The organism is Streptomyces sp. NPDC024698 (genome assembly GCF_055559015.1).
The window spans coordinates 1-56,460 of record NZ_JBVHLK010000013.1; the positions used below are offsets into that span (position 1 = coordinate 1).

Sequence of the window (56,460 nt, forward strand, 5' to 3'; positions counted from 1 at the left end):
CGGGACATCAAGATCTCGGTCAAGCACAACGACCCCGTCGTCATGGTCAACGCCTACCGCCAGCTCTCCGCCGCCTGCGACTACCCGCTGCACCTGGGTGTCACCGAGGCGGGGCCGGCGTTCCAGGGCACCATCAAGTCGGCCGTGGCCTTCGGCGCCCTGCTCTCCGAGGGCATCGGCGACACCATCCGCGTGTCCCTGTCGGCCCCGCCGGTCGAGGAGGTCAAGGTCGGCCTCCAGATCCTCCAGTCGCTGAACCTGCGCCAGCGCGGCCTGGAGATCGTCTCCTGCCCGTCCTGCGGCCGCGCCCAGGTCGACGTCTACAAGCTGGCCGACGAGGTCACGGCCGGTCTGGAGGGCATGGAGGTCCCGCTCCGTGTCGCCGTCATGGGCTGTGTCGTCAACGGTCCGGGTGAGGCGCGGGAGGCGGACCTGGGTGTCGCCTCCGGCAACGGCAAGGGCCAGATCTTCGTCAAGGGCGAGGTCATCAAGACCGTCCCCGAGTCGAAGATCGTGGAGACCCTCATCGACGAGGCGATGAAGCTCGCCCAGCAGATGGAGAACGACGGCGTCGCGTCCGGGGAACCGGCCGTCACCGTGAGCTGATCAGCACGGACCGAGAGGGGGCCCGACGTGACGATTCTGGAGACCATCCGGGGACCACGCGACCTGAAGGCGCTGTCCGAGGCGGAAATCGGTGAACTGGCCGAAGAGGTGAGGGACTTCCTGGTGCACGCGGTCGCCAGGACCGGCGGTCACCTCGGACCCAATCTGGGAGTGGTGGAGCTGTCCATCGCCCTCCACCGGGTCTTCGAGTCGCCGGTCGACCGCATCCTGTGGGACACCGGCCACCAGAGCTATGTGCATAAATTGCTGACAGGACGTCAGGACTTCTCCAAGCTGCGGAGCAAGGGGGGCCTGTCCGGCTATCCCTCCCGCGAGGAGTCCGAACACGACGTCATCGAGAACAGCCACGCCTCCACGGCGCTCGGCTGGGCCGACGGGCTCGCCAAGGCCCGGCAGGTGCAGGGCGGGAAGGGCCATGTCGTCGCGGTCATCGGCGACGGCGCGCTGACCGGCGGCATGGCGTGGGAGGCGCTCAACAACATCGCCGCGGCCAAGGACCGCCCCCTGATCATCGTCGTCAACGACAACGAACGCTCCTACGCCCCGACCATCGGCGGACTCGCGAACCACCTCGCGACCCTGCGGACCACCGACAGCTACGAGCAGGTCCTCGCCTGGGGCAAGAAGGTCCTGCTGCGCACCCCCCTCGTCGGCAACACCATCTACGAGTCGCTGCACGGCGCCAAGAAGGGCTTCAAGGACGCCTTCGCCCCGCAGGGCATGTTCGAGGACCTCGGGCTCAAGTACGTCGGACCGATCGACGGCCACGACGTGAGAGCCGTGGAGTCCGCGCTGCGCCGCGCGAAACGCTTCCACGGACCCGTGCTCATCCACTGTCTGACGGAGAAGGGGCGCGGGTACGAACCGGCGATCGCGCACGAGGAGGACCACTTCCACACCGTCGGGGTGATGAACCCGCTCACCTGCGAACCCCTCGCGCCGTCCAACGGCCCGTCCTGGACCTCCGTGTTCGGCGAGGAGATCGTCAGGATCGGCGAGGAGCGCGCCGACGTCGTGGCCATCACGGCGGCCATGCTGCATCCGGTGGGGCTCGGGAAGTTCGCCGAGCGCTTCCCCGACCGGGTGTGGGACGTCGGCATCGCCGAGCAGCACGCCACGGTGTCCGCCGCCGGACTCGCCACCGGCGGCCTGCACCCCGTCGTCGCCGTGTACGCGACCTTCCTCAACCGGGCCTTCGACCAGCTCCTCATGGACGTGGCCCTGCACCGTTGCGGCGTGACCTTCGTCCTCGACCGGGCCGGGGTCACCGGTGTCGACGGCGCCTCGCACAACGGCATGTGGGACATGTCGATCCTCCAGGTCGTGCCCGGCCTCAGGATCGCCGCCCCGCGCGACGCCGACCAGCTCAAGGCCCAGCTGCGGGAGGCGGTCGCCGTGGACGACGCGCCGACCCTGATCCGCTTCCCCAAGGAGTCCGTCGGTCCTGTCGTCCCGGCGGTGGACCGGGTGGGCGGCCTCGACGTCCTGCACCGGGGCGAGCGTCCCGAGGTCCTGCTCGTCGCGGTCGGCGTCATGGCCCCGGTCTGCCTCCAGACCGCCGACCTGCTGGAGTCCCGCGGCATCGGCTGCACCGTCGTCGACCCGCGCTGGGTCAAGCCCGTCGACCCGGAGCTGCCCCGCCTCGCCGCCGCCCACAGACTCGTCGCGGTCGTCGAGGACAACAGCCGGGCCTCGGGCGTCGGCGCCGCCGTCGCGCTGGCCCTCGGCGACGCCGAAGTCGACGTACCCGTACGGCGGTTCGGCATCCCCGAACAGTTCCTCGCGCACGCCAAACGGTCCGAGGTGCTCGCCGACATCGGGCTCACGCCCGTGGAGATCGCCGGACGGATCAGCGCCGGGCTGGCCGTCAGGGACGAACGGGACAAGGCCGCGTACGAGCCGACGGAGGCCGCCGACCGGCAGGCCGAGGAAGAGTCGCCCAAGGAGAAACAGGCATGACCGACCCTGCCCAGAAGGGGGAGTTCGACCTCGGCGCACTCCTCGCCGAGCGCGGAGCCGAGCGTTACGAACTGCACACGAAGTACCTGAACCACCAGCTCCCGCGCATGCTGCACACCATCGGCTTCGACAAGGTCTACGAACGGGCCGAGGGCGCGCACTTCTGGGACGCCGAAGGCGACGACTACCTCGACATGCTCGCCGGCTTCGGGGTGATGGGCCTCGGCCGCCATCACCCCGTCGTCCGGCAGGCGCTCCACGACGTCCTCGACGCCTCGCTCGCCGACCTCACCCGCTTCGACTGCCAGCCGCTGCCGGGCCTGCTCGCCGAGCGGCTGCTCACCCACAGCCCGCACCTGGACCGGGTGTTCTTCGGCAACAGCGGCACGGAGGCCGTCGAGACCGCGCTGAAGTTCGCCCGGTACGCCACCGGCAGGCCGAGGATCCTGTACTGCTCCCACGCCTTCCACGGACTGACCACCGGCTCCCTGTCGGTGAACGGCGAGGACGGCTTCCGCGACGGCTTCGCCCCGCTGCTGCCCGACACGGCCGTCCCGCTCGGCGATCTCGACGCCCTGGCCGGGGAGCTGAAGAAGGGCGACGTCGCCGCGCTGATCGTGGAGCCGATCCAGGGCAAGGGCGTGCACGCGTCCCCGCCCGGATATCTGCGCGCCGCCCAGGACCTGCTCCACCGGCACAAGGCCCTGCTCATCGCGGACGAGGTGCAGACCGGCCTCGGACGGACCGGGGACTTCTACGCCTACCAGCACGAGGAGGGCGTCGAACCGGACCTGGTGTGCGTGGCCAAGGCGCTCTCCGGCGGCTATGTGCCGGTGGGCGCGACCCTCGGGAAGGACTGGATCTTCAAGAAGGTCTACTCCTCCATGGACCGGGTCCTCGTGCACTCGGCGAGCTTCGGCTCCAACGCGCAGGCCATGGCGGCGGGTCTCGCGGTGCTCTCCGTGATGGAGAACGAGCAGATCGTCGCCAACGCGCGGATCACCGGAGAACTGCTGAAGTCCCGGCTGGCGGCCCTGGTCGACCGCTACGAGCTGCTCAGCGAGGTGCGCGGGAGGGGGCTGATGATCGGCATCGAGTTCGGCCGGCCGGCGTCCCTGAAGCTGCGCAGCCGCTGGACCATGCTCCAGGCCGCGCGCAAGGGTCTGTTCGCGCAGATGGTCGTCGTACCGCTGCTCCAGCGGCACCGCATCCTCACCCAGGTCTCCGGCGACCACCTGGAGGTGATCAAGCTGATCCCGCCGCTGGTGATCGACGAGCGGGACGTCGACCGGTTCGTGGAGGCCTTCACGGCCGTGATGGAGGACGCCCACGGCGGCGGTGGGCTGATGTGGGACTTCGGGAAGACGCTGGTGAAGCAGGCGGTGGCCAACCGCTGAGACCCGGCCGTACCCACGGGCCGGCACGGCGGCCGGCGGGTACGGCCGAGCTTTTTGCCTCACGGGCAAGAAAATTGCCTCGCGGGCAATTGTTTGGCTCAATGGTCCTATGAGCCCCGCCGATCCAGGGGCGGCCGACGAGCCGTCCGCCGAGCTGCACGCCGTGGCACCCCGGCTCCGCGCCCTGCGCCGCGGCGCCTCCCTCACGCTGGAGGCCGCGGCCCGCGCCGCCGGGCTCTCGCCCGCCCACCTCTCCCGGCTGGAGACCGGCCAGCGCCAGCCCTCGCTGCCGATGCTGCTCACGCTCGCCCGTGTCTACGGTACGACGGTCTCCGAGCTGCTCGGCGAGGCGGTCCCCGATCGTGACGCGATCGTCCGGGCCGCCGACATGGAACCGGCCCCGGCCGGCGGCTGGACCTACTGGCAGGCGGGTTCCGCCGGCCGCGGCATGCAGGCGCTGCGGGTGCGGGTCCCGTACGGCTCGCAGGGCGACATCGTGCGCGTCCACCCGGGCGAGGAGTGGCTGTACGTCCTCCAGGGGCGGCTCGACCTGCGGCTCGGGGACACCGCGCACGTCCTGGCGCCGGGAGACAGCGCCCACTTCGACTCGCTGACCCCGCACCGCATCGCCGCCGCGGAACGCGACGGGGCCGAGCTCCTCTTCGTACACACCCTGCTTCAGAGCCCCGTCGCCGCGCTGTGCCTCGGTCCGGCGGCGGGCCACCCCACCCCGGGAGAGACGTCATGACCGAACCCACGGAACCCCGCCGGTCCATGGAGGACAAGTTCCCGCGCGCCCTGTGGGTGCGGCTGATCATCTACGTCGCCGTCGGCCATCTGTTCGCGGCCTTCATCTACCTGCTCTTCACGCTCGGCGCGCAGAACCAGTAGCGCCCCGGCCCCGGCGCGCGGCTCAGTCCAGGAGTCGCGCGCGCAGCCGTTCCCGCAGCTGGGGGGTCAGCCCCAGCCCCTGCTCCAGATAGGCCTCGACACCGCCCCAGGTCTCCTCGATCGTGTCGAACGCGGCCGTCAGGTACTCGGCGCGCGCGTCGAACAGCGGGCTGAGCAGTTCCATCACCTCGGGGGAGTAGGCGCCGGCCGAGGTATTGGTGCGGTGCACCTTGTAGCGGCGGTGCGCGGCGTTCGACTCCAGGTAGTCGGCCACGATCGCCTCGCGCTCGACGCCGAGGGCGAGCAGGGTGACCGCGATGGACAGTCCCGCGCGGTCCTTGCCCGCGGCGCAGTGCATCAGCGCGGGCACGCTGTCGTCGGCCAGGGCGTGCAGCACCTGGGAGTGCTCCGCCGTGCGCTCCCGGATGATCGCGCGGTACGAGCCGATCATCCGGTCCGCGCCCTTGTCGTCGCCGAGGAGCGCGCGCAGCTGGTCGATGTCGCCGTCGCGGACCATCTTCCAGAACTCGCTGCCGTCCGCCGGGTCGCTCAGCGGGAGGTTCACGTTCCGCACGCCCGGCAGTTCGACGTCCGGACCCTCCAGCTTCTGGTCGGCGGCGTTGCGGAAGTCGAAGATCGTGTGGAGTCCCAGGGAGGAGAGGAACGCGGCGTCCTCCTCCGTGGCGTGCGCGAGGTGCCCACTGCGGAACAGATGACCGTGGCGCACGCGCCGGCCGTCCACGGTGGGCAGTCCACCCACGTCGCGGAAGTTGCGCACTCCGCCGAGTTCGGGCTCGGTCGACGGGATCTGCTGCGTCACGGGGCTCCTCCTGTTCGGCCTCCGGCGTCGCCGGGCTGGACTCGGCGCCGCTCGTCGGCAGTTGTACCGGCTCGCGCTCTCGACGATACGACATGGGTTCCTCAGGCAATGAGTTATGTCTTCGTATGCATGTTCGAATCGATGGAGTTTCGACTCTCTATTCAAGAGAGGCGCTCGCAAGTGCCGGATATCCGCGAAAGGCTTATCTGCCCGTTCTGTCCGAATAAACACCTTCATGGCAACTGGCCCTGGAATAGGGCGCACTGGGGCGAGTCGCGTGAGGAGGGTCATATTCGTGACGATGCGTTGCCGTCCCCCTTTCTCAACGCGCCCGCTTTTCCGGGCGGGTTGAGATGTCCGGAAGATCGTCATTCCACGGAGGGTGACGGCGAATTCCGCATGGATCAAGAAAGGCGAGCGCACAGAAACCGCACATAGTTGTCGACGCGCTCTCATGTCGCTTACGTTCTGCCTCAATCCGGACGGACGCCCAATCCTGCCGCCGCCCGGAATTCCGCACACTCACCCGTACATGGCAGGAGCGGGGGACCCACAGGTTCCGTGCCTGGTCCGGTTTCCGGAACAGGCTAGGGGTACAGCCGCGCAGCAGCGCGACCGGGCATCTCCAGCCCGCACCCGACAGCTCACCCCGCAGGCGCCGGAGAGGAATTCGCCATGCCCGCGAAGGGTAAGCACCGCCGTCCCAAGTCCCTGCGTTTCACCCGCACGATCGCCGCGGCCGGCACCGGTGGCGCCGCACTCGCGCTGCCCCTGATGGGAGCCACGGGAGCCCACGCCGCGACCCAGGCCACCGTCGCGCAGCACGTCGAGAAGGCCGTCACCGCCGCCCCCGCCGCGAAGGCCGCCACGGCCGCCACGACGAAGACGTACGCGGTGAAGTCCGGGGACTACCTCTCGAAGATCGCCGACGAGCAGAACGTCAGCGGCGGTTGGAAGAAGATCTACTCCGACAACCGCTCCGCCATCGGCGGCGACCCGTCGCTGATCCACCCCGGTCTGAAGCTGTCGCTCGGCCACAGGGCCGCCTCCGCCGCCCACACGGCCACCCGGACATCGGCCCCGGCGACGTCCGAGGCGACCCCGGCCGCCGACAAGGCCGCGACCACCACCGCGTCCGCCAGCTCCTCCTCCGGCTACACCCTGCCGGTCGACAGCACCAGCATCGGCACCGGCTACAAGGTGCCCGGCAGCATGTGGTCCAGCGGCTACCACACCGGCGTGGACTTCGTGGTCCCGACCGGCACCACGATCAAGTCCATCGCCGCGGGCACCGTCGTCTCCGCGGGCTGGGGCGGCGCCTACGGCAACCAGGTCGTCATCCAGCACGCCGACGGCAAGTACTCCCAGTACGCCCACATGTCGTCGCTGTCCGTCTCCGCGGGCCAGACCGTGACCGAGGGCCAGCAGATCGGTCTCTCCGGCGCGACCGGCAACGTGACCGGACCGCACCTGCACTTCGAGATCCGCACCACGCCCGACTACGGCTCCGACGTCGACCCGGTGGCGTACCTGCGCTCGCACGGTGTCGCCGTGGGCTGACCCCCCACCTCCTGCTCCTGACGGCAGGACCAACTCCGGAGGCCGGACCCCAGATCCCCTGGGTCCGGCCTCCGGTGCGTCCGTGGCACCGGTGTCCGTGGCGCCGGTTTGCGGGGCATCCGGGCGATCGCTGCTTCAACATCCTTGATGCGGGCCTTATTCCGGAGTTGACCAATGCTTGGCGAGTGGCTTATCTCACCGCCCGTCAACTCTTCCCTACGGTCGCGTAGCTCACATCGAAAGGTGAATCATGCTCGATGTGGCAGACGATTCGAAGGATGACAACAGATCAGTGATCGGGTCGTACGTGGCGGTGGGGGACAGCTTCACCGAGGGCGTCGGCGACCCTGGGCCCGACGGGGCGTTCGTCGGCTGGGCGGACCGGTTCGCGGTACTTCTCGCGGACCGCAGGCCCGAAGGCGATTTCGACTACACCAATCTCGCGGTGCGCGGCAAACTGCTCGACCAGATCATCGAGACCCAGCTCCAGGAGGCCAAGGAACTCGGCCCGGACCTGGTCTCGTTCTGCGCCGGCGGCAACGACATCATCCGCCCCGGCACCGACCCCCACGAGGTCGCGGAGCGTTTCGAGCGCGCGGTCGCCGACCTCACCTCCGCCGTGGGCACCGTGATGGTGACCACCGGCTTCGACACCCGTGACGTCCCCGTGCTCAAGCACCTGCGCGGCAAGATCGCCACGTACAACGGACATGTGCGGGCCATCGCGGACCGCTACGGCTGTCCCGTTCTCGACCTCTGGTCCCTGAAGACGATCCAGGACCGCCGGGCCTGGGACGGCGACCGGCTGCACCTCTCTCCCGAGGGGCACACCCGGGTGGCGCTCCGCGCCGGGCAGGCCCTCGGCCTGGAGGTGCCGGCCGACCCGGACCAGCCCTGGCCGCTCCTCCCGCCGCGCGGCACGCTGGAGGTGCGCCGCGACAACATCCAGTGGGCGCGCGAGTATCTGGTCCCCTGGATCGGGCGACGGCTGCGCGGGGAGTCCTCGGGCGACCACGTGGAGGCCAAGGGGCCCCTCTCACCGGACGACATCAAGCTGCGCATCGAGTCGGTGGCCTGAACGGAGACCGGGCCCGGCCGGCGGGACAGACCTGCCCGGCCGGGCCCGGTGCCGTCACCGCCCCGGCCGGAGAACGACCCCGCGACGCCGCCCGAGACCCAGGGGAGTGCGGAGGAGCCGGGACGCGGGCCGGGCCGGACTTCACGCCCGTGCCTGCACCGGGCCCGAGCCCGCTCACCGGTGCAGAGCAGTCCCGTCGATGCCCTGCGACCTGATCCAAACGACAGGCCCTAGCGCACCGCCGCGATCAACGCCTCGCGTTCCAGGCCCAGTTCGCGGGCGAGGGCCTCGTCGACCCATTCCTGGGTCCGGGCCCGTGACACCCCGCCGGAGTACGCCGTCATCTGGACCGCAAGCCCGTCCAGCAGCGCCGTGAGCCTGAGGGCCGCACTCGCGGGGTCCGGGCAGCGGAACTCGCCGGCGGCCACGCCCTCCGCGATCACCTCGGTCATCGCGGCCTTCCACTGCCGGTCGAGACCGCGGGTGACCTCGCGCAGCGCGGGCTCGCGCAGGGCGACCGCCCAGCCCTCGATCCACAGGCGCCAGCCCTTGGCCTGCCCGGTCGGGGCGTACCACCGCACGGCGGCCCGAAGGCGTCGCAGTGCCGTCGTCCGGCGGCCGAGCAGTTTGCGCAGACGGGCGAGGTCGTCCTCGGCGGCATAGGTGAACGCGGCGGAGACCAGCTTCTCCTTGGTCGAGAAGTGGTACAGCACCAGCGCGTTGCTCACGCCCAGGGCCGAGGCCACGTCGGCGATGCGTACCGCCGCCACGCCCCGTGCCTCGATCTGTTCGACGGCGGCCCGCAGCAACTCCTCGCGCCGCTCCGCCACGCTCAACCGCACTCTCGCCACGCGGCAACCCTACACAGCCCGCACCGGAGAGACCCCGACAGGAGCTGGCACCTTGCCCGCGCCCGGCCCCCGGAGCCCCGCCGGGCCATGGCCTCAGCGGTACCAGCCGAACCGCTCCGCGATGACCGGCAGCCGGTCCGTGACGATGGCGTGGGCGGCGGCCCGCGGGGTCGTGCCGTCGGCCTCCGCGCGCGCGAGCGTCCGGTCGATCAGGGCGCGCATGGAACGCCGGGTGTGGGCGAACGCCTCGTCCGCGTCGGCGCCGATGTCCCCGAACAGGGTCCACCACCACCAGGCGTTCGTACCGGAGTTGACCACGACGTCCGGCAGGACGGTGATCCCGCGCGCGGCGAGCAGCTCCTCCGCGTCCGCCAGGACGGGCATGTTGGCCGCCTCGACGATCCAACGGGCCGTGATCTCCCGCTGGTTCGCCGTGTCGATCGCGTACGAGACGGCGGCCGGCACCAGCACCTCCACGTCGGCGGACAGCCAGGCGTCACCGGGGAGTTCACGGTCCGCCGGGCGCAGCACCCCGCGGTCGACCGTTCCGTACGCGTCCCGGGCCCCGAGCAGGGCGTCGACATCGAGGCCGTCCGGGTTGGCGATGGTCCCCTTGATGTCGGCGACGGCCACGACCTCGAGTCCCGCGCGCGCGAGGAAGCGCGCGGTGGCCCCGCCCATGGTGCCGAGCCCCTGCACGGCGACACGCGTTCCCGCGTATGGCGTTCCGGCCCGGTCCAGCGCGGCGAGCACCGACTCGGCGACGCCGCAGCCGCCGACCAGTTCGTCGAGTCCGATGCCGTCGACCTCGACGGCGAAGGCGTCCGCGAGCCGCCTGCGGGCCGCCGCCTCGTCGTCGAGCAGCGGGTAGACGGCCTGGATGGACGAGACGAGGCCGGCCTCGGCGGCGGCCCGGTCGACCAGGTCCTGGCTGAGCCCGAGGTCCTCGCCGGTGGTCCAGAAGGACTCGATGTAGGGGCGCATCGCGCGGAGATAGCGCACGAGCAGGCCGTACGCCGCCGGGTCCTGGGGATCGCAGTCGATGCCGCCCTTGGCGCCGCCCAGCGGGATGTACCGGCCCTCGGGGTTGTAGTGCAGCGCTTCCTTCATCGTCATGCCGCGGGCGAGTCCGGTGACCTCCTCCAGCGTGCACCCGGGCCGCATCCGCAGGCCCCCGCTGGAGACACCCCGTACGAGCCGGTCGACGACGAGGAACCCCGGACGGCCGGTGACATGGTCCGTCCAGGTGAGCGTCATCAGGGGGGCGGCGGTCATCGGGTCTCCTCGGGGACGGCGATCAGGGTGGGGCCTGGGGTGCGCAGGGCCTCGGCGAGCGCGGCGCTCAGCTCGTCCGGGCCGTACACGTGCGTGCCCTGTCCTCCGTAGGCGCGGGCCAGGGCGGGCAGGTCGACCGGAGCGAGGTCGACGGCCGTGGGCGTGTCGCCCCGGGCGGCCATCTCGTCGCGGATCTCCCCGTAGCCGCCGTTGTCGAACACCACGACGGGCAGCGGGAGACCGAGCTGTACCGCGGTCGCCAGTTCCTGCACGGTGAACTGGAGGCCGCCGTCCCCGCTGAGCGCCACGACCTCGCGGCCGGGGCACGCCGCCTTGGCTCCGATCGCCGCGGGCAGAGCGTAGCCGAGGGTGCCGTAGCCGGTCGGGTGAAGATAGCGGCCCTCGGGTCCGAGCGCGAGGTGGGGGAGCGCTCCGTAGTAGCAGCACTGGGCGCTGTCCGAGGTGATCACGGCGTCGTCGGGCAGCACGGAACGGACGGCCCGCAGGTACGGGATCCAGCGGGCGTCGCGGTCGGCGGTCTCGGCGTTCCGCGCGGCCCGCAGCGCCTCCGCCCGCAGGGCGGCCTCCTGGCCGGGCACGCGCGCGTGCGGGACGCCGTCGCCGGATCCCTCGACGGTGGCGAGCAGTGCCGTCAGGGTGAGCCGGGCGTCGCCGACGACGGCGATGTCCGTGGTGGGGCCCGCGTACATCTGGTCCGGGTCGAGGTCCGCGCGGATCAGGGTGCCGTCGAGGGCCGGCGGTGCCGACCAGAAGTCGGACTCGGCGAGTTCGGTGCCCACGGCGAGCACGGCGTCGCGTCGTGCGAGCCAGTTCCGCACCGAGGGACTGTGCAGCGACACGCCGAGGGCCAGCGGATGGCTCTCCGGGACGATCCCCTTGCCGTTGGCCGTGGTGACGACGGGGGCGCCCAGCGTCTCGGCGAGGGCCAGCGCGGGGACGGCGGCGCCGCGCGCCCCGCCGCCGAGGATGAGGGCCGGACGGCGGGCCTCGCGCAGCGCCCGGGCGGCCCGCTCCACGGCCTCCGTGGCCGGGGCGAGGGGAGTGAGAGGCGGGGAGAGGCGGACGGGACCGGTCTCCTCGGCGGCCTCCAGCAGATCGAGGGGGATCTCGATGTGCGCGGGCCGCGGCCGGCCGGTGCGGAAGAGGGTGAAGGCGCGGGCCACCGCCGCGTCGATCTCGGCGACCGAGGACACGCGGTGACTGAACGCGGCCACGCCCCGCAGGGCCTCGGTCTGGCTGCGGGTCTCGTGCAGCAGACCGGTGGCCAGCCGTGGGTGGCGCAGGGGCATCCCGGGGGAGACCACGAGCAGCGGCACGCTGTCCGCGTAGGCCTGGCCGACGGCCGCCGCCGCGTTCAGCAGGGCGGGTCCGGTCGTGGTGATCACGACACCGGGACGCCCCGTCACGCGCGCGTAGCCGTCGGCGGCGTATCCGGCGCCCTGTTCGTGGCGCGTCAGGATGTGCCGGACGCCGTACGCGGACAGGTGGCGGTAGATCTCCAGGTTGTGCGTTCCGGGGATGCCGAAGGCCCGGGTCACCGCGTGTCCGGACAGCGCGCGGACGAGGGCCTCGCCGCCGGTGATCGTCTCGCCCATCACAGGCTCCGCGCGGCGGCGCGCCGCTCGGTGTGCGGGGCGCCCGCGGCCGTGGCCGGGTCGGCGGGGAGGTCGGACACGGTGTCTCCAGACGGGGAAGGGCCGGCGCGGCCGTCGGCCGCGGTGTGCGTGCCGGCGGCGGTCGGACCGACGGTACGCACACTGACTACTGAACCACGAGTCAGTATTGGAAGAGGTGTCGGGTCATGTCAAACGTGCGAGCGGCCGTCGCCGGAGGCGCCGGGCGGCCCGGCGCGGCGCCCGGGGCGGCTCGGTACGACCGGGCCCGCACCCGGCACGGCAGGTCCGGGTGCGGGCCGGCGACGGGCGCGGGGGCGCGATCGCACCCGGAAACGCCTCCCCGGAGCGGAAGAAGCGGGGGCGCGACGGGGTTGAGCACATACGGACCCAGGGCCACGGACATCGCGTAGTGACCGGGGTGACCCGGCGCTGTCAGAGGCGACGACCATAATGAAAGCCTGACCGACTCCATCTGGAGGTATCCGTGACCGGTTTCCGTACCCTGAGCTCCGGGCTCCGCGCGCTGCGGCCCGCCGCCTTCGGCGCGGATCCGGCTGGTGCGCGTATGCGACGCATCCGCAGCTCGCCGAATTTCGCGGACGGAGTCTTCCAGAACCCCGAGACCGCCCGCACCCGCCCCGACGGCTCCATGGTGGAGTTCGCGAAGGTCTACTTCCGCAGCGAGGAGCGGGCGCACCGCTCCCCGGCCGGGACCGTGCCGGTGCACGCGACGACCCTCGCCGACCTGGCCAGGCCCGCCGCGACCGGGCTGCGGCTGACCTGGATGGGGCACTCCAGCGTCCTCGCCGAGATCGACGGCCACCGGGTCCTGTTCGACCCGGTCTGGGGCGAGCGCTGTTCGCCGTTCGCCTTCGCCGGTCCCAAGCGGCTCCACCCGGTTCCCCTGCCGCTCGCCGCGCTCGGCCCGGTCGACGTGGTGGTGATCTCGCACGACCACTACGACCACCTGGACATGCCCACGATCAAGGAGCTCGGCGGCACGGACACCGTGTTCGCCGTACCGCTGGGCGTCGGAGCCCACCTGGAGCACTGGGGCATCGCCGCCGAGCGGATCCGCGAGCTGGACTGGAACGAGTCGGCCAAGGTCGGCGGGATCACCCTGACGGCCACACCGGCGCGCCACTTCTGCGGGCGCGGCCTGCGCAACACCCAGCACACCCTCTGGGCGTCCTGGGTCGCCGAGGGCGACGAGCACCGGATCTACCACAGCGGCGACACCGGCTACTTCCAGGGCTTCAAGGACATCGGCGCCGCCCACGGCCCGTTCGACGCCACGATGATCCAGATCGGCGCGTACAGCGACTTCTGGCCCGACATCCACATGACGCCCCAGGAAGGGATGCGCTCCCATCTGGACCTCCAGGGCGGGCGGCCCTCCGGAGTGATGCTGCCGATCCACTGGGGCACGTTCAACCTCTCGACCCACGCCTGGGCCGACCCGGGCGAGGGCACGCTGGCCGCCGCCCGCGCGGTGGGAGCGCGGGTCGCGCTGCCCCGCCCCGGTGAGCCCTTCGAGCCCACGACCGAGACCGTCCCCTCGGAGCCGTGGTGGAGGGGTGTGGCGCGCGCGCCCGAGGGCGGCTGGCCGGCCGTCGAGGAGGCCGTCACCGACAACACGCCGGGTGACATCGCGGACGGCTCGGCGGAAGGCACCGGCGAGCCCGAAACGGTGCCCGCGGGCTGATCCACCGACCTGTGGCGAGGGCCGGGGAGCGTGATGCTCCCCGGCCCTCGCGGTTTGCTTGTGACCGCTTCCGACCAGCCCTGATCGGATCCGAGGGGCGGCGCGAACATGCGTCCGACAGGCTTATCGGTCAGCCGTGCGACAGCTCATACCAGAGCGGGACGCCACCGGGGGGAGTTTGTCAACAGCCCACCGCACATGATGCGTTGGCGACTACTGTCAGTTGCCGACGGGCGACGCAGGGCCGATTTTTTCGGCTCTCTCGACCGGCACCGCGACGACGAGGCCCGAGTCGCGGAACCGCGGGAGCTCCACGCCCCCGACGCATCCAGTACGAGGACGCCGATGTCTCACCTCCGCGCACCGGCCGTACGCGCAGACCGCCGCGAGGGCGGGCGGCACGGCCGTCCGGCCGCCCGCGCCACCGCCGCGCCGCCCGAGACGCACCTGCGGTCCCAGCTGCTGCGCCTCGCGGTCCTGCCGCCGACCGCCGTGGCCCTCAGCGCGTGCGCCGCCGTACTGTTCACCGTCCGCTCCACCGGAGCCCGGCCCGGCCCCGTCCTGTGGGCCGTCCTCGCCGGAGCCGTGGGTGTCACCCTGGCCGGCATCCTGATCGCCGCCGTGGCCGCGAACCGCGCCGCCGCCTCCGTACGCGACCGCGTGGCGGCCCTGCGCCGCACGAGCGCCCGCACCGAGACCGAGCTGCGCGAGGTCGTCGAGGGGCTGCGCCGCGGCGAGGACCCGCCCGCGCGCAAGAAGCGCCGCCGCCCGCCCGCGGACGCCGACGACTTCGAACTGCTCGCCGCCGACCTCTCCCGGGCCCACGACGGCGCCGTCACCGCCGTCGTGCAGGCCTCGCGGCTCTCCAGCCAGGCGGGCAGCGAACAGAAGGTCGAGGTCTTCGTCAATCTGGCCCGGCGCCTCCAGTCCCTCGTGCACCGCGAGATCTCCCTCCTCGACGAGCTGGAGAACGAGATCGAGGACCCGGACCTCCTCAAGGGCCTCTTCCACGTCGACCACCTGGCCACCCGCATCCGGCGCCACGCCGAGAACCTCGCCGTGCTCGGCGGCGCCGTCTCGCGCCGCCAGTGGAGCAACCCCGTCTCCATGACCGAGGTGCTGCGCTCCGCGATCGCCGAGGTCGAGCAGTACGCACGGGTCAAACTGGTGCCCCCGATCGAGGGCACCCTGCGCGGCCACGCCGTCGCCGACGTCATCCACCTGCTCGCCGAACTCGTCGAGAACGCCACCCTGTTCTCCGCCCCGCACACCCAGGTGCTCCTGCGCGTCGACCACGTCACCTCGGGCCTGGCCATCGAGGTGGAGGACCGCGGGCTCGGCATGCAGGCGGACGAACAGGACCGGATGAACGCCCTGCTCGCCGACCCCGACCAGGTCAACGTCGCCGGACTGCTCCAGGACGGGCGCATCGGCCTGTTCGTCGTCTCGCAGCTCGCCCGCAGACACGGCATCCACGTACGGCTCCAGAACAACATCTACGGCGGTGTCCAGGCCGTACTCGTGGTCCCGCAGGACCTGTCGGGGGCGGCGCCGGACGCCGGCGAGGGCGAAGGCGTCGCCGGGGCACTCGCGCCGGTGAACGGGACGGGCGGCGGGACGCACGGGGGGCACCGGCCCGCTCTCGGCCCCGGGCCCGCCCGTACGCCGCCGGCGCAGGTCCCGGTCCTTCCCGGCGGCGGACACCGGACGGCCCCCCTGGTGCCACGGCAGTCGCCGCGCGAGCCGGTGCCAGGGCGCGCACGGGCGGAACGCACGTCTCCGGGCGGCGCCGACGGATCGGCCGGGACGCACGGCGCCACACCGCTCCCCGTGCGCGGCGCCCGGGACACACGGCCCAATCCCGCCGAGGCCGTCCCCGGCATCCGCCCCGAGGACCGGCTCACCGCCGCCGAGAACGCGGTCATGCCGCCCACACCCCGCGCCGGTGTCGTGCGCGGCACCATGGGCAAGCCCAACCTGCCCAAGCGGCGCGCCCAGGAGCACATGGTTCCGCAGCTGCGCGAGGGACAGGCGCCCCGCCCGGTCCCGGAACACCCGGTCGGACACGACCCGGGGCTCATGGCGGCGTTCCAGCGCGGAATCGGACTCGCGGAGGCCGCCCCCGCGGAAGGGGCGGGCCTGGAGCCGCACGAGCCGTCCCGCGGCCCGTCGCCCGCACCGGGCGCCCCGGCGTCGTTCCCGGACCGGCCGCGCCTGGAGGCACCGGGCGAAAGCGGCACGGTCCACCCGGTCAGGACCCGCCGCGAGCCGCCCACGGGCACCTCCGCCGACGCCGGCGACCCGCTGGACGTACCCCTTCGTGACGCGCCTTCGGACGCACCCTTGGACGCACCTCTGGACGCGCCTCGAAGGGTTCCCCCGGAGGACGGCACACCGGCGCCACACCCGGGTCCCTCGCGCGCCCCGCACGCACGGGCACCGCACGGAGCCCACGACCTCGCCCCCGGTCACGACCTCACCACCCGGCACGACGGGAGCACACCGGCCGGATGACGACCCCCGCACCCACCCCCACCGCTCCCGCAGACCTTCGTACCCCAAGGAGTCGATCCCCCATGGCGAGCGATGCGCCGACCGGCCACGTGTCCGACCTCGACTGGCTGATGAGCGGCCTCGTCCAGCGCGTACCCCACACCACGAGCGCCGTACTGCTCTCCAGCGACGGGCTCGTGAAGTCCGTCCACGGCCTCGACCCGGACAGCGCCGACCACATGGCGGCGCTCGCCTGCGGCCTCTACGCCCTCGGGCGCAGCGCCGGCGTGCGCTTCGGGGACGGCGGTGAGGTGCGCCAGGTCGTCGTCGAACTCGACTCGACCCTGCTGTTCGTCTCCACCGCCGGCTCCGGGACCTGTCTCGCCGTGCTCGCGGGCCGCGAGGCCGACGCGGCCGTCCTCGGCTACGAGATGGCGATGCTGGTCAAGAGCGTCCGGCCCTATCTGGTCACCGCGCCCCGGCAGCACGCCGTCGAACCCTCGGCGATGAGGTCTTGAAGGGGGCCGCGGCCGGCGACGGGCCCTGGCTCGACGACGCGGCGGGACGCCTGGTGCGCCCCTACACCGTCAGCGGCGGCCGCACCAGGCCGAGCACGGCGCTCGACCTCCTCTCACAGGTCATGGCCACAGGAGCCACACCCCTCGGCTACCTCGGCCCCGAGCACAGCCAGGCGCTCGAACGCTGCCGGGCACCGGTCTCGGTGGCGGAGGTCGCCGCCCATCTGAAGCTGCCGGCAGCGGTCACCAAGGTGCTGCTGTCGGACCTCGTCGACTGCGGGGCGCTCACCACGAAGCCCCCGCGGTTCCACCACAACCCCACTGACCGATCCCTTCTGGAGGCAGTGCTCGATGGACTACGACGACAGCTCTGACCCCTTCCCCACCGCGCTGAAGATCCTGGTGGCGGGAGGGTTCGGGGTCGGCAAGACGACGTTCGTCGGCGCGGTGAGCGAGATCGCGCCGCTCAGCACGGAGGAGCTGCTGACCACGGTCAGTGCCGCGACCGACCGGCTCGACGGGATCGAGAACAAGGTCGAGACGACCGTCGCGATGGACTTCGGACGCATAACCCTCGACCCGGAACATGTGCTCTATCTGTTCGGCACACCCGGGCAGGAGCGGTTCTGGTTCATGTGGGACGAGCTCTCCGACGGCGCGCTCGGCGCGGTGATCCTCGCCGACACCCGGCGCCTGGAGGACTGCTTCGCGGCCGTCGACTTCTTCGAACAGCGCGGTCTGGCGTTCATCGTCGCGGTCAACGAGTTCGACGGCTCCCACCGCTACGACCCGGCCGAGGTGCGCGCCGCCATCGACCTCGACCCGGGGATCCCCGTCATCTGCTGCGACGCCCGGATCTCCAGCTCCGGGGTGCAGACCCTGCTCACCCTGGTCCGTCACCTCCTCGCCCACGCGCCCGCCCACTCCCCGAGCCATGGAGCCCGTGCATGAGTTACGACCCGCCGCGGGCGGGCGGTCGTCTGCTGCTGACACCGCAGGACAAGGACGCTCCCGCCCGGGTGCGACGGCTGCGCCGGCTGGGCCTCGGGGAGCGCTCCGAGCCCGTCCTCGACGCCTTCGCCGACCGCCTCGCCCAGATCGCCGCCGCGCCGTTCGCGATGGTCAACTTCATCGACGAGCAGCAGCAGTTCTTCGCCGGTCTGCGCACCCCGTACGGCGGTGCGGGCGGCGGCCGTCTCGTGGCCGCCGCGGACGGGAACGAGCTCGAACTGGGCCGCTACATGGCGCGGGACCACGGCTTCTGCCCCCATGTGGTGGTGCGCCGCAAGGCGCTCGTCCTGGAGGACGTCTGCGACTACCCGCGCTTCGCCGGGAATCCGGTCGTCGACGAGTTCGGCGTCCGCTCCTACCTCGGCGCCCCGCTGCTCGACCGCAGCGGCATCGCCCTCGGCACGATCTGTGTCGTGGACACCGGGCCGCGCCCCTGGGGAAGGGCGGGCCTGGAGACCATCAAGGCGATGGCGGCCGAGCTGACCGGGCAGCTCGAACGGCGGGAAGAGGCGCACGGGATCTGACGACGCGCCGGGGCGCGGGTCCGGCCCTCCCGGCCGCCCGGGACTCATCCTGTGAGGTATGCCGGACCCCAGCGCGGACGTGTGCGACGAGCCCTCACGGAACGGGGGTGACGCATGGCCGCGCGATCGTCCCCTGACGCCACCGTCCCCCCGGTCCGCCCGCCGGGAGAACGCGGGCGTGAAGGAAAGCTGGGGCCGCGCTTAAGAAATCCTCGATGGACCCAGGGCCCCGTCGTACGGCAGATTCCTGGGTGAATCCACCCCTCTCCCCGGTGCGGTCCGCTGCGGCGTGCCCTTTCCCGGGACCTCACGCACAGGAGCGGCACGAGTGAAGGCGCTGGTCAAGGAGAAGGCGGAGCCCGGACTCCGGCTCAAGGACGTCCCCGAGCCGCAGGCGGGCCCCGGCGATGTGCTGATCAAGGTCCTCAGGACCGGGATCTGCGGCACCGACCTGCACATCCGCAACTGGGACGGCTGGGCCCAGCGGACCATCAAGACGCCTCTCGTGCTCGGCCACGAGTTCGTCGGCGAGGTCGTCGAGACCGGCCGCGACGTCAGCGACATCAACGTCGGCGACCGCGTCAGCGGCGAGGGTCACCTCGTCTGCGGCAAGTGCCGCAACTGTCTCGCCGGACGCCGTCACCTGTGCCGCGCCACCATCGGCCTCGGCGTCGGCCGCGACGGAGCCTTCGCCGAGTACGTCGTGCTGCCCGCCACCAATGTGTGGGTGCACCGCGTCCCGGTCGACCTCGACGTCGCCGCGATCTTCGACCCGTTCGGCAACGCCGTCCACACCGCGCTGTCCTTCCCGCTCGTCGGCGAGGACGTCCTGATCACCGGCGCCGGCCCGATCGGTCTGATGGCCGCCGCCGTGGCCCGTCACGCTGGCGCCCGCAACGTCGTCATCACCGACGTGAGCGAGGAGCGCCTGGAGCTGGCCCGCAAGATCGGTGTCAGCCTCGCCCTCAACGTCTCCGGCTCGACGATCGCCGACGGGCAGCGCACCCTCGGCCTGCGCGAGGGATTCGACATCGGCCTGGAGATGTCCGGCCGCCCCGAGGCGATGCGCGACATGATCGCCAACATGACCCACGGCGGGCGGATCGCCATGCTGGGTCTGCCGTCCGCGGAGTTCCCGGTCGACTGGGCCCGGATCGTCACCTCGATGATCACGATCAAGGGCATCTACGGCCGCGAGATGTTCGAGACCTGGTACGCGATGTCGGTCCTCCTGGAGAGCGGCCTCGACCTCATGCCCGTGATCACCGGCCGGTACGGCTTCCGGGACTACGAGGCGGCGTTCGACGACGCGGCCGGCGGCCGTGGCGGCAAGGTCATTCTCGACTGGACCCTCTGAGGACTTAAGGAACTGATGATGTTCGACTCCGTCCGTGACGACCTGCGCACCACCCTCGACGAGATCCGCGCCGCCGGGCTGCACAAGCCCGAGCGGGTCATCGGCAGCCCGCAGTCCGCGACCGTCAGCGTCACCGCGGGTGGCCGCCCCGGTGAGGTCCTCAACTTCTGCGCGAACAACTACCTCGGCCTCGCCGACCACCCCGAGGTCGTCGCCGCCGCCCACGCCGCGCTCGACCGCTGGGGCTACGGCATGGCCTCCGTGCGCTTCATCTGCGGTACGCAGGAGGTGCACAAGGAGCTGGAGGCGCGGCTGTCCGCGTTCCTCGGCCAGGAGGACACGATCCTCTACTCCTCCTGCTTCGACGCCAACGGCGGCGTGTTCGAGACCCTCCTCGGCGCCGAGGACGCGGTCATCTCCGACGCCCTCAACCACGCCTCGATCATCGACGGCATCCGGCTGTCCAAGGCCCGCCGCTTCCGGTACGCCAACCGCGACATGGCCGACCTGGAGGCGCAGCTCAAGGAGGCCTCCGGCGCGCGCCGGAAGCTGATCGTCACCGACGGCGTCTTCTCGATGGACGGCTACGTCGCCCCGCTCCAGGAGATCTGCGACCTCGCCGAGCGCTACGACGCGATGGTCATGGTCGACGACTCGCACGCGGTCGGCTTCGTCGGCCCCGGCGGCCGGGGCACCCCCGAGCTGCACGGGGTCATGGACCGCGTCGACATCATCACCGGCACCCTGGGCAAGGCCCTCGGCGGAGCCTCCGGCGGCTATGTCGCCGCCCGCGCCGAGATCGTCGCCCTGCTGCGTCAGCGGTCCCGCCCGTACCTCTTCTCGAACACGCTCGCCCCGGTGATCGCCGCCGCCTCCCTGAAGGTCCTGGACCTGCTGGAGTCCGCCGACGCCCTGCGGGTGCGGCTGCGGGAGAACACGGCGCTGTTCCGCTCGCGGATGACCGAGGAGGGCTTCGACATCCTCCCCGGCGACCACGCGATCGCCCCCGTCATGATCGGTGACGCGTCCGTCGCCGGCCGCATGGCGGAGCTGCTCCTGGAGCGTGGCGTGTACGTGATCGGCTTCTCGTACCCGGTCGTCCCGCAGGACAAGGCGCGTATCCGCGTCCAGCTCTCCGCCGGACACTCGACCGAGGACGTGAACCGGGCCGTGGACGCCTTCGTGGCGGCGCGGGCCGAACTCGACGCCTGACGGCGGACGCGCCCCCGCGCCGGGGGCGCACACCGGTCCGATGGCCGGAAAACCCGTGTGACCTGAGAGAATCGGTCGCATGATCGAAGCGCGGCGGCTCCACATCCTCCGTGCGGTGGCGGACCACCGCACGGTCACGGCGGCGGCCGCCGCGCTCTATCTCACGCCCTCGGCGGTCTCGCAGCAGCTGACCGCCCTGGAGCAGGAGACGGGCCACCGGCTCGTCGAGCGCGGCGCCAAGGGCGTACGGCTGACCCCCGCCGGCGAGATCCTGCTCGGCCACACCAACGCCGTCCTGGCCCAACTGGAGCGTGCGGAGGCCGAGTTGGCCGCGTACAGCGCCGGGTCCGCCGGTACGGTGACGGTGGCGTCCTTCGCCACCGGCATCGGCCTGGTCGTGGCCCCCGCGCTGGCCAGGCTCGCCGTCACCTCGCCCGGCATCCTCGTGCGCGTCCAGGACGCCGAGGGCGACGCCAGCCTGCCGATGGTGCTCGACCGGCAGGTCGACATCGCGGTCGCCGTCGAGTACCGGGGCGCCCCGGACGCGGACGACCCGCGCCTGACCCACGTCCCGCTCTACGCCGAGCCCTTCGACGCGGTCGTCCCCGTCACCCACCGGTTGGCCGACGCCGAGGAGGTGCCCCTCGCCGAGCTGGCCAAGGACCCCTGGATCGGCCCCTACCCGGGCAACCCCTGCCATGACGTGGTCGTCCTGGCCTGCGAGAACGCCGGATTCCAACCGCGCCTCGAACACTCCTCGGACGACTTCCGGGCCGTCGTCGCCCTCGCCTCGGCGGACGCGGGCGTCGCCCTGGTCCCGCGCTCGGCGCTGCGGGGCATGGAACTCACCGGTGTGGTCGTGCGCCCCGTGGACGGCGTCGCCCCCACCCGCCGCGTCTTCGCCGCCGTACGCCGGGGCGCCGAGGACCACCCCCTGATCCGACCCGTCCTGGACGCGCTGACCCGGGCGGCCACCGTCGACTGACTGCGCCCGGCTCCATCGATTCCCGCATCTGGGATAGCATCCCGAATATGGGAAGCGAGGACGACGGTGCCGTCGACGTCCGGCTCGGGGCGCGACTGGCCGAGCTGAGGGCCGAGCGGGGCTGGACGCTGGGAGACCTGGCGGAGCGCAGCGGGATCAGCAGATCGACGCTCTCCCGTGCGGAGCGCGCCGAGATCAGCCCCACGGCCTCCCTCCTGAACCGCCTCTGCCATGTGTACGGACGGACCATGTCGCAGCTGCTCAGCGAGGTCGAGCGGGAGTCCGCCCTGCTGGTCCGCGCCGAGGATCAGAGGGTCTGGACGGATCAGGCCTCCGGGTTCGTCCGGCGTTCGGTGTCGCCGCCCCATCCGGGACTGCGCGGTGAACTGGTCGAGGGGCGGCTCACGGCCGGAGCGGACATCGCGTACGACCGCCCTCCCGTACCCGGCCTGGAGCAGCACATCTGGGTCCTCGACGGCCGGCTCGACGTGACCGCGCAGGACACCGGGCACCGCCTCGGCGCCGGTGACTGCCTCCGGCTGCGCGTATGGGGGCCGACCCGCTTCCACTGCCCCGGCCCCCAGGACGTGCGGTACGCGCTGGCGGTGGTGCTGCCGTGATCACCACGACCCGCCTCGCCGCCGCCGAACTCCTCGCTGTGGTCGAGGAGTTGGCGGACCTCCTCATCGACACCGTGGAAGGCGGCGCCTCGGTCGGATTCCTCGCCCCGCTCGGCCACGCGGACGCCGTCGCCCATTGGCGGGAGCGCGCGGACGCGGTCGCGGCCGGGCACCAGGCGGTCTGGGCGGCCCACGTCGGCGACCGGCTGCTCGGCACGGTCGCCCTCGCCTTCCCGGACAGGCCCAACAGCCGCCACCGCGCCGAACTCGTCAAGCTGATGGTGCACCGGGACGGCCGCGGACAGGGCGTCGGCCGTACGCTCCTCGCGACCGCGGAGACGGAAGCCGCCGCCAGGGGAATCACCCTCCTCCACCTGGACACCGAGACCGGCAGCCCCGCCGAGTCGCTGTACCTCTCGGCGGGCTGGACCCGGAGCGGGGAGATTCCGGACTACGCGGCGACACCGTCCGGCGAAGTGCGGGGGACGACGCTCTTCCACAAGCGAGTGCGCCCGGCCGCCGGGACCCCGGGCCCGCCTCTGTGACGTCGGGCCTCACCGGGTCGATGTCAGTGGGATTGGCTAGCGTTCGTGGCATGCCGGATGCCGAAGACGTACGCCGTATCGCCCTTTCCCTGCCGGACACGACGGAGAAGATCGCCTGGAGCATGCCCACCTTCCGGGTCGCGGGAAAGATGTTCGCCACGCTGCCCGAGGCGGAGACCTCCATCGCCGTGCGGTGTCCCAAGGAGGAGCGCGACGAACTGGTCCTGGCCGAGCCGGAGAAGTTCTGGATCGCCGACCACGAGGCCGGTTTCGCCTGGGTCCGGGCCCGGCTCGCGGCCCTGGAGGACGACGAGGAACTCCGCGCCGTCCTCGCCGACTCCTGGCGCCAGGCGGCCCCGCCCCGACTCGTGGACGCCCACCCCGAGTTGGGCCTCCCGTCCGCCGACTGAAACGGCCTCTGCGCCACCGGTGCCCCGTGGCATGATCCGCATCGCGGAGTGATCCGCGAGGGGAACGAAGCGTGGGGCGGGCTGTCTCGTGGGGGAGCGGCCGGGGCCGGGGGAGGGCACGAGCGGGATGTCCAGGACGTCATCGGGCGAGGAGCCGCGGACGGGAGAGTCCTCTCGGCGTGCGGCGGGGGGCCGCACGGCGGACGCCGGCGGGGACGGGGGCAGTCCGGGCGGGCCCGAGAGGCCCGGGGCGCCGGGCCCCGGCCGCACCCGGGCCGACCGCCGTGGCGAGCGGTCGCCGAGGCCCGTCTGGTCGCGGGACTTCGCCCTGTTCTTCGTCGCGCGAGCCCTCGCCCGGCTCGGCGAGAGCATGCTGCCGGTCGCGCTCGCGGCCGGACTCCTCCGGTACGGGTACGGAGCCGGTGCCGTCGGCCTCGCCATGGCCGCGTCGGCCGCGCCCTTCGCCGGACTGGTGATCTTCGGCGGAGTGATCGCCGACCGGTTCAGCACCCGCAGACTCATGATCGGCGCCGACCTGGTGCGCCTCGTCGCCCAGTCGGTCGCCGCCACGCTCTTCTTCACCGGCCAGGTGGTCCTCTGGCAGATCTGTGTGATCGGCGCGGTCAACGGCGCGGCCGGCGCCGTCTTCCAGCCGGGCGTCGCCAGCACCGTTCCGCGCCTGGCCGCCGACATCCAGGGGGCCAACGGCGCCATCCGGATCGCCGAGTCCTCCGCCCAGCTCGCCGGCCCCGCCCTCGCGGGCGTACTGGTCGCGTTCTCCTCCGCCGGAGGGGTCTTCGTGGCCCACGCCGGCACCTACGCGCTCAGCGCCCTGTGTCTGCTGCTGCTCCGCCTGCCTCCGGCCGCCCCCGGCGACCGGACCCACGGCGGCACCTTCAAGGCCGACCTCGCCGAAGGCTGGCGGGAGTTCAGATCCCGTACCTGGCTGTGGGGCGTCATCGCGATCTGGTGCGTCTACATGATCTCCGTCTGGGGCCCCACCGTGCCCCTGGTGGCGACCGAGGTGGTGCAGCGGCACGGCCCGCGCGCCTACGGCCTGATCAACTCCGCCCTCGGCGCCGGCACGGTCATCGGCGGGCTCCTCGCCCTGCGGCTGCGCCCGCGCCGCATGCTGCGCGCCGGGTCCTTGGCCCTCCTGGCCTTCGCGTGCTTCCCGGCGGCCGTGGGGGCGGGCTTCGGCGTGGCGGCCATCTCGGCGGGCGCCGTGGTCGCCGGGGCGGGCATGTCGCTCTGGGGCGTGATGTGGGCGACCAGTGTGCAGACGCAGGTCGCCCCCGACGTCCTCAACCGCATCCACGCCTACGACGTCGCGGGCTCCCTGGCGATGATGCCCGTCGGCCAGGCGCTGGCGGGGCCCGCCGCCGGGGTCCTGGGCGCGGACAACGTCCTGCTCGGCGCCGGCGCGATGTCGCTCGTCGTCCCCGTGGCCCTGCTCTCGGTGCCCGCGATACGTGGCCTCGTACGGGTCGACGGTCCCGTGCCCCGGTCCGCGACCACCCTCGCCGCGCCGCTCGAACAGGCCCGCTGACCACCTGGCCCGCGGAAACGGGTGCGCGACCACCGGCGTGAGTGCGGTATTGTTTCCGTGCACGTCCGGCCAGGGGAAACCCCAGGTCAGGCGGACATCGGGACGTGGCGCAGCTTGGTAGCGCACTTGACTGGGGGTCAAGGGGTCGCAGGTTCAAATCCTGTCGTCCCGACTCGTCGGAGTCGTGGTTCAGAGGCCGTTTTCTCCTCACGGAGGAAGCGGCCTCCGTCGTACCCGGACCCTGGACCCCGAAGCGCGAGGTCACGCGGGGCCGGACGAGGGTGGAGGCACACGGCCACCCGCCGGCGGAGACGCGCGGATGGCCGAGACGGACCGGTGGCCGGGAAAACACTTGGACCGCGCGGCCCCCGCCACGGGACCATCGAACTTCTTGCCTGCCCCTGTCCGGACACCTGCGCCCCGGGAAGCCCGCGGCGCGGTGAACCGCCACGGCGCGGCGGGCAGCCGTACGACGACACAGGGTTGTGATGGCATCTCCTGAGGCGCGCAAGGCATTGCCGGGCAAGGGCTCGGTCCTCCTCGCACTTCGCTACTACGGAAGGGAGCTGCGCAGGCTCCGACGACTGACCGTGCCCGGCATGCTGCTGCCGGCGCTGGGCAACATCGGCATCAGCTACGTCGCGCCGCTCGTCGTCGCGAAGCTGGTCGGCCGGATCGCGGGCGGCGACGGCGTCTCCACCGGCGACGCGCTGCCGTACGTCCTCGCCTTCGGCGGTGTCCTGCTCCTCGCGGAGGCGTTCTGGCGCCTCGGACTGCACTGTCTGAACCGCCTGGACGCCCTCGGCATCGAGCGGCTGTACGTGATCGGCATGGACGAACTGTTCGCCAAGGACGCCGCGTTCTTCCACGACAACTTCGCCGGCTCGCTGACCAAGCGGGTGCTGAGCTTCGCCTCCCGCTACGAGGAGTTCGTCGACACCATGACCTTCCAGGTCGTGGGCAGCCTCGTGCCGCTCCTGTTCGGCTCGGTGGTCCTGTGGCGCTACGAACCCCTGCTCGTCGCCGGACTCCTCGTGATGATCGCCGTGACGGGGCTGTGCGTGGTGCCGCTCATCCGCCGCCGTCAGGCACTCGTCGACGAGCGGGAGGAGGCGATCGCCCGGGTCTCGGGCCATGTCGCCGACAGCCTGATGAACATGGACACCGTCCGGGCCTTCGCGGCCGAGGAGCGCGAGGCGGCGGAGCACCGCTCCCGGGTCGCCGTCTCGCGCCGGCTCACCCTCCAGTCCTGGGACTACGGCAATCTGCGCATCGACACCTTCGTCGCGCCGATGTCGGTCCTGACCAACGCGCTCGGCCTGCTGCTCGCGGTCACGCTCGGCGGGGGCGCGCACGGTGTCGAGGCGGTCGTGGTGGCCTTCACGTACTACGCCAACGCGACCAGGATCATGTTCGAGTTCAACCAGATCTACCGGCGTCTGGAGAGCGCGATGACGGAGGCCGCGCAGTTCACCGAGCTGCTGCTGACACCGCCCACCGTGCTCGACCCCGTCGCTCCTGAGCCGCTGCGGGCCGGCGGCGCCGACGTCCGCTTCGAGCAGGTGAACTTCACCCACGGCGGCGCCGAGCCGCTGTTCAGCGGGCTCGAACTGGACGTGCCCAGCGGGGCGAAGGTCGGTCTGGTCGGTCGGTCGGGCGGCGGCAAGACCACGCTCACCCGGCTGCTGCTGCGGATGACGGACATCGAGGGCGGCCGCATCCTGATCGGCGGCCAGGACATCAGCAGGCTGCGCCAGGCCGATCTGCGCAGCCGGATCGCGTACGTGCCGCAGGACCCGGCGATGTTCCACCGAACCCTCCGGGACAACATCGCCTTCGCCCGTCCGGACGCCACCGAGGCGGAGATCCGCCGCGCCGCCGAGGCGGCCCATGTCACGGAGTTCGCCGACGCGCTGCCGGACGGTTTCGCCACCATGGTCGGCGAGCGCGGGATCAAGCTGTCCGGCGGCCAGCGCCAGCGGGTCGCCCTGGCCCGCGCGATCCTGCGCGACGCCCCGATCCTGCTGCTCGACGAGGCGACCAGCGCCCTGGACTCCGAGAGCGAGCTCCTGGTCCAGTCGGCGCTGTGGCGGCTCATGGAGCGGCGTACGGCGCTCGTGGTGGCGCACCGGCTGAGCACGGTCGCCACCATGGACCGGCTCGTCGTGCTGGACCGCGGAAAGATCGTCGAGCAGGGCACGCACCAGGAACTGCTCGCGACGGACGGCGCGTACGCGAAGCTCTGGCGCCACCAGTCCGGCGGCTTCATCGACGACAGCCCGGCCACGGCCGACCGGCACTGAATCCGGTCCGGGCGGCCGTCCTGGTCGGTCCTGGTCCGTCGTGGGGCGGGCGGGTGCGCCGGGGGGGTCAGGCCGGGTCGTCGTGGTGCAGCGGCACCGTCCACTCCAGGACGGTGCCGCTCGGCTCGTTGGACGTCAGGGCGCAGCTGCCGCCCAGGTGTTCGGCGCGGGTGCCGATGTTGCCGAGCCCACTGCGGCGGGTGACGTCGGGGCCGATCCCGCGTCCGTTGTCCACAACCCGCAGCCGCAGCGTGGTGGAGGTGGCCTCGGCGGTGACCTCCACGGCGGTGGCGTGGGCGTGCCGGGCCGTGTTGGACAGGGCCTCGCGCAGGACCGCGACCACGTGCTCGCGCTGCTCGTCGGACACGTCGGTGTCCAGCAGGCCGCTCATGCGCAGGGCGGGGGCGAAGCCCAGGGTCTCGGCCGCGCGGCCCACCTCGGTGACGAGCCGGGTGCGCAGCCCCGCGGTGGCGTCGGACCGGTCGCTCTCCCGCAGGGCGTAGATCGTGGACCGTACGACCTTGATCGTGTCGTCGAGGTCGTCCACCACCCGCTGGACACGTTCGGCCACGTCGGGCCGGTCGGCGAGGCGGTTGAGCACCGACTGGAGGCTGAGTCCGCCCGCGAACAGCCGCTGGATCGCCAGGTCGTGCAGATCCCGTGCGATCCGGTCACGGTCGTTGAGGATGAGCAACTGCTCGGCGTCGCGCCGGTGTTCGGCGATCTCCAGGGCCAGCGCGGCATGGCCGGCGAACCCGGCGATCATGTCGACGGTGGCGTCGGGGAACGCGGTGCCGCCCTGCCGGTTCGCGACCTGGAGGACGCCCCGCACCCGCTCGTGGGTGCCGAGCGGGATCACGAACGCCGGGCCGAGGTCGAGGACCGAGGCGCTGCCCGTCCCGGTGCGCGGGTCCTGGCTGAGCGAGGGGCTGACGATCGTCTCGCCCGAGGCGAACACCTTGGCCGCCAGACTCGTCCCCTCGGGCAGGGTCAGCCCCCGCACCCGCTCGGCGTCGCGCCCTTCGGCCGACTCGATGACCAGGTCCGTGGTCCCGGTCAGCGGCAGCGCCAGCGTGACGAGATCGGCGTCGGACAGCTCCCGGACCGTGGCCGTGAACGCGTGCAGGACGTCGACGGGGTCGGCGCCCGACAGCAGGGTGCGGGTCAGCTCGCTGCTCGCGGCCAGCCAGCGCTCACGGCGCCGGGCGTCGTCGTACAGCCGGGCGTTGTCGATGGCCACACCGGCCGCCGCGCCGAGCGTGCGCAGCACCGCCTCGTCCTCGGCGTCGAACTCGGCCCCGCCGTGTTTCTCCGTGAGGTACAGATTGCCGAAGATCTTGTCGCGGACCTGCACGGGGGTGCCGAGGAACGTGGTCATCGGGGGATGGCCGGGCGGGAAGCCGACCGAGTCCGGGTGGTCGCTCAGAACAGGGAGCCGCAGTGCGTGCGGCTCGCGGATGAGCAGGCCGAGGATGCCCTCGCCCCGGGGGTAGTGACCGATGCGGGCGATGGTCTCCTCGTCGATCCCGACCGTGATGAACTGCTTGATGCCGCCCTCGTCGCCGAGGACGCCGAGCGCGCCGTAGCGGCAGTCGACGAGCTGCACCGCGGATTCCACGATCTGGCGCAGCACGACGTCGAGGTCCAGGTCGCTGCCTATCGCGAGAACGGCTTCGAGGAGGGTGTGCACCCGGTTCTGGGTGCCGCGCACACGCTCGACCTGCTCCTGGAGGTCCTCCAGCAGGGCGTCCAGCCGGAACTGCGGGGCCGACGGCTCCTCCGGACGGTGTGCGCTCCGGTCCATTCGACATCCCCTCCACGTACCGCCCGTCGAAGCCATGATGCCCGACCGCCGGTGCCCGCGGCCGGGCACCTGTACGGAACGGTGCGACGGCTTCGCGGCGGAGGGGAGGAGCGCGCGCCGGCAGGTCCGAGATCCCGGGCCGGACGCCGCCGGCCCGTGCTCACCCGCGCTTGAGACCGACCCCGCCGTACAGGGACACCGGCGCGTCGCTGATCGGGGTCTCGCCCTCCGCGAGCCCGGGACGCCAGTCCTTCACCGAGACGACGCCCGGCTCGACGAGGTCCAGTCCTTCGAAGAAGCGGCTCACCTCGGCGTGGGTGCGGCCCACCAGCGTCACACCACCGCGCGCGTACGCCTCGATTCCCCGCCGGACCTCCTCCGGTTCGAAGTCGGCGGTCATCGCCGACAGCGACAGGAAGCTGCCCGGCGCCAGCGCGTCGAGCAGGGTCCCGACCAGTTCGTGGGCCCCGCCGTCGTCGGCGATGAAGTGCATCAGCGCGATCAGCGACAGCCCCACGGGCCGGTCGAGGTCGAGCACCCGCGCGGCCTCGGCGAGGATCTTCCCCGGCTCGCGCACGTCCGCCTGGACGTACTCCGTCCTGCCCTCCGGCGTGCCGCGCAGCAGCGCCTCCGCGTGGGCGAGGACGATCGGGTCGTTGTCGACGTACACCACCCGTGCCTCGGGGGCGGTGCGCTGCGCGATCTGGTGGAGGTTGGGCTCGGTGGGGATGCCCGTGCCGATGTCCAGGAACTGGCGGATTCCCGCCGTACCGACGAGATGACGGGTGGCCCGCTGCATGAACCAGCGGTTGCTGCGCGCGGCCCGCTTGGCCTCCGGATCACGCGCGGTGATCTGCCGCCCGAGCCGCTCGTCGACCGGGTAGTTGTCCTTGCCGCCCAGATACCAGTCGTACACCCTGGCCGGATGCGGCTTGGTGGTGTCGATCCCGTCCGCGGCGGACCCCGTTCCCGTCATACGACAACTCCCCGCTCGGCTCGGCCTGTTCGTCCCGTCGGCCTGGGTCCGGCGGGGTGCGCGAGCAGTCTGCCACCCGCGCCGGGAGCGGAGCGGGCGGCCGTCGATCCCCGGCCACGGTCCTGGCCGGAAATCTCCCGGGGCGATCCCGTACGAGCCCTGGTGTCCGGGGCGGACGGGTGGATGGGCGGATGGAGGGATACGGGCGGAAGGGGGATGCGGGCGGCGGGGGGATCTTCCCAAGCGTCCGGCGCGGGGCTATAGTCCAAAACTAGCAGTGCTAATTAATGCTGCTGCTGGCTTGTGCTCATCACCGTCCGGTGCCCGGTCGCCGGTGTCCGTCAGGAGTCCTGTCGTGCGTCCCGTCCACTTCGCGGCCGCCCGCCGCACCCCCATCGGCAAGCTGCGCGGTGCCCTGTCCTCCGTGCGGCCCGACGACCTCGCCGCGAGCGTCGTCCGCGCGCTGGTCGCCGAGGTGCCCTCCCTGGACCCGGCCCGCGTCGACGACGTCTACTGGGGCGCCGCCAACCAGGCCGGCGAGGACAACCGCAATGTCGCCCGGATGGCCGCGCTGCTCGCCGGACTGCCCGACAGCGTGCCCGGTGCCACCGTCAACCGGCTCTGCGCCTCCGGCCTCGAAGCCATCACCACCGCGGCCCGCGCCATCGCCTCCGGCGAGGCCGACATCGTGCTCGCCGGAGGTTCCGAGTCGATGAGCCGGGCCCCCTTCGTGCTGCCCCGCCCGGACGAGGCGCTGCCGCACCGCATCGAGACCGTCGACACCCGGCTCGGCTGGCGGCTGGTCAACCCCGCGATGAAGGACCTGCACGGCGTTCTGTCCATGGGCGAGACCGCGGAGGAGGTCGCCGCGCGGTACGGCGTCTCGCGCGAGCGGCAGGACGCGTTCGCGCTCCGCAGCCACCAGCGCGCGGCGGACGCCCGCAAGAACGGGTACTTCGCCTCCGAACTGCTCCCCTTCGAGCGCCCCGACGGTGTGGTCGTCGACAGCGACGAATGCGTACGCGAGGACACCTCGCTCGACAGACTGGCCCGCCTCAAGCCGGTGTTCCGCGCCGGAGGCACCGTCACGGCGGGCAACGCCTCGCCGATGAACGACGGAGCCGCCGGTGTGCTGCTCGTCAGCGAGGGGGTCCTGAACGAACTCGGGCTGGAATCGCTCGGCCGCTATGCCGCCGGGGCCTCGGCCGGTGTCCATCCCGACGTCATGGGCATCGGCCCGGTGCCCGCGACCCGCAAGGCGCTCGCCCGCGTCGGCTGGAGCGTCGCCGACGTCCAGGAAGCCGAGTTCAACGAGGCGTTCGCCGCCCAGGCCCTCGCCTGCGTCGACCAGCTCGGCATCGACCCCGACCTCGTCAACCCGACCGGCGGCGCCATCGCGCTGGGCCACCCGCTCGGCGCCTCGGGCGCCCGCATCCTGACCACCCTGCTGCACCGCATGCGCCGCACGGGCGCCGAGCGCGGACTGGCCACGATGTGCGTCGGCGTGGGGCAGGGCAGCGCGGTCCTGGTCGAGCGCCCCTGACGAACCGGCCGGACAAGCCCCCGGTGGGACCACCTGCCGACCGGGGAAACGCCTGGTCGGACCCTCGCCCCCGGGGGCGAGACGCGTGGGCATAGCATCGGCCCCCGCATGAACACGATGACGCTCTGGCACATATCCATCGGGGAGTTCGCGGCGCTCGCCGCCGCGGCTCTTCTCGTCGGCTTCTCCAAGACCGCGGTCAGCGGCGCCAACACGGTCAGTCTGGCTGTCTTCGCCGCCGTGCTGCCCGCCCGCGCCTCGACCGGCGTCCTGCTGCCCCTCCTGATCGTCGGGGACCTGCTGGCCGTCGCCACCTACCGGCGCCACGCCCACTGGCCCACGCTGTGGCGGCTGTTCCCGGCGGTCGCCGCCGGTGTCGTCCTCGGCACCCTGTTCCTGGTGTGGGCCGACGACGGTGTCGTACGGGCCTCCATCGGCGCGACCCTGCTGCTGATGACCGGGATCACGCTGTGGCGCCGCCGGGCCGCCGTCCGGGACGAGGAACCCGACGCCGTCGTGACCCGGGCGGGCCGCGTCAAGGCGCGTTCCTACGGTGTCCTCGGCGGCTTCACCACCATGGTCGCCAACGCGGGCGGCCCGGTCATGTCGATGTATCTCCTCTCGGCGGGCTTCCGCAAGCTCGGCTTCCTCGGCACCTCGGCCTTCTTCTTCCTGATCGTCAACGTCGCCAAGCTGCCGTTCAGCGCGGGTCTGGGCCTGATCGACGGCCGTTCGCTGCTCCTGGACGCGGCGCTGGCCGTGTTCGTCGTACCGGGGGCCTTCCTCGGGAAGTGGGCCGTCAAGCGCATCAACCAGCTGCTCTTCGAACGTCTGGTGATCGCGGCGACGGTGATCGGCGGAGCGCAACTGCTGCTCCGCTGACCCCGCGTCCGCCGGCCCGCCCGGTCAGTTCCTCGTGGCCGACGTCAGCTCGGGGGGCCGGTCAGGGAGGCCCTGGGTCAGGTCCTCGACCAGCAGGCGCTTGGCGATCGTGTCGACGGCGGCGCGCAGTTCCGTGCCGGACGGGCGGCCGAGATCCTGTTCGACCCGCCCGGCGAGCCAGCGACCCCAGGCCTCGCCGATCACCCGTGCCTCCCGCTCACCCGCCGCCGTGTGCGAGAACAGCGATCCGTGCCGGGTCACATACCCCTCCTCGACCATCCGCTCGAAGACCGGGACGAGCACCTCGGGTGGCAGCCGGCGCCGGGCGGCGATCAGCGCGAGGTTGGCGTGGCCGACCATGCGGGTGAACAGTTCGACCTGCATCACGACCCAGGCGCCCGCCACGTCCAGCCGGGTGTCGGAATCCAGCACGATCCGGCGCGCGGTGTTCATCTCCGTGGTGCCGATGATCTTCCCGACGGCGGCCTCCAGCAGCCGCTGGGAGTCGGCGGTGGACGGTGACGCGAACCCCTCGCCCATGTCCGTCGACCCCAGGCGCGCGCTGTCGCGCAGCTCCACCTGCTTGAGGAACAGCGCCACGACGAAGCCCAGGACCGCGACCGGAACCGTCCACAGGAATACGGTGTGCAGGGTGTCGGCGTACGCGTCGATGATGGGCGCGGCGGCCCGTGGCGGCAGCGCGTGCAGCCCCTCCGGACTCTGCGCCGCCTTCGCGATCACGGCGGGCCGGGCCGCCCCCGTCTCGGCGGCCGCCCTGACCCCGTCGGCCAGATTCGGCTTGAGCGCGTTGGTGTAGATCGTGCCGAACACGGCCGTGCCGAACGAACTGCCCAGCGTACGGAAGAAGGTGACCCCGGAGGTCGCGGTGCCGAGGTCGGTGTACTCGACGGTGTTCTGCACGGCGATCGTCAGCACCTGCATGCAGAGCCCGATTCCGGTGCCGAGCACGAACATGTAGAGCGAGGCCAGCCAGGCTCCGGTCTCCGGGCCCATGCGGGACATCAGATAGAGCCCGACCGCCATCACGAGGGAGCCGACGATCGGGAAGATCCGGTACCGGCCGGTCTTGCTCACCACGTTGCCGCTGAAGACCGACGCGATGAGCAGCCCGAGGACCAGGGGCAGTGTGCGCACTCCGGAGACCGTGGCCGAGTCCCCGTCGACGTACTGGAGATAGGTCGGCAGATAGGTCATCGCGCCGAGCATCGCGAAACCCACGATGAAACTGAGGATCGAGCAGACCGTGAAGACCGGGTTGGAGAACAGCCGCATCGGCAGCATCGGTTCGGCGGCGCGCGTCTCGACCAGGCAGAACAGACCGAGCGCGATCAGGCCGCCCACGAAGAGGCCGATGATGACCGGCGAGACCCAGGCGTACTCGTTGCCGCCCCAACTCGTCGCCAGGATCAGGGCGCTGGCCCCCACCGCGACCAGGGCGATGCCCAGATAGTCGATGACGGGACGGGTCGCGGACTTGACCACGGGAATGGTGCGCGCCGCCGCGATCACCACGAGGATCGCGAGGGGCACGTTGATGTAGAACGCCCAGCGCCAGGTCAGATGGTCGGTGAACAGACCGCCGAGCAGCGGTCCGATGACCGTGGCCACCCCGAAGACGGCACCGATCGCGCCCTGGTACTTGCCCCGTTCGCGCAGCGGGATGACATCCGCGATCAGCGCCATGGAGGTCACCATCAGCCCGCCGGCGCCGACGCCCTGCAATCCGCGCCAGGCGATCAGCAGCGACATGTTCGTGGCGAGCCCGCACAGGAACGACCCCGTGATGAAGATGATCGCCGACGCCTGGAAGACCACCTTGCGGCCGAACAGATCGCCGAACTTGCCGACCAGCGCGGTCGCCACGGTCTCCGCCAGCAGATACGCGGTCACCACCCACGACATGTGCGCGGCACCGCCCAGGTCCGAGACGATCGTCGGCAGCGCGGTGCCCACGATCGTCTGGTCCAGGGCGGCGAGCAGCAGTCCGAGGGCGATCGTCACGAAGACGATGTTGCGGCGGCGGTTGTCGAGCACCGGCGGTCCGGGCGCCCCCGCCGGGGCCGGCGCGGTGTCCTCCGTGATCGTCACAAAGACACCCTCACACCGGTCGGCGCCCCGTGCATGCGGAGCGACCCGCCCGGTGTACGGGCCGTCCGCCCTACGTTCCCGGATTCCTGCGCAGCAGATAGGTGTCCATGATCCATCCCTTGCGCTCCCGGGCCTCGGCGCGCAGCCGCTCGATCCTGGGGGCGGCTTCGGCCAGCGGACCGGAGACGAGGATCTCGTCGGGTGTGCCGATGTAGGCGCCCCAGTAGATGTCGATGTCCTCGTCCGCGTACTGCATGAACCTCTGGTGGGCGTCGAGCATCACGACCACGTCGTCCACGCCGTCGGGGAAGCCCTCGGCGAGACGCCGCCCGGTGGTGATCTGCACGGGCCGCGCGACCCGGTTCAGCCCGGTGCGGTGCCGGGCGACGAGCGCCGAGACACTGCTGATGCCGGGCACCACGTCGTACGAGAACGCCACCGTGCCCCGGTCCAGGATCTCCTCCAGGATGCCGAGCGTGCTGTCGTACAGAGAGGGGTCGCCCCAGACGAGGAACGCGCCGCTCTCGTCCTCGCCCAGTTCCCCGGCGATCAGCCGTTCGTAGATCTCGGCCCGGGCGCTGCGCCAGTCCCCGACGGCGGGCGAGTACGCCGAGCCGCCCGCGGTCCGGTCCCGGTCCGGGTCGCGCGCCTCGACCAGGCGGTACGACCCCTCGGGCAGATGCGCGTCGAGGATGTCGCGGCGCAGCCCGACGAGGTCCGACTTCACCTCGCCCTTGTCCAGGATGAAGAACACGTCCGTGCTCCGCAGCGCCTTGACCGCCTGAAGCGTGAGCTGATCGGGGTCGCCCGCGCCGATGCCGATGACATGAATCTTTCGCACACCGAGAGTCTGCCGCACGCCACCGACCGTGGACGCACCGGCCGGGACACCGGACCTCCGCCGGCCCGAACACCGGCCCACGCGTCGGCCCGAACGCCGGCCCGGGTGCGGGGCCGCCAGGCGTCCGGCGGACGGCCCCGCACTCGCGCCGGACGCCCCCGCCGCGCCCCCTCGTCAGGCGGACCCGCGCAGCCGGGGTGATTCCCGCGCGGCGTCGACCGGTCCGGCCTCGCGTTCCACCGTGGTCGCCAACTCCCTTGCCCAGCGGCTGACTTCGGCGAGATCCAGGTCGTAGGGCCGCTCCCGCCCGGTCGCCGACGTCCACTCCTCGACGGCCCCGGCACCCCGCCGCAGCAGCCGGGCGCCGCCCGTCACGTTCCCCCGCGCCGCGTGGGTGAGCCCCACGGCGAGCTGGGCCAGCCCCCGCCAGAGCCCTCGCTCGTCCGCGGGACCGGACTTCCAGGCGTCCTCGAAGACCTCGTGCGCGTGGAACGGCCTGCCCGCGTCCAGCAGCGCCTGGGCCTCGGCGACCGTCCGCTCGGGACGGCGTACGACGCCCTCGGGCGCCCGCTCCACCCCGGCGGCGCCGTACGGCAGCGGGCGCCCCAGCCCGTCGCGGGGCCGGGCGCTGCGTGCCCGCCCCTCGGCGTCCCTGTCGCGTCCGCCGGCCCGCCGTGTCTCCGATGTCCCGGTCATACGCCGATTGTCGCGCGCCCCGTCCCCCGGCGGAGCAGCCCCCGGCGTGGGGTAAAGTTCTGTTCGCACGATCACGCGGGGAACCGCGGGTGAGGGCACCGGGACGTGGCGCAGCTTGGTAGCGCACTTGACTGGGGGTCAAGGGGTCGCAGGTTCAAATCCTGTCGTCCCGACAGAGGTTTACCTCATTGTCGCAGGTCGGAGGCCGTCTTCTCATGGGAGGGCGGCCTCCGGCGTCTTTCCTGTTCGGCCCAGATCGCCTTGCCCCGGCCGCCGCCCCTGACTCCCCAGCGGCGGCTGAGCTGTGCGGTGATGAAGAGCCCGCGCCCGTTCTCGTCCGTCGCCAGGGCCCGGCGCAGATGCGGGGCGGTGCTGCTGTCGTCGGTGACCTCACAGGTGAGGGTCTCGCCGAGGATCAGCCGCAGCTGGATCGGCCCCTCGGCGTACCGCACGGCGTTGGTCACCAGTTCGCTGACGATGAGCGCGGTGTCGTCGACGAGGTCGGCGGCGATGCCCCAGTGCTTCAGCTGGCCTGCCGCGGCCTGCCGGGCCTCGGAGACGATCGCGGGGCTGTTGGGGAAGGTCCAGGTCTTGGTCTGTTCCGGGCCGAGCGTGCGGGTGCGGGCCAGGAGCAGGAATGCGTCGTGGTGGAGCCGGTCGGCCCCCAGATCGCGGGTGAGGGAGTCGCACAGCGCCTGGAGGGACGGACCGGGAGCGGTGACGGCGTCCGCGATCCGGTCCTGGAGCGACGAGGCCCTGTCCGCGGCGTCGCCCAGGAGCGCGGAGTTGTAGAGCAGCAGGGTGGTGCCCGTGGGCAGGGCACGTTCGGTGACCCGGTACTGGGGGATGTCCATGCCCAGCGCGGGGCCGGGGGCGATGTCCAGGGCCTCGACCTGACCGCCCGGGTGCAGCAGGACGGGTGCCGGATGCCCGGCGCTCGCCGCGGTGCACAGGCGGGTGACCGGATCGTAGACGAGGTAGAGGCAGCTGGCCGGGGCGGTGTCGTGCGGGGGGAGGTCGGGTGTGCCGGCCAGTACCGGCTGGGGGCGGCTGGCGAGATCGTGCAGCCGTTCCAGGATCTCGTCGGGTGGCAGGTCGAGGTCGGACAGCGCCTCGATCGCGGCGCGCAGTTCGCCCATGGCCGAGGGATCGGCGATGTCCGCGGCGGCGGCCGTGTCCCCGGCGACGAGCGCGATCCTGGCCCCGGACAGCGGGATGACGTCGAACCAGGCGCCGCCCGTTCCCGCGGGCAGGTAGGCGTGGGCCAGGTCGACCGCGGCGGCCGCGGGTGTCGTGGGATGGGCGAGGCGGCCGGTGAGGATGCGGGAGGTGGAGCGCTCGCGTCCGTACTGACGGGCGTTGTCCAGGCAGAGCGCGGCGTGGGTGGTCAGCTGCTCCGCCAGCGCCAGGTCCTTGTCGTCGAACGGGGCGGGGGCGCGCCACCGGTAGAAACAGGCGAGTCCGAGCACGAGGCCGCGGGCCCGGATGGGGACGAGCAGCATCGAGTGCACGCCGGCGGTCAGGATCAGGGCGTCACGCCGTCGCTGCGGGTCGAGCCAGGGGTCGTCCGGGTCCAGCCGGCGGATCAGCCTGGGCGCCAGGGTGTCCAGGGCGGCCCGGTAGGGCGTGGCGGGCGGATAGGTGGTGACCTCTCCCACCTTCGGTACGCCCTGCTGTTCGGGACCGGTGACCGAGCGGAATCCGGCGCGCCGCAGCGCCGCCTCCCGTTCGCGGGAGTCCGGGGTGGGCGCGTGGCCGCGCAGCACGGTGTCGTAGACGTCCACGGTCACGGTGTCGGCCAGACGGGGGACGGCCAGGTCGCAGAACTCGGCGGCGGTGCGGAACACGTCCAGGGTGGTGCCGACCCGGGTGGCCGACTCGTTCAGCAGCCGCAGGCCCGCCTCGGCCCGTACACGGGCGGTGATGTCGGTCAGCGCGGCGGCGACGCCGAGGACGGTCCCGTCGGCGTGCTGGAGCCGCAGCACGTCGACCGAGACGACCGCCTCGACGGCGGGCTCGTGCCGGCTGCGGAGCCGGATGGGCAGGTCGAAGACGGGCCGGCCCGATTCCAGCACCCGCCGTGCCGTCTGCTCGATGACGTCACGGCCGGCGACGTCGAAGGCCCGAAGGATCTCGGACACCGGCCGGCCGACCATGCGGTCGGTCGGGAAGTCGCGCATCAGCCGCGCGGCGGTGTTCACGCGCACCAGCCGCAGTTTCGCGTCGTACACGTGCAGGCCGGCCGGGGACCGGGAGAACAGCGCGTCCAGGAGCGCGTCACCCAGGTCCTCGTCCGTCGGGTCGTCCTTCGAACGGTGTCCATCTGTCACGACGGAACGCCTCTTCGCTGAGTCGGAACGATGCGTTCTTCCGATCCAACCCCCGCCCGGGAACCGTTGCCACCGGAGCGCGGCGGACCGGCGGTCCGAGGCCGCCGCCACGACCGGCCGGCACGGGACCGCGCGGTCGGGGCGACCCGGGCCTCGGCCGGCGGCCTTCAGGCGTCGAGGAGCGGAGGCATGCCCGGGCCGGCCGGTCGACCGGCGGGGCCTGCCGTGCCGGTCGAGCTCACCGAGCGGCGCGTCGGCCGCCGAGTCCCGGCGGAGCGGGAGCGCGTCAGCCGATCCGTCCCACGTGCGCCAGTGCCTGCCGCAGCAGCACGCCGTGGCCGCCCGGCATGTCGTCCGTGACCACGGGGGACGAGGCCTCCTCCGGGCTGAACCAGACCAGGTCGAGGGCGTCCTGCCGGGGACGGCAGTCGCCGGTCACCGGCACGATGTACGCCAGGGACACCGCGTGCTGGCGCGGGTCGTGGAACGGCGTGACCCCCAGCGTCGGGAAGTACTCGGCGACGGTGAAGGGCTGGAGCGAGGCCGGGATCCGGGGGAGGGCCACCGGTCCGAGGTCCTTCTCCAGATGGCGCAGCAGGGCGTCGCGGACCCGCTCGTGGTGCAGCACCCGGCCGGAGACGAGGGTACGGCTGACCGTCCCGTCCGGGCCGATACGGAGCAGGAGTCCGATGTGGGTGACTTCGCCGTTGTCGTCGACGCGCACCGGTACGGCCTCGACGTACAGGATCGGCATGCGGGCGCGGGCCGATTCCAGTTCGTCACGGGACAGCCAGCCGGGCGTGGTTTCGGTCAAGTCAGACATTGCTTGATCATACTTTCCGTGCGTCCGGTGCGGGCGTGATGCTCCAGGTCAACGATGCCCCACGAAAAGGGTCATTGTGTGTTCTTCGGCCTCGGCCGCGGTGTTTCGGGCCGCCGGGCCGGACACGGCACGGGGGGTTCGCCGGCCGGGGACCGCGCGCCCCCGCGGCCTCGTAGCCTGGTGCCCGCCCGGCAGCGCGGCCGGCGGGACCACGGGAGCGGCATGGCCATGGATTTCACCACGGAGATCACCGACGCCGTCGTCGACAGCTTCGCGGGCACGGCCGATCCGCGACTGCGTGAACTGCTCGGCGCGCTCACCCGCCATCTGCACGCCTTCGTCCGCGAGACCCGGCCGACGACGGGGGAGTGGGAGAGCGCCATAGCCTTCCTCACGGCGACCGGACGGATGTGCACGGACACCCGGCAGGAGTTCATCCTGCTGTCGGACGTGCTCGGCGTGTCCATGCTGGTCGACGCCCTGAACGGCCACGACGACGATGACGGCCACGACGCCCCGGGGGCGACGGAGTCGACGGTCCTCGGGCCGTTCCACATGACGCGGTCGCCGGTGCGGGAACTCGGCGCGAGCATCGACCTGGTGGGTAACGGCGAGCCCTGCGTGGTCAGCGGCAGGGTGCTGTCCGGGGACGGCACCCCGCTGCCCGGCGCGGTCCTCGACGTGTGGCAGGCGGACGGCGAGGGCTTCTACGACGTGCAGCGGCCGGACCTCCAGCCGCCCGGCAACGGCCGCGGCCTGTTCACCACGGACGCCGAGGGCCGTTTCCGGTTCCGCACCTGTGTGCCGAGCCCGTATCCGATCCCCGTCGACGGCCCGGTCGGCGCCCTGCTCGGGGCGAGCGGACGCCACCCCTGGCGTCCCGCCCACATCCACTTCATCGCCTCCGCCGAGGGCCACGCCCCCGTCACCACGCACATCTTCGTGGCGGGCGGCCCCTATCTGGACTCCGACGCCGTCTTCGCCGTGAAGCGCAGCCTCGTCCAGGACTTCACGGAGACCGACGATCCCTCGCTGGCAAGGGAGTTCGGCGTCGAGAACCCCTTCCGGCACGCCCGCTTCGACCTCGTACTGGAGCCCGTATGACCAGCCCGCTCGACTTCACCTACGAGACCCGGCCCGCCCGGGTCGTCTTCCGGCCCGGCGCCTCGGTGACCGCCACACCGGGAGAGGCGGCGCGGCTCGGGCTGCACCGGGTGCTCGTGGTGTGCGGGAGCCGGGGCGTGGAGGCCGCGCAGGCGGTCGCGGACGCGCTGGGCGACAGCTGTGCGGGGGTCCACACCGGGGCCCGGATGCATGTCCCGGTGGAGGTCGCCGACGAGGCCGTCGAGGTGGCGCGGGCGGCGGCTGCCGACGGGTGTGTCGCCGTCGGCGGCGGTTCCGCGATCGGCATGGGCAAGGTGATCGCGCTGCGCACCGGTCTGCCGCTGATCGCCGTGCCCTCCACCTACTCGGGATCCGAGATGACGTCCGTGTGGGGCCTGACCGAACGGGGGGTCAAACGCACCGGCCGCGACTCCTCCGTACAGCCGCGCTGTGTCGTCTACGACCCCGACCTCACCCTCGGGCTGCCGGTCCCCCTCTCGGTGACCAGCGGTGTCAACGCCCTGGCGCACGCGGTCGAGGCGCTGTACGCCCCCGACGCCTCCCCGCTGGTCTCGCTGATGGCGGAGGAGGGCGTACGGGCGATGGCCGGCGCGCTTCCCGGCGTGGCCGCGGACCCGGGCGATCCGAGGGCGCGGGCCCGGGCCCTGTACGGCGCCTGGCTCTGCGGTTCCTGCCTCGGCGCGACGACCATGGGCCTGCACCACAAGCTCTGCCATGTCCTCGGTGGCACTTTCGGTCTGCCGCACGCCGAGACCCACACCGTGGTCCTCCCGTACACCCTCGCCCACAACGCGGCCGCCGCCCCGGAGGCCGTCGCGGTCCTGGAGCGCGCCCTCGACACCGACGACGTCCCCCACGCCCTCCAGGCGCTGGCGGGGAACCTCGGAGCTCCCCGCACCCTGGCCGAACTCGGCCTGGAGGAAGGTGACTTGGCTCATGCGGCGGCGCAGGTCGCCGCGGAGTCCTTTCCCAACCCCCGTGAGGTCACCGCGAGCGGTGTCCTCGGGCTGCTGACGGCCGCGTACGAGGGCTGGGAGCCGCGGAGCGAGGTGGCCTAGGGCCTGTCCGACACCTCACGTCGTCGCCCGCGGACGGGAAGTGTCAGTCAGGCTCTAGCGGGGATCGGGACCGCAACCAGGCCCCAGAGGCGCCGAGTTGGGCTCCGGGCTGTCCTCGGAGCCGTCCAACCGGCTTTGCCCTGCATCCCGTTGGACATCCGTCATCGCTCCGACACCCGCGGACTCTGGTGTTTTCCCCGCACGCCCGGGAGGCTGACCTGGGCATGCCAAGACGACCGCCTGGTCTGCCCTGCCCCCACGCAGCGGTCGATCGGGAGGAAGCAGTGACAAGAAGCTCGCGGGCCCGCAAGGTCTCGCTCGTCCTCGGCAGCGCCGTCGCCCTGGTCGTCGCCTTTCCGGGCAGCGCCCTCGCCGACCCGCCCACGGCCCTGCCGGGGAACGCGGACACACTGGAGAGCACGTTCCAGCCGGCCTTCGACTACGACACCGACGGCTGCTACCCGACCCCGGCCATCGGCCCGGACGGGACGATCAACCCCGGCCTCAAGCCCTCCGGGGCCCTCAACGGCCACTGTCACGACCCCTGGGACCTCGACAACACCAACGGCTACTCCCGGGAGAAGTGCAACAACGGCTGGTGCGCCGTCATCTACGGCCTCTACATGGAGAAGGACCAGGCCGTCGTCGGCAGCGGGCTCGGCGGGCACCGCAACGACTGGGAGCACGTCGTGGTGTGGATCCAGGACAACGAGGCCAAGTACGTCTCCACGTCGGCGCACGGCAACTTCAACATCTACAACCGAAACCAGATCCGCTGGGACGGGACGCATCCCAAGGTCGTCTACCACAAGGACGGAATCGGCACCCACTGCTTCCGGCCCGCGAACACGCACGACGAACCGCCGGAGAACAGCTACCACACCTGGCAGTTCCCGACCCTGGTCGGCTGGAACGGCTACCCCGCCGGACTGCGCGACAAGCTGACCGCCTACGACTTCGGCAGTGCCCATTTCGGCCTCAGGGACGACAGCTTCAGCTCCCACCTGGCGAAGGCCGAGCCCGCCGGCATCCCCTTCGATCCCAACGCCTGACCGGCCCCGGAACGCCGGCCCCCCGGTCCGGCGCCGACCCCCGCTGCGCTGCGGCGATGACCGTGTGTGCGCGGACGTCCACCGACGTGCGGTAGGGTTCGGGTGCGCGAACACACGGGTCACCGTGTGCGAGACGCATCGGGACGTGGCGCAGCTTGGTAGCGCACTTGACTGGGGGTCAAGGGGTCGCAGGTTCAAATCCTGTCGTCCCGACAGAAGAAGTCGTGGCCGGAGGCCGTATCGGAATTCCGATACGGCCTCCGGGCGTTCTCCGTGCCCCGCGGGCGCCGGCGTCGTCCGCCGACCGCCCGCGAAGGGCGCCTCAGGCCTGGTCCAGCAGGGCGACCAGGGCCTTGCGCAGTGTCGTCCGGGGGTCCTTCGACGGCCCCTCGGACCGCCACGCGACGAAGCCGTCGGGGCGGACCAGCACCGCGCCCTCCGCGCCCACACCGTGGACCTGCGCCCAGTCCGCGTCGCCCGCGGGCACCAGATCGGCCTCGGGACCGCCGCCGATCCGGTACGAGTCGAGCGGGACGGACAACTGCCGGGCCGTGTCCCGCGCCGCCTCGTGCCAGGCCCCGGCCCCGTCCGCCGAGCTCAGCAGCACCATGGAACGCTCGTACAGATCCAGCGTGGAGATCCGGGCGCCGGCGCGGGTCAGCCACAGGTGGGGCGCCCTGCTGCCCGGCTCGCCCGTCAGCCGTACGCCCTCGGGCACCACAGGCGCCGACGTGTCGGCGCCGAGGACCGCGCCCCGCGGATAGCGGTACGCGAGCGCCACGTTGAGGATGCCGCCCTTCCTGCCGCCGGGGCCGCCCTGCCCGGCCGCTCCCGGCTCCGGGGTGTACCCGGGGTGGCTGTGCTCGACCGAACGCGACGAGGCACGCGCGCTCGTCGCCTCCGCGACCGGCCGGCGCTCGGCGTCGTAGGACCTCAGCAGCCCGGGACCCGCCCAGCCGGCCAGCACGGCGGACAGCTTCCAGGCGAGGTTGTGGGCGTCCTGGATACCGGTGTTGGAGCCGAACGCCCCCGTCGGGGACATCTCGTGGGCCGAGTCGCCGGCCAGGAACACCCGCCCCTGCGCGTACCGTTCGGCCACCCGCTCGGCCGCGTGCCAGGCCGCCCGGCCGGTGATCTCCACATCGAGATCCGGTACACCGACGGCCCGCCGGATGTGCTCCACGCAGCGCTCGTCCGTGAACTCCTCCAGCGTCTCCCCGTGTTCGGGGTGCCAGGGAGCGTGGAAGACCCAGTGCTCCTTGTTGTCCACGGGCAGCAGAGCGCCGTCGGCCGCCGGATCGGTCAGATAGCAGACGATGAACCGGCGGTCTCCGACGACCTCCGCGAGAGCCCGCGAGGTGAACGTGAGGCTCACGTTGTGGAACAGGTCGCCAGGACCGGTCCGGCCGATGCGGAGCGTGTCCCGGATGGGGCTGCGCGGACCGTCCGCCGCGACGAGATAGTCCGCGCGGATCGTCGTGTGCTCGCCGGTCTCCCGGCTCTTGACCTTCGCCGTCACTCCCTCGGAGTCCTGCTCGAAGGACATCAGCTCGGTCGAGAACCGCAGATCGCCGCCCAGCTCCCGCGCGGTCTTCAGCAGCACGGGTTCGAGGTCGTTCTGGCTGCACAGGCACCAGGCCCCCGGGCTGAACCGGGCCAGCCCGCCGCCGGGGTCGATCTCCTTGAACAGCCACTCCCCGGCGTCGCCCACCAGGGTCGGCGTCTGGAGGATGCCGTGGTTGTCGGCGAGGACGGACGCCGCCTCCTCGATGCGCCGCTGCACCCCGGCCACCCGGAAGATCTCCATGGTGCGCACGTTGTTGCCGCGCCCGCGCGGATGCCTCGACGTGCCCGCGTGCCGCTCGACCAGGATGTGCGGCACTCCGAGGCGCCCCAGGAACAGCGAGGTCGAGAGGCCCACCAGTGAGCCGCCGACGATGAGGACGGGCGTGTGGAGACCGTTCTCGCCGGCCTCTTCGAATCGGTTCATCGATTGCCTCCAGCGCCCCCTGGGACGCGAGTCAGGGATGGGATGCAGATTCCATGCCCGGTGCGGGCCGGTTCGCGCGGCAGGGGCACCCGGATGGCGCGCGGTTCACTCGCCTGACCCGCGGGGCTCGCGCAGTCCAGGACACGCGGCAACGATCAGCACATGGCGGCCCCGGCGTGTCGGATACCGCGGTCGTTCCGGACTTCCGTGACGAAAAGGAGAGGTGTGCCGCAATGTCCAACTCGGGACGTATCGCGCAGTCGGCCTTCGACGGCTCGAAGCTGCGGGTGATCCTGCTGCTCGACCTGTACGAAGGCGCCCAGCAGCAGTTCCTCGACGCGTACGAGCTCATGCGCAACCAGGTCGCCTCGGTGCCCGGTCACCTCAGCGACCAGCTCTGCCAGTCGATCGAGAACCCTTCGCAGTGGCTCATCACCAGCGAGTGGGAGAGCGCCCCGCCCTTCCTCGCCTGGGTGAACAGCGAGGAGCACGTCGAGACCGTCCGGCCCATGCACAGCTGCGTCCGGGACACCCGGTCCATGCGCTACAGCATCCTGCGCGAGACCACCCCCGCCGAGCCGCTCACCCCGGAGTCGGCCCGGTCGGCCCTCCAGGTCGAGGCCCGCGAGGGCAAGGGCGTCGCGCGCCACGCCCTCACCTTCACCGTCAAGCCCGGATCCGAGTCGAAGGTCGCGGAGATCCTGGCCGGCTACGAGTCGCCCGAGGCCCAGGTCGACGACACCACCCGGCTGCGCCGCACCTCGCTGTTCATGCACGGCAACCGGGTCGTACGGGCCGTGGAGGTCGAGGGCGACCTCCTCGCCGCGCTGCGCCACGTGTCGCGCCAGCCCGAGGTCCGGGCCGTCGAGGAGGCCATCAACCCCTATCTGGAGCAGGACCGGGACCTGCGCGACCCCGACTCGGCGCGGGTCTTCTTCACCCGTGCCGCGCTCCCCGCCGTGCACCACGTGGTCTCCGGCCGCGAGGAACCGGCGAAGGTCACCCGGCACGCGCTGTTCTACCCGGCCCGCCCCGGCTGCGGAATGGAACTGGCCCGGCTGCTCGCCCACCAGGACGAGGCCGCGGCCGACGACAGGAACAGCCCGGTGTACAGCAGCACCGTCTTCCAGCGCGACGACATCGTGGTGCGGCTCGTCGACATCACGGGCGACCTCGACGGCGACCCCGTCGCCTCCCTCGGCCTCAAGGGCGAAGGGAAGACCGCCGAACTGGAGCGCCTCCTCGACGGCCCCGCGATCGGCGTCGAGGGCTCCCTGGGGACGGAACGCAACATCAACCGCCTCCTGTCGCACGCCGACATGCTGCCCATCACCGACCGGAGCTCTGCGGACTCCTGACGGAGCGCCGCAGCCCGCGTCCCCGGACGTCCCATCCGACGTCCTCGCCCCACCCGGAGGTTCAAGCATGATCCAGCACCATCCACGCATCGTGGACCTGAGCGAGACGGAACCCAACCGCAGGCGCGGAGGAGACATCCGGGCCCTGCTCACGCCCGCCACGGCGGGGTCCACCAGCGGCTTCATGGGGCTCGCCATCATCCAGCCGGGCGAGCGCATCGGCGAGCACTACCACCCGTACTCCGAGGAGTTCGTGTACGTGGTCAGCGGCGCCCTCGAAGTGGACCTGGACGGTGAGGCGTTCGCGCTCCGGCGCGACCAGGGCCTGCTGATCCCGATCGACATGCGGCACCGCTTCCGCAACGTCGGCGACGAGGAGGCCCGCATGGTCTTCCACCTCGGCCCGCTCGCCCCGCGACCGAGCCTCGGCCATGTCGACACGGAGGCCACCGACGACTCCGTGCCGAACCCCGAGTTCATGACCACCGTGCCCAACCTGTCCGCGCCGGACCACGGACAGCCGTCCGAGCGAAGCGGGGCCATAAAGTGACGCGGCGGGTGGCCGTCACCGGCATCGGTGTGGTCGCTCCTGGAGGCACCGGGACAAAGGCGTTCTGGGACCTCCTCGAAGGCGGCCGCACCGCGACCCGGGGCATCACGCTCTTCGACCCGGCGGGCCTGCGCTCGCGCATAGCCGCCGAATGCGACTTCGACCCGCTCGCGCACGGCCTGGACCCGGAGCTGATCGAACACGCCGACCGGTACATCCAGTTCGCCGTGGTCGCGGCCGAGGAGGCCGTCCGCGACTCCGGCCTCGACACGAGCCGGGAAGACCCGTGGCGCGTCGCCGTCTCCCTGGGCAGCGCCGTCGGCGGCACCACCCGTCTCGAACACGACTACGTCCAGGTCAGCGAGTCGGGCCGGCGATGGGACGTGGACCACCGCGCCGCCGACCCCAAACTGCACCTCGCGTTCGCGCCCAGCACCCTCGCCTCGGTCGTCGCCGAACAGTTCGGGGCACAGGGACCGGTGCAGACCGTCTCCACCGGCTGCACCTCCGGACTCGACGCGGTCGGATACGCCTTCCACACGATCGAGGAAGGCCGGGCCGACGTCTGCATAGCCGGGGCGTCCGACTCCCCGATATCCCCGATCACGATGGCCTGCTTCGACGCCATCAAGGCCACGTCCCCCGACAACGACGACGCCGAGCACGCCTCCCGGCCCTTCGACGCCAACCGCAACGGCTTCGTCATGGGCGAGGGCGCGGCCGTCCTGGTCCTGGAGGACTACGAGCACGCCAGGGCCCGCGGCGCGCACATCTACTGCGAGATCGGCGGCTACGCCACCTACGGCAACGCCTACCACATGACCGGTCTGACCAGCGAGGGCCTGGAGATGTCCCGGGCCATCGACAGCACGCTCGACCAGGCCCGGCTCGACCCCACGCTCATCGACTACGTCAACGCGCACGGCTCCGGCACCCGGCAGAACGACCGGCACGAGACCGCCGCGGTCAAACGGTCCCTGGGCGAGCACGCCCGCAGGACACCGATGAGCTCCATCAAATCCATGGTGGGCCACTCGCTGGGCGCGATCGGCGCGATCGAGGTCGTCGCCTGCGTCCTCGCCCTGAAGCACCAGGTGGTGCCGCCCACGGCGAACTACGAGACCCCCGACCCCGAGTGCGACCTGGACTACGTGCCGCGCACCGCACGCCAGCGGAAGCTCAGGAACGTGCTCTCCGTCGGCAGCGGGTTCGGCGGATTCCAGTCCGCGGTGCTCCTGACCGGGCCGGCTGGGAGGACACGATGAGCACACAGCGCCCCCGCAACGCGGCCGTCACCGGCATCGGTGTCATCGCGCCCAACGGACTGCGCACCGACGCCTACTGGAAATCCGTCAGGGAAGGCCTCAGCGTCCTCGACGGCATCACCCGCGAGGGCTGCGGACATCTGCCGCTGCGCGTCGCCGGTGAGGTACGGGCCTTCGACGCCGCGGACCTCATCGAAGAACGCTTCCTCGTCCAGACCGACCGCTTCAGCCACTTCGCGCTGGCCGCGACCGTTCTCGCCCTCGACGACGCGGGCCTCGGAACGGGCGCACCCGAGGACGCGTACGACGTCGGCGTGGTCACCGCCGCCGGATCCGGCGGCGGCGAGTTCGGCCAGCGTGAACTCCAGAAACTGTGGGGCCAGGGCTCCAAGTTCGTCGGGCCGTACCAGTCCATCGCCTGGTTCTACGCCGCCAGCACCGGCCAGATCTCCATCCGCGGCGGATTCAAGGGTCCCTGCGGAGTCGTCGCGAGCGACGAGGCCGGAGGACTGGACGCCGTCGCGCACGCCGCCCGCGGAGTGCGGCGCGGCACCGGCGCGATGCTCGTCGGCGCCGCCGAGGCGCCGCTCGCCCCGTACTCGATGGTCTGCCAGCTCGGCTACCCCGAACTCAGCACCGTCGAGGACCCCGCGCGCGCCTACCGCCCCTTCACCGAGGGAGCCTGCGGCTTCGTGCCCGCGGAAGGCGGCGCCATGCTCGTCGTCGAGGACGAACGGCGGGCGCGCGAGCGGGGAGCCGGGATCCGGGCCCTGGTCGCCGGACACGCGGCCACGTTCACCGGAGCCTCGCAGTGGGAGCGGTCCCGGGAAGGGCTCGCCCAGGCGATCCGGGGCGCCCTCGCCGAGGCCGGCTGCGCCCCGGAGGAGATCGATGTCGTCTTCGCCGACGCCCTGGGCGTCCCGGCCGCCGACCGCGCCGAAGCCCTGGCCATCGCCGACGCCCTCGGGGCGCACGGCACCCGGGTACCCGTCACGGCGCCCAAGACCGGCATCGGACGGGCCTACTGCGGGGCACCCCTGCTCGACACCGCGGCCGCGGTCCTCGCGATGGAGCACGGCCAGATCCCTCCCACCCCCAACGTGTTCGACGTCTGCCACGACCTCGACCTGGTGACGTCGAACGCCCGCCCCGCCGAACTGCGCACGGCCCTGGTCCTCAGCAGGGGACTCATGGGGTCCAACGCCGCCCTGGTCGTACGCCGCGGCGACCGCGCCCGCTAGTCCGCGACCGCGCCCGCTGGTCCGGGCCGCACGTGAGGAGAACCACCGCATGATCACCACCGAAGTGACCGTCGACGAACTGGCCGCGCTCATGAAGAAGGCGGCCGGCATCACCGTCGACCCCCTCGAACTGACGCGGTCCCTCGACGCGCCGTTCGGCACCCTCGGACTCGACTCGCTCGCTCTGCTCGGCATCGTCGGCGAACTGGAGAACCGGTACAGCCGGCCCCTGCCCCCCGACGCGGAGCGCTGCAAGACACCGCGGGAGTTCCTCGACCTCGTCAACGACACCCTCAAGGCTGGAGCCTGAAGTGCCCGGACACACCGAGAACAGCATCGTCATCGACGCCCCGCTCGACCTCGTGTGGGACATCACCAACGACATCGAGAACTGGCCACAACTCTTCAGCGAGTACGCGGCCCTTGAGGTCCTGACCAGGGACGGCGACACGACCACGTTCCGCCTCACCATGCACCCGGACGAGAACGGCAAGGTGTGGAGCTGGGTCTCGCAGCGCACCGTCGACCGTCCCGGGCGGACCGTCCGGGCGCGCCGCGTCGAGACGGGACCGTTCGCGCACATGAACATCCGGTGGGAGTACGAGGAGACGCCGGCCGGCACGCACATGCGCTGGGTGCAGGACTTCGCGATGAAGCCCGACGCCCCGGTCGACGACGACTGGATGACGGACAACATCAACCGCAACTCCGTCGTCCAGATGGCCCTCATCCGGGACCGGATCGAGCAGGCCGCCCGTGAGCGGCGCAGCCCCGCCGCCATGCCCCGCTGACCCGCCGAGACCGGCACAGGAAAGGACACCCGATGCATCACGCCCTGATCGTCGCCCGTATGGCCCCCGGCTCGGCCCCGGCGATCTCCGACGTGTTCGCCGCCTCCGACCGGGGTGAGCTCCCGCACCTCATCGGGGTCAACCGGCGCAGCCTCTTCCAGTTCGGTGACGTGTACCTGCACCTCATCGAATCGGAACGGGACCCGGGACCCGCCATCGCGAAGGTGGCCGGACACCCCGAGTTCCGGAACGTCAGCGAGGAACTCTCCGCGTACGTCAGCGCGTACGACCCGCAGACCTGGCGCAGCCCCAAGGACGCCATGGCGCAGTGCTTCTACCGCTGGGAGCGGGACACCGCCTCCTGAGGCACCGTGACACGACCCGAGGCCGCCGGCTCCGCGACGAAGCGGAACCGGCGGCCTCGGGTCGTACCGCGTGCGCCGCCCGGTCAGCCCGGGACCGTGCACTCGAAGGCGTGGAGATAGGGGTTCACCGGGCGGATCTCGCCGATGACCAGGCCGGCCGCGGTGAGCCGGTCGACCATGCTCTGCCGGGTGTGCTTGGCACCGCCGACGTTCAGGAGCAGCAGCAGGTCCATGGCCGTCGTGAACCGCATGGACGGGGTGTCGTCCACCAGGTTCTCGATGACGACGACCCGGGCACCGGGCCCGGCCGCCGCGCGGACGTTCGCGAGCGCCCTGCGGGTGCTCTCGTCGTCCCACTCCAGGATGTTCTTGATGATGTACACGTCCGCCCGGACCGGGATGTCCTCACGGCAGTCCCCGGGCACGATCCGCACCCGGCCGGCCAGTGCCCCGCCCTCGCGCAGCCGCGGATCGGCGTTCTCCACCACGCCCGGCAGGTCGAGCAGGGTGCCGTGCAGTCCGGGGTGCTTCTCCAGCAGGCTGGCCACGACGTGACCCTGGCCGCCTCCGATGTCGGCGACCGACTTCACGCCCCGCAGGTCCAGGAGCTTCGCCACGTCCTGGGCGGACTGCGAACTGGACGTCGTCATCGCCCGGTTGAAGACGTGCGCGGATTCCGGGGCGTCCTCGTTGAGGTACTGGAAGAACTCCTTGTCGTACACGTCCTCGAAGACGCCGCGGCCGGAGCGGACCGCCTCGTCGAGCTTCGGCCAGACGTTCCACGTCCACGGCTCGGTGCACCACAGGGCGATGTAGCGCAGGCTGTTCGGGTCGTCCTCGCGCAGGAGCCGGGACATGTCCGTGTGCGCGAACGTGCCGTCGGGGCGCTCCATGAAGACGCCCTGGCAGGACAGGGCGCGCAGCAGCCGGCGCAGGGTCCCCGGCTGGGTCTTCACCGCGGCGGCCAGTTCCTCGGCGCTCATGGGGATGTCGTCGAGGGCGTCCGCCACACCCAGCCGGGCCGCGGCGCGTACGGCGGCGGCGCGGGCCGCCCCGAAGACGAGTTCCCGCAACTGCATGGACGGCGGGGGACTCTGATCGACAGTGGTCATTCAATGCCTCGATTCTGGTGTCGTGCCGTACTCAGCACATGCCTGAGGGCTCGGAGACCTTGCACGTGTTGCCCCGGAACGTGTTGCCCTTGCCCGCGGTGTCGCGGTTGGCGAGATCGGAGGGGCCGTTGCGCAGGAGCACGTTGTCGCGCACCTCGTTGCGCTCGCTGAGCGCGCCCACGAAGCTCTTGAACAGCACGATCCCGCCGGACAGCGGGGAGGTGCCCACGTTGTCCTCGACCCGGTTGTGCGTGACCCGGGTGTCCTCCGCGCCGGTCAGGACGATCCCCGAGCCCTGGAGGGCGGGCAGCCGGGCGGTCTTGGGACAGGACTTGTTGTTGGCGTGGATGTAGTTGCCGCGCACGGACAGATCGCCGACGCGCGGCTTGTTCTCGTCGCCCACGACGAACACCGCGGTGCAGTTGCCGGTGGCCTCGTTACGGGCGACGGTCAGGTTCCGCAGCCGCCGCACCGTGATGCCGATCCGGTTGCCGCTCAGCAGATTGTGGGCGACCACCGTGCCCCCGGTGTCGCGGGCCCCCTCCTCGGTGGCGACCGTGTTGGACAGGAACACACCGGCGTCGCCGTTGTCCTTCGCGGTGTTGCGGACGAACCTGGTCCGCAGGGACCGCTCCTCGGCGATGCCCCACTGGCCGTTCTTCTCGGCGGTCACCCCGCGCACCGTCAGCCGGTCGGTCCCGGTCGCCCACAGGCCCTGCTTGGCGAAGCCCCTGACGGTCAGTGAGGCGACGGTGACACCGGAGACCCGCTTGCTGTCGGTCCCCGTCACACAGATGCCGTTGCCCGCCTTGCCGCAGGCGTCGGTGGCGGCCGTGTTCGGCACGATGACGGTGGACCGGGCGCTCGCGCCCCGCAGCGTCAGGTCCTTCACCGTGACGGTGACGCTCTCGTGGTAGGTGCCGGGGGCGACGACGACGGTGTCACCCGCGCGCGCCGAGTCCACGGCCTTCTGGATGGATTCACCCGGGCGTACCAGGTGCACCGACGGGTGGTCGGCGGGCAGGGCTGCGCCCACTCCCGACGCGACGACGACCGCCGTGCACGCGAGGTAGGCCATCTGTTGTCTGGTCATGGGCCGAAGCTATGAACGGCCGTTGCGCACCGCCACCGCTGCTCCTCCAGGTGGCCCGCTCCGTCACCGTGACGCGCCGGGAGGACGGTACGACGACGCCGCCCCGGCCGGAGAGTCCGGCCGGGGCGGCGGGGGCGGAGGTGTGTCCGCGAGGTGGTGCGTGGGTGGTGCCGTGGATCAGGCGAGGTTCGCCAGCGTCTCGTTCCAGGTGGCGGACGGGCGCATGATCTTCGCGGCCTTGGCGGGGTCGGGCTGGTAGTAGCCGCCGATGTCGGCCGGGTTGCCCTGGACCGCGTTCAACTCTCCGACGATCGTCTCCTCCTGCGCGGCCAGCGTCTCGGCGAGCTGGGCGAACGCCTTGGCGAGGTCCGCGTCGTCGGTCTGACGGGCCAGCTCCTGCGCCCAGTACAGGGACAGGAAGAAGTGGCTGCCGCGGTTGTCGATGCCGCCGACGCGACGGGTCGGGGACTTGTCCTCGTCGAGGAAGGTCGCCGTGGCGCGGTCGAGGGTGTCGGCGAGGACCTGGGCGCGGGCGTTGCCGGTGGTCTTCGCGAACTGCTCCAGGGACGGCACGAGCGCGAAGAACTCGCCGAGCGAGTCCCAGCGCAGGTAGTCCTCCTTGACGAGCTGCTGGACGTGCTTGGGCGCGGAACCGCCGGCGCCCGTCTCGAAGAGGCCGCCGCCCGCCATCAGCGGGACGACCGACAGCATCTTGGCGCTGGTGCCCAGCTCCAGGATCGGGAACAGGTCGGTCAGGTAGTCGCGCAGCACGTTGCCGGTCACCGAGATGGTGTCCTCGCCTCGGCGGATGCGCTCCACCGACAGCTTGGTGGCCTCGACGGGGGCCAGGATGCGGATGTCCAGGCCCTCGGTGTCGTGCTCGGTCAGGTACTGCTCGACCTTGGCGATCAGGTTGGCGTCGTGGGCGCGGGTCGCGTCCAGCCAGAACACGGCCGGGGAGCCGGTGGCGCGGGCGCGGGTGACGGCGAGCTTCACCCAGTCCTTGATCGGCGCGTCCTTGGTCTGGCAGGCGCGGAAGATGTCGCCGGCCGAGACCGTCTGCTCCAGGACCACGTCGCCGGCCGCGTCGACCAGACGGACCGTGCCGGTGACCGGGATCTCGAAGGTCTTGTCGTGGCTGCCGTACTCCTCGGCCTTCTGCGCCATGAGGCCGACGTTGGGGACCGAGCCCATGGTCGAGGGGTCGTAGGCGCCGTTGGCGCGGCAGTCCTCGATCACGGCCTGGTAGACGCCGGAGTAGGAGGAGTCCGGCAGGACCGCGAGGGTGTCGGCCTCCTGGCCGTCCGGGCCCCACATGTGGCCGGAGGTGCGGATCATGGCGGGCATCGAGGCGTCGACGATGACGTCGGACGGCACGTGCAGGTTGGTGATGCCCTTGTCGGAGTCGACCATCGCGAGGGCCGGGCCCTCGGCGAGCTCGGCGTCGAAGGACGCCTTGATCTCGGCACCCTCGGGGAGGGCCTCCAGGCCCTTGAAGATGCCGCCGAGACCGTCGTTCGGGGTCAGACCGGCGGCGGCGAGCGTCTCGCCGTGCGCCGCGAACGTCTTCGGGAAGAAGGCGCGCACCACGTGACCGAAGACGATCGGGTCGGAGACCTTCATCATCGTGGCCTTCAGGTGCACCGAGAACAGCACGTCCTCGGCCTTGGCGCGGGCGATCTGCGCGGTCAGGAACTCGCGCAGCGGCGCGACGTGCAGGACGGAGGCGTCCACGACCTCGCCCGCGAGGACGGGTACGGACTCGCGCAGCACGGTGGTGGAGCCGTCGTCGCCGACGAGCTCGATGCGCAGCGTGCCGGCCTCGGCGATCACCGCGGACTTCTCCGTGGAGCGGAAGTCGTCGACGCCCATGGTGGCGACGTTCGTCTTCGACTCGGGCGACCACGCGCCCATGCGGTGCGGGTGCGTCTTGGCGTAGTTCTTGACCGACGCGGGGGCGCGGCGGTCGGAGTTGCCCTCGCGCAGGACCGGGTTCACGGCGCTGCCCTTGACCTTGTCGTAACGGGCGCGGATGTCGCGCTCCTCGTCCGACTTCGGGTCGTCCGGGTAGTCCGGAAGCGCGTAGCCCTGAGCCTGGAGCTCGGCGACCGCGGCCTTCAGCTGGGGGATCGACGCCGAGATGTTCGGCAGCTTGATGATGTTCGCGCCGGGCGTCTTGGCCAGCTCACCGAGCTCGGACAGGGCGTCCGCGATGCGCTGGTCCTCCTGGAGGAACTCCGGGAAGAGGGCGATGATGCGCCCGGCCAGCGAGATGTCACGGGTCTCCACAGTGACACCCGCCTGCGAGGCGTACGCCTGGACCACCGGCAGGAACGAATACGTCGCCAGGGCCGGGGCCTCGTCAGTGTGCGTGTAAATGATGGTCGAGTCAGTCACCGGGTGCTCCGCTCCACGTCTGCAACATTGCTCGACATCAAGATATCTCGTGAGCGCCCCCGGCTCGACAGGGGTCCGTTCCGCGTCGGACCGGGCGTGGTGGAAACCGGCCGTCCGCGCCCGAGGCGGCCCGCGGCGCGGACACGCGGGCATCCGTCCGGCCCTGCCTGATGTGAACACGCCGACCGGAGTGAAAACGGAACCGCAACCGGGCCGTCCGCCCAGGCGTACAGGAGGTGATCGCGCACCTGATCCCGCGGCGGACCTCCCGGCCCTCCGCCGCCCGAACGAAAGCGGACCATGAGATATCGCACCCGAGTGACGGCCCCCGCGGCCGCGCTGCTCGGCACCGCCGCCGCCCTCGCCGTCGCCCCGACCGCCTCGGCGCTGCCCCTGGCCCCACGGCCCGACCGGGGCACCCCGGGCGCGGAGACCCTGGGCGACTCCGTCTTCCCGTCCCTCGGCAACGACGGCTACCGAGTCGAGGCGTACCACCTCGACTTCTCGTACGACGCCACGACCAGGCTGGTCGACGCCAAGGCGATCCTGATGATCAGGGCGACGCAGGACCTCTCCCGCTTCTCCCTCGACGCGCTCGGCCTGGACGTGCGCGCGGTGCGGGTCGGCACCGTCACGGCGGCCTTCGAGCAGGTGGACGAGAAGCTGCGGATCACCCCGGCGCGCCCCCTGCCGGAGCACTGCGCCGTCGCGGTCCGTGTCGAGTACGGCGTGGACCCGGCGCGGAAGCTGACCCACACCGCCTGGGTCCCCACCCCCGACGGCTTCGCGGTGTGTCCCCAGCCCGACGCCGCCCACACCGTCTTCCCGTGCAACGACCACCCGTCGGACAAGGCGGACTTCAGCTTCCGCGTCACCGTGCCGAGCACCCTGCGCGGTGTCGCGAACGGCTCGCTGGTGGGCACGGAGACCCTGGACGGCGACCGGACCGCGTACACGTACCGGTCGGCCTCCCCGATGGCGACCGAACTGGTGCAGATCACCGTCGGCGACTACACCGTCAAGGAACGGCAGGGGCCCGGCGGACTGGGGCTGCGGGACGTCGTCCCGACGGCGCGGGCCGCCGCGCTGGAGCCGGCGCTCGCGCTCACCCCCGGTCTTCTCGACTGGCTGGAACAGCGGCTCGGCGCCTATCCGTTCGAGACGTACGGGCTGCTGCCCTGCAACTCCGACGACCCGAACGCCTTCGACTTCACGGGCCTGGAGACCCAGACCCTCACGCTCTACAAGCCGAACTTCCTGCTCCAGGAGGAGAAGAAGATCGGCTCGCACATGATGCACGAGCTGGTCCACTCCTGGTTCGGCAACAGTGTCAGCCCCGGCAACTGGGCGGACCTGTGGCTGAACGAGGGGCACGCCGACTTCTACGGACTGCTGTACCGCTACGAGCGCGGCTGGGCGGACTCGCTGGGGCTGACCACCATGGAAGCCCGGATGAAGGACACGTACGCCCGGGGCGACCAGTGGCGCCAGTCCTCAGGACCCGTGGCCGCGCCGAACGCCGTCAACCTGTTCGACAACCAGCGCTACCTGGGCGGCGTGCTGGTCCTCTACGCGCTGCGCGAGCTCGTCGGCGAGGACGTCTTCCACCGCATCGAGCGGACCTTCCTGGACCGCCACCGCAACCGCTCGGCGACCACGGCGGACTACATCGCGGTCGCCACCGAGATCTCCGGAACGGACCAGTCGGGCTTCCTGAACGACTGGCTGTACG

The 56,460-nt window shown here is 71.9% G+C and carries 50 protein-coding genes, 3 tRNA genes and 1 riboswitch (1 of these 54 only partly in view); of the genes, 37 read left to right on the forward strand and 16 right to left on the reverse strand.

All coding sequences use genetic code 11. From position 1 onward, the window contains the following. The 5 genes from ACZ4AA_RS25580 to ACZ4AA_RS25600 form a co-directional block, all read left to right on the forward strand. The coding region (locus tag ACZ4AA_RS25580; protein ID WP_467607291.1) for a flavodoxin-dependent (E)-4-hydroxy-3-methylbut-2-enyl-diphosphate synthase at positions 1 to 606 on the forward strand (606 nt) is incomplete at its 5' end. Positions 607 to 633: 27 nt separating this feature from the next. Continuing rightward, a complete protein-coding gene (gene dxs / locus ACZ4AA_RS25585; RefSeq protein ID WP_467607294.1) occupies positions 634 to 2,586 on the forward strand; it encodes a 1-deoxy-D-xylulose-5-phosphate synthase in 1,953 nt (650 codons plus the stop codon). Continuing rightward, positions 2,583 to 3,983 carry an aspartate aminotransferase family protein gene (locus tag ACZ4AA_RS25590; protein WP_467607297.1) on the forward strand — a complete coding sequence of 467 codons (1,401 nt, stop codon included), beginning with the start codon at positions 2,583 to 2,585 and terminating at the stop codon, positions 3,981 to 3,983. The genes dxs and ACZ4AA_RS25590 overlap by 4 nt, the downstream gene beginning before the upstream one ends. 109 nt (positions 3,984 to 4,092) lie before the next feature. Beyond that, positions 4,093 to 4,731, forward strand: coding sequence for a helix-turn-helix domain-containing protein (locus tag ACZ4AA_RS25595; RefSeq protein ID WP_467607299.1), 639 nt, complete (start codon positions 4,093 to 4,095; stop codon positions 4,729 to 4,731). Between the two features lie 26 nt (positions 4,732 to 4,757). Then, entirely contained in the window at positions 4,758 to 4,874 is a 117-nt protein-coding gene (locus ACZ4AA_RS25600) for a DUF6126 family protein (protein ID WP_148012225.1), read from the forward strand. Positions 4,875 to 4,896: 22 nt separating this feature from the next. On the opposite strand, the gene ACZ4AA_RS25605 is transcribed toward ACZ4AA_RS25600, so the two are convergent. Continuing rightward, complete coding sequence (locus ACZ4AA_RS25605; RefSeq protein ID WP_467607302.1) at positions 4,897 to 5,694, reverse strand: tyrosine-protein phosphatase; 798 nt, start codon at positions 5,692 to 5,694, stop codon at positions 4,897 to 4,899. Between the two features lie 513 nt (positions 5,695 to 6,207). Further along, positions 6,208 to 6,365: riboswitch (cyclic di-AMP (ydaO/yuaA leader) on the forward strand. A 4-nt stretch (positions 6,366 to 6,369) separates the two neighbouring features. On the opposite strand from ACZ4AA_RS25605, the gene ACZ4AA_RS25610 reads away from it, so the two are divergent. Both ACZ4AA_RS25610 and ACZ4AA_RS25615 read left to right on the forward strand, forming a co-directional pair. After that, complete coding sequence (locus tag ACZ4AA_RS25610; protein ID WP_467607305.1) at positions 6,370 to 7,254, forward strand: M23 family metallopeptidase; 885 nt, start codon at positions 6,370 to 6,372, stop codon at positions 7,252 to 7,254. Between the two features lie 292 nt (positions 7,255 to 7,546). Beyond that, the gene (locus ACZ4AA_RS25615) at positions 7,547 to 8,332 is read left to right on the forward strand and encodes an SGNH/GDSL hydrolase family protein (RefSeq protein WP_467607308.1); all 786 of its coding nucleotides are present in this window, start codon (positions 7,547 to 7,549) and stop codon (positions 8,330 to 8,332) included. 230 nt (positions 8,333 to 8,562) lie between these two features. Here the strand turns inward: ACZ4AA_RS25615 and ACZ4AA_RS25620 are convergent, their stop codons facing one another. The 4 genes from ACZ4AA_RS25620 to ACZ4AA_RS25635 form a co-directional block, all read right to left on the reverse strand. Beyond that, positions 8,563 to 9,183 carry a TetR/AcrR family transcriptional regulator gene (locus tag ACZ4AA_RS25620; protein WP_467607311.1) on the reverse strand — a complete coding sequence of 207 codons (621 nt, stop codon included), beginning with the start codon at positions 9,181 to 9,183 and terminating at the stop codon, positions 8,563 to 8,565. A 93-nt stretch (positions 9,184 to 9,276) separates the two neighbouring features. Next, positions 9,277 to 10,458 carry a glutamate dehydrogenase gene (locus ACZ4AA_RS25625; RefSeq protein ID WP_467607315.1) on the reverse strand — a complete coding sequence of 394 codons (1,182 nt, stop codon included), beginning with the start codon at positions 10,456 to 10,458 and terminating at the stop codon, positions 9,277 to 9,279. Further along, complete coding sequence (locus tag ACZ4AA_RS25630; protein WP_467607318.1) at positions 10,455 to 12,074, reverse strand: 5-guanidino-2-oxopentanoate decarboxylase; 1,620 nt, start codon at positions 12,072 to 12,074, stop codon at positions 10,455 to 10,457. The genes ACZ4AA_RS25625 and ACZ4AA_RS25630 overlap by 4 nt, the downstream gene beginning before the upstream one ends. Then, complete coding sequence (locus tag ACZ4AA_RS25635) at positions 12,074 to 12,235, reverse strand: hypothetical protein (protein ID WP_467607322.1); 162 nt, start codon at positions 12,233 to 12,235, stop codon at positions 12,074 to 12,076. Before ACZ4AA_RS25635 ends, ACZ4AA_RS25630 begins: the two co-directional genes overlap by 1 nt. A gap of 344 nt (positions 12,236 to 12,579) precedes the next feature. Here ACZ4AA_RS25635 and ACZ4AA_RS25640 point away from each other — a divergent pair, with 344 nt between their 5' ends. The 15 genes from ACZ4AA_RS25640 to ACZ4AA_RS25710 all read left to right on the forward strand — a co-directional run bounded on the left by ACZ4AA_RS25640 (position 12,580) and on the right by ACZ4AA_RS25710 (position 27,327). Then, positions 12,580 to 13,800, forward strand: coding sequence for an MBL fold metallo-hydrolase (locus ACZ4AA_RS25640; RefSeq protein ID WP_467607325.1), 1,221 nt, complete (start codon positions 12,580 to 12,582; stop codon positions 13,798 to 13,800). 345 nt (positions 13,801 to 14,145) lie between these two features. Further along, positions 14,146 to 16,314 carry an ATP-binding protein gene (locus ACZ4AA_RS25645; protein ID WP_467607328.1) on the forward strand — a complete coding sequence of 723 codons (2,169 nt, stop codon included), beginning with the start codon at positions 14,146 to 14,148 and terminating at the stop codon, positions 16,312 to 16,314. Positions 16,315 to 16,376: 62 nt separating this feature from the next. Further along, positions 16,377 to 16,811 (forward strand): roadblock/LC7 domain-containing protein, encoded by a 435-nt coding sequence (locus ACZ4AA_RS25650; RefSeq protein ID WP_328445767.1) that lies wholly within the window; start codon positions 16,377 to 16,379, stop codon positions 16,809 to 16,811. After that, positions 16,808 to 17,185 carry a DUF742 domain-containing protein gene (locus ACZ4AA_RS25655; protein ID WP_467607332.1) on the forward strand — a complete coding sequence of 126 codons (378 nt, stop codon included), beginning with the start codon at positions 16,808 to 16,810 and terminating at the stop codon, positions 17,183 to 17,185. The genes ACZ4AA_RS25650 and ACZ4AA_RS25655 overlap by 4 nt, the downstream gene beginning before the upstream one ends. Beyond that, positions 17,163 to 17,762, forward strand: a complete 600-nt coding sequence (locus tag ACZ4AA_RS25660; RefSeq protein ID WP_467607336.1) for a GTP-binding protein — start codon at positions 17,163 to 17,165, stop codon at positions 17,760 to 17,762. The genes ACZ4AA_RS25655 and ACZ4AA_RS25660 overlap by 23 nt, the downstream gene beginning before the upstream one ends. Next, positions 17,759 to 18,346, forward strand: a complete 588-nt coding sequence (locus tag ACZ4AA_RS25665) for a GAF domain-containing protein (RefSeq protein WP_467607339.1) — start codon at positions 17,759 to 17,761, stop codon at positions 18,344 to 18,346. Before ACZ4AA_RS25660 ends, ACZ4AA_RS25665 begins: the two co-directional genes overlap by 4 nt. 328 nt (positions 18,347 to 18,674) lie before the next feature. Beyond that, positions 18,675 to 19,703, forward strand: coding sequence for an L-threonine 3-dehydrogenase (tdh, locus tag ACZ4AA_RS25670; RefSeq protein ID WP_467607342.1), 1,029 nt, complete (start codon positions 18,675 to 18,677; stop codon positions 19,701 to 19,703). A gap of 18 nt (positions 19,704 to 19,721) precedes the next feature. Further along, complete coding sequence (locus ACZ4AA_RS25675) at positions 19,722 to 20,915, forward strand: glycine C-acetyltransferase (RefSeq protein ID WP_467607345.1); 1,194 nt, start codon at positions 19,722 to 19,724, stop codon at positions 20,913 to 20,915. A 79-nt stretch (positions 20,916 to 20,994) separates the two neighbouring features. Beyond that, on the forward strand, positions 20,995 to 21,900 hold the full coding sequence (locus tag ACZ4AA_RS25680; RefSeq protein WP_339132817.1) for a LysR family transcriptional regulator: 906 nt from the start codon (positions 20,995 to 20,997) through the stop codon (positions 21,898 to 21,900). A gap of 47 nt (positions 21,901 to 21,947) precedes the next feature. Beyond that, positions 21,948 to 22,520 (forward strand): helix-turn-helix domain-containing protein, encoded by a 573-nt coding sequence (locus tag ACZ4AA_RS25685; protein ID WP_467607349.1) that lies wholly within the window; start codon positions 21,948 to 21,950, stop codon positions 22,518 to 22,520. Next, positions 22,520 to 23,065 (forward strand): GNAT family N-acetyltransferase, encoded by a 546-nt coding sequence (locus ACZ4AA_RS25690; RefSeq protein WP_467607768.1) that lies wholly within the window; start codon positions 22,520 to 22,522, stop codon positions 23,063 to 23,065. The genes ACZ4AA_RS25685 and ACZ4AA_RS25690 overlap by 1 nt, the downstream gene beginning before the upstream one ends. Before the next feature lie 50 nt (positions 23,066 to 23,115). Beyond that, entirely contained in the window at positions 23,116 to 23,475 is a 360-nt protein-coding gene (locus ACZ4AA_RS25695) for an MmcQ/YjbR family DNA-binding protein (protein ID WP_467607351.1), read from the forward strand. A 127-nt stretch (positions 23,476 to 23,602) separates the two neighbouring features. Further along, on the forward strand, positions 23,603 to 25,024 hold the full coding sequence (locus ACZ4AA_RS25700) for an MFS transporter (RefSeq protein WP_467607355.1): 1,422 nt from the start codon (positions 23,603 to 23,605) through the stop codon (positions 25,022 to 25,024). 98 nt (positions 25,025 to 25,122) lie between these two features. Then, positions 25,123 to 25,196, forward strand: a tRNA-Pro gene (locus ACZ4AA_RS25705). Between the two features lie 316 nt (positions 25,197 to 25,512). After that, positions 25,513 to 27,327 (forward strand): ABC transporter ATP-binding protein, encoded by a 1,815-nt coding sequence (locus ACZ4AA_RS25710; RefSeq protein WP_467607358.1) that lies wholly within the window; start codon positions 25,513 to 25,515, stop codon positions 27,325 to 27,327. Between the two features lie 67 nt (positions 27,328 to 27,394). Here ACZ4AA_RS25710 and ACZ4AA_RS25715 read toward each other — a convergent pair whose 3' ends face one another. Then, the gene (locus tag ACZ4AA_RS25715) at positions 27,395 to 29,131 is read right to left on the reverse strand and encodes a GAF domain-containing sensor histidine kinase (RefSeq protein ID WP_467607360.1); all 1,737 of its coding nucleotides are present in this window, start codon (positions 29,129 to 29,131) and stop codon (positions 27,395 to 27,397) included. Positions 29,132 to 29,291: 160 nt separating this feature from the next. Beyond that, complete coding sequence (locus ACZ4AA_RS25720) at positions 29,292 to 30,107, reverse strand: SAM-dependent methyltransferase (protein WP_467607362.1); 816 nt, start codon at positions 30,105 to 30,107, stop codon at positions 29,292 to 29,294. Positions 30,108 to 30,462: 355 nt separating this feature from the next. Here ACZ4AA_RS25720 and ACZ4AA_RS25725 point away from each other — a divergent pair, with 355 nt between their 5' ends. Both ACZ4AA_RS25725 and ACZ4AA_RS25730 read left to right on the forward strand, forming a co-directional pair. After that, positions 30,463 to 31,650, forward strand: a complete 1,188-nt coding sequence (locus ACZ4AA_RS25725) for a thiolase family protein (protein ID WP_467607367.1) — start codon at positions 30,463 to 30,465, stop codon at positions 31,648 to 31,650. A gap of 108 nt (positions 31,651 to 31,758) precedes the next feature. After that, a complete protein-coding gene (locus ACZ4AA_RS25730; protein WP_467607370.1) occupies positions 31,759 to 32,532 on the forward strand; it encodes a sulfite exporter TauE/SafE family protein in 774 nt (257 codons plus the stop codon). Between the two features lie 24 nt (positions 32,533 to 32,556). Here the strand turns inward: ACZ4AA_RS25730 and ACZ4AA_RS25735 are convergent, their stop codons facing one another. From ACZ4AA_RS25735 to ACZ4AA_RS25745, 3 genes are all read right to left on the reverse strand, one after another. Beyond that, positions 32,557 to 34,641 carry an MDR family MFS transporter gene (locus ACZ4AA_RS25735; protein ID WP_467607374.1) on the reverse strand — a complete coding sequence of 695 codons (2,085 nt, stop codon included), beginning with the start codon at positions 34,639 to 34,641 and terminating at the stop codon, positions 32,557 to 32,559. A gap of 70 nt (positions 34,642 to 34,711) precedes the next feature. Beyond that, positions 34,712 to 35,482, reverse strand: a complete 771-nt coding sequence (gene cobF / locus ACZ4AA_RS25740) for a precorrin-6A synthase (deacetylating) (protein WP_467607377.1) — start codon at positions 35,480 to 35,482, stop codon at positions 34,712 to 34,714. 174 nt (positions 35,483 to 35,656) lie between these two features. Then, positions 35,657 to 36,178 carry a DUF309 domain-containing protein gene (locus tag ACZ4AA_RS25745; protein ID WP_467607380.1) on the reverse strand — a complete coding sequence of 174 codons (522 nt, stop codon included), beginning with the start codon at positions 36,176 to 36,178 and terminating at the stop codon, positions 35,657 to 35,659. Between the two features lie 99 nt (positions 36,179 to 36,277). Here ACZ4AA_RS25745 and ACZ4AA_RS25750 point away from each other — a divergent pair. After that, positions 36,278 to 36,351, forward strand: a tRNA-Pro gene (locus ACZ4AA_RS25750). A 12-nt stretch (positions 36,352 to 36,363) separates the two neighbouring features. On the opposite strand, the gene ACZ4AA_RS25755 is transcribed toward ACZ4AA_RS25750, so the two are convergent. After that, positions 36,364 to 38,508 (reverse strand): SpoIIE family protein phosphatase, encoded by a 2,145-nt coding sequence (locus ACZ4AA_RS25755; RefSeq protein ID WP_467607383.1) that lies wholly within the window; start codon positions 38,506 to 38,508, stop codon positions 36,364 to 36,366. 286 nt (positions 38,509 to 38,794) lie between these two features. Further along, positions 38,795 to 39,331: an NUDIX hydrolase family protein gene (locus ACZ4AA_RS25760; protein WP_467607386.1), complete on the reverse strand. Its 537-nt coding sequence runs from the start codon at positions 39,329 to 39,331 to the stop codon at positions 38,795 to 38,797. Positions 39,332 to 39,553: 222 nt separating this feature from the next. Between ACZ4AA_RS25760 and ACZ4AA_RS25765 the strand changes: the two genes are divergently transcribed. The 4 genes from ACZ4AA_RS25765 (at position 39,554) to ACZ4AA_RS25780 (ending at position 42,779) form a co-directional block, all read left to right on the forward strand. Further along, complete coding sequence (locus ACZ4AA_RS25765) at positions 39,554 to 40,435, forward strand: dioxygenase family protein (RefSeq protein ID WP_467607389.1); 882 nt, start codon at positions 39,554 to 39,556, stop codon at positions 40,433 to 40,435. Beyond that, positions 40,432 to 41,514: a maleylacetate reductase gene (locus ACZ4AA_RS25770; RefSeq protein WP_467607391.1), complete on the forward strand. Its 1,083-nt coding sequence runs from the start codon at positions 40,432 to 40,434 to the stop codon at positions 41,512 to 41,514. The genes ACZ4AA_RS25765 and ACZ4AA_RS25770 overlap by 4 nt, the downstream gene beginning before the upstream one ends. A 284-nt stretch (positions 41,515 to 41,798) precedes the next feature. After that, positions 41,799 to 42,566 carry an NPP1 family protein gene (locus ACZ4AA_RS25775; RefSeq protein ID WP_467607394.1) on the forward strand — a complete coding sequence of 256 codons (768 nt, stop codon included), beginning with the start codon at positions 41,799 to 41,801 and terminating at the stop codon, positions 42,564 to 42,566. A gap of 139 nt (positions 42,567 to 42,705) precedes the next feature. Beyond that, a tRNA-Pro gene (locus tag ACZ4AA_RS25780) sits at positions 42,706 to 42,779 on the forward strand. A gap of 109 nt (positions 42,780 to 42,888) precedes the next feature. Here ACZ4AA_RS25780 and ACZ4AA_RS25785 read toward each other — a convergent pair. Next, positions 42,889 to 44,556, reverse strand: a complete 1,668-nt coding sequence (locus ACZ4AA_RS25785) for an FAD-dependent oxidoreductase (protein ID WP_467607398.1) — start codon at positions 44,554 to 44,556, stop codon at positions 42,889 to 42,891. Between the two features lie 233 nt (positions 44,557 to 44,789). Here ACZ4AA_RS25785 and ACZ4AA_RS25790 point away from each other — a divergent pair, with 233 nt between their 5' ends. From ACZ4AA_RS25790 to ACZ4AA_RS25820, 7 genes are all read left to right on the forward strand, one after another. Next, on the forward strand, positions 44,790 to 45,914 hold the full coding sequence (locus ACZ4AA_RS25790; RefSeq protein ID WP_467607401.1) for a SchA/CurD-like domain-containing protein: 1,125 nt from the start codon (positions 44,790 to 44,792) through the stop codon (positions 45,912 to 45,914). A 67-nt stretch (positions 45,915 to 45,981) separates the two neighbouring features. Continuing rightward, positions 45,982 to 46,464: a cupin domain-containing protein gene (locus ACZ4AA_RS25795; RefSeq protein ID WP_467607404.1), complete on the forward strand. Its 483-nt coding sequence runs from the start codon at positions 45,982 to 45,984 to the stop codon at positions 46,462 to 46,464. Further along, positions 46,461 to 47,729 (forward strand): beta-ketoacyl-[acyl-carrier-protein] synthase family protein, encoded by a 1,269-nt coding sequence (locus tag ACZ4AA_RS25800; protein WP_467607406.1) that lies wholly within the window; start codon positions 46,461 to 46,463, stop codon positions 47,727 to 47,729. Before ACZ4AA_RS25795 ends, ACZ4AA_RS25800 begins: the two co-directional genes overlap by 4 nt. Next, positions 47,726 to 48,970, forward strand: coding sequence for a ketosynthase chain-length factor (locus tag ACZ4AA_RS25805; RefSeq protein WP_467607408.1), 1,245 nt, complete (start codon positions 47,726 to 47,728; stop codon positions 48,968 to 48,970). The genes ACZ4AA_RS25800 and ACZ4AA_RS25805 overlap by 4 nt, the downstream gene beginning before the upstream one ends. 49 nt (positions 48,971 to 49,019) lie before the next feature. Beyond that, positions 49,020 to 49,280: an acyl carrier protein gene (locus ACZ4AA_RS25810; protein ID WP_467607412.1), complete on the forward strand. Its 261-nt coding sequence runs from the start codon at positions 49,020 to 49,022 to the stop codon at positions 49,278 to 49,280. Between the two features lies 1 nt (position 49,281). Continuing rightward, a complete protein-coding gene (locus tag ACZ4AA_RS25815; protein ID WP_467607414.1) occupies positions 49,282 to 49,761 on the forward strand; it encodes an SRPBCC family protein in 480 nt (159 codons plus the stop codon). A gap of 32 nt (positions 49,762 to 49,793) precedes the next feature. Next, a complete protein-coding gene (locus ACZ4AA_RS25820; RefSeq protein ID WP_467607417.1) occupies positions 49,794 to 50,126 on the forward strand; it encodes a TcmI family type II polyketide cyclase in 333 nt (110 codons plus the stop codon). 83 nt (positions 50,127 to 50,209) lie between these two features. On the opposite strand, the gene ACZ4AA_RS25825 is transcribed toward ACZ4AA_RS25820, so the two are convergent. From ACZ4AA_RS25825 to ACZ4AA_RS25835, 3 genes are all read right to left on the reverse strand, one after another. Beyond that, a complete protein-coding gene (locus tag ACZ4AA_RS25825) occupies positions 50,210 to 51,238 on the reverse strand; it encodes a methyltransferase (protein WP_467607420.1) in 1,029 nt (342 codons plus the stop codon). A 31-nt stretch (positions 51,239 to 51,269) separates the two neighbouring features. Then, positions 51,270 to 52,331 carry a right-handed parallel beta-helix repeat-containing protein gene (locus ACZ4AA_RS25830; RefSeq protein WP_467607422.1) on the reverse strand — a complete coding sequence of 354 codons (1,062 nt, stop codon included), beginning with the start codon at positions 52,329 to 52,331 and terminating at the stop codon, positions 51,270 to 51,272. A gap of 177 nt (positions 52,332 to 52,508) precedes the next feature. Continuing rightward, complete coding sequence (locus ACZ4AA_RS25835) at positions 52,509 to 54,728, reverse strand: NADP-dependent isocitrate dehydrogenase (RefSeq protein ID WP_467607424.1); 2,220 nt, start codon at positions 54,726 to 54,728, stop codon at positions 52,509 to 52,511. A 300-nt stretch (positions 54,729 to 55,028) separates the two neighbouring features. On the opposite strand from ACZ4AA_RS25835, the gene ACZ4AA_RS25840 reads away from it, so the two are divergent. Then, positions 55,029 to 56,460: the 5' portion of a M1 family metallopeptidase gene (locus ACZ4AA_RS25840; RefSeq protein ID WP_467607427.1), read on the forward strand. 122 nt of this gene lie beyond the right edge of the window; the window shows 1,432 of its 1,554 coding nt (coding positions 1-1,432); the start codon lies at positions 55,029 to 55,031; its stop codon lies beyond the right edge, outside the window.

Excerpts from the sequence above, each read along its gene's own strand:
- ACZ4AA_RS25590 (WP_467607297.1), top strand. The coding sequence starts at position 2,583 with ATGACCGACCCTGCCCAGAAGGGGGAGTTCGACCTCGGCGCACTCCTC.
- ACZ4AA_RS25595 (WP_467607299.1), top strand. The coding sequence starts at position 4,093 with ATGAGCCCCGCCGATCCAGGGGCGGCCGACGAGCCGTCCGCCGAGCTG.
- ACZ4AA_RS25600 (WP_148012225.1), top strand. The coding sequence starts at position 4,758 with ATGGAGGACAAGTTCCCGCGCGCCCTGTGGGTGCGGCTGATCATCTAC.
- ACZ4AA_RS25610 (WP_467607305.1), top strand. The coding sequence starts at position 6,370 with ATGCCCGCGAAGGGTAAGCACCGCCGTCCCAAGTCCCTGCGTTTCACC.
- ACZ4AA_RS25625 (WP_467607315.1), bottom strand. The coding sequence starts at position 10,458 with ATGACCGCCGCCCCCCTGATGACGCTCACCTGGACGGACCATGTCACC.
- ACZ4AA_RS25630 (WP_467607318.1), bottom strand. The coding sequence starts at position 12,074 with ATGGGCGAGACGATCACCGGCGGCGAGGCCCTCGTCCGCGCGCTGTCC.
- ACZ4AA_RS25645 (WP_467607328.1), top strand. The coding sequence starts at position 14,146 with ATGTCTCACCTCCGCGCACCGGCCGTACGCGCAGACCGCCGCGAGGGC.
- ACZ4AA_RS25650 (WP_328445767.1), top strand. The coding sequence starts at position 16,377 with ATGGCGAGCGATGCGCCGACCGGCCACGTGTCCGACCTCGACTGGCTG.
- ACZ4AA_RS25660 (WP_467607336.1), top strand. The coding sequence starts at position 17,163 with ATGGACTACGACGACAGCTCTGACCCCTTCCCCACCGCGCTGAAGATC.
- ACZ4AA_RS25665 (WP_467607339.1), top strand. The coding sequence starts at position 17,759 with ATGAGTTACGACCCGCCGCGGGCGGGCGGTCGTCTGCTGCTGACACCG.
- ACZ4AA_RS25675 (WP_467607345.1), top strand. The coding sequence starts at position 19,722 with ATGTTCGACTCCGTCCGTGACGACCTGCGCACCACCCTCGACGAGATC.
- ACZ4AA_RS25680 (WP_339132817.1), top strand. The coding sequence starts at position 20,995 with ATGATCGAAGCGCGGCGGCTCCACATCCTCCGTGCGGTGGCGGACCAC.
- ACZ4AA_RS25685 (WP_467607349.1), top strand. The coding sequence starts at position 21,948 with ATGGGAAGCGAGGACGACGGTGCCGTCGACGTCCGGCTCGGGGCGCGA.
- ACZ4AA_RS25695 (WP_467607351.1), top strand. The coding sequence starts at position 23,116 with ATGCCGGATGCCGAAGACGTACGCCGTATCGCCCTTTCCCTGCCGGAC.
- ACZ4AA_RS25700 (WP_467607355.1), top strand. The coding sequence starts at position 23,603 with ATGTCCAGGACGTCATCGGGCGAGGAGCCGCGGACGGGAGAGTCCTCT.
- ACZ4AA_RS25710 (WP_467607358.1), top strand. The coding sequence starts at position 25,513 with ATGGCATCTCCTGAGGCGCGCAAGGCATTGCCGGGCAAGGGCTCGGTC.
- ACZ4AA_RS25715 (WP_467607360.1), bottom strand. The coding sequence starts at position 29,131 with ATGGACCGGAGCGCACACCGTCCGGAGGAGCCGTCGGCCCCGCAGTTC.
- ACZ4AA_RS25720 (WP_467607362.1), bottom strand. The coding sequence starts at position 30,107 with ATGACGGGAACGGGGTCCGCCGCGGACGGGATCGACACCACCAAGCCG.
- ACZ4AA_RS25730 (WP_467607370.1), top strand. The coding sequence starts at position 31,759 with ATGAACACGATGACGCTCTGGCACATATCCATCGGGGAGTTCGCGGCG.
- ACZ4AA_RS25745 (WP_467607380.1), bottom strand. The coding sequence starts at position 36,178 with ATGACCGGGACATCGGAGACACGGCGGGCCGGCGGACGCGACAGGGAC.
- ACZ4AA_RS25760 (WP_467607386.1), bottom strand. The coding sequence starts at position 39,331 with ATGTCTGACTTGACCGAAACCACGCCCGGCTGGCTGTCCCGTGACGAA.
- ACZ4AA_RS25765 (WP_467607389.1), top strand. The coding sequence starts at position 39,554 with ATGGCCATGGATTTCACCACGGAGATCACCGACGCCGTCGTCGACAGC.
- ACZ4AA_RS25770 (WP_467607391.1), top strand. The coding sequence starts at position 40,432 with ATGACCAGCCCGCTCGACTTCACCTACGAGACCCGGCCCGCCCGGGTC.
- ACZ4AA_RS25785 (WP_467607398.1), bottom strand. The coding sequence starts at position 44,556 with ATGAACCGATTCGAAGAGGCCGGCGAGAACGGTCTCCACACGCCCGTC.
- ACZ4AA_RS25790 (WP_467607401.1), top strand. The coding sequence starts at position 44,790 with ATGTCCAACTCGGGACGTATCGCGCAGTCGGCCTTCGACGGCTCGAAG.
- ACZ4AA_RS25795 (WP_467607404.1), top strand. The coding sequence starts at position 45,982 with ATGATCCAGCACCATCCACGCATCGTGGACCTGAGCGAGACGGAACCC.
- ACZ4AA_RS25805 (WP_467607408.1), top strand. The coding sequence starts at position 47,726 with ATGAGCACACAGCGCCCCCGCAACGCGGCCGTCACCGGCATCGGTGTC.
- ACZ4AA_RS25810 (WP_467607412.1), top strand. The coding sequence starts at position 49,020 with ATGATCACCACCGAAGTGACCGTCGACGAACTGGCCGCGCTCATGAAG.
- ACZ4AA_RS25820 (WP_467607417.1), top strand. The coding sequence starts at position 49,794 with ATGCATCACGCCCTGATCGTCGCCCGTATGGCCCCCGGCTCGGCCCCG.
- ACZ4AA_RS25825 (WP_467607420.1), bottom strand. The coding sequence starts at position 51,238 with ATGACCACTGTCGATCAGAGTCCCCCGCCGTCCATGCAGTTGCGGGAA.
- ACZ4AA_RS25830 (WP_467607422.1), bottom strand. The coding sequence starts at position 52,331 with ATGACCAGACAACAGATGGCCTACCTCGCGTGCACGGCGGTCGTCGTC.